Origin of the sequence: Couchioplanes azureus (genome assembly GCF_014648355.1) — a bacterium.
Classification (GTDB): domain Bacteria; phylum Actinomycetota; class Actinomycetes; order Mycobacteriales; family Micromonosporaceae; genus Actinoplanes; species Actinoplanes azureus.
Window position 1 is genome coordinate 613,385 of the sequence record NZ_BMQY01000003.1, and the last position, 43,595, is coordinate 656,979.

The window sequence follows — 43,595 nt, forward strand, 5'->3', positions numbered from 1 at the left end:
GACGTAGACGTGCACGCCCCGGCCGCCCGAGGTCTTCGGGTAGCCGGTCCAGCCCAGCTCGTCCAGCACCTCGTGCACGACCCCGGCCGCCGCGACCACGTCGCCGAAGCCGAGGCCGGGCTGTGGGTCGAGATCGATGCGCAGCTCGTCGGGGTTGTCGGGGGCGTCGCCGCGCACCGGCCAGGGGTGGAAGACCACGGTGCCCATCTGCGCGGCCCAGGCCACGTGGGCCAGGTCGGCGGGGCAGAGCTCGTCGGCCGTACGCCCGCTCGGGAACGCGATGGTGGCGGTCTGCACCCAGGCCGGGACACCCCGGGCGGGAATCCGCTTCTGGAAGAACATCTCCCCCTCGATGCCGTCGGGGAAGCGTTGCAGCGTCGTGGGCCGGTGCCGCAGGGCGCGCATGATGCCGTCGCCGACCGCCAGGTAGTACTCGAACACGTCCCGCTTGGTGTATCCCCTGCCGGGGAAGCAGACCTTGTCGGGACTGCTCAGCCGTACGGGACGACCCGCGACCTCGACCTCGACGGCGGGTGACCGGGAAGCTGCCATGCGACGACCTTATGCGCAGACGGCGACGGCCGTCCTCCCCGCGGAGAGGACGGCCGTCGCGGGCGGGGACTTCAGGCGCTGCGGCGACGCCGGCTGTAGACGACCGCACCGGCGCCGGCGGCCACCAGGATGGCGCCGAAAGCGACGGTCAGGCCCATCGGCGCGCCGGTCAGCGGGAGGGTGCCGCCCGCGCTGACGCCGCCCGGGGCGGTCTGGCTCTGGGTGGGCGTGGCCGGCGGCGAGGTCTCCGGGAGCTCGCCGCCGGGCGGGACGGTGTCGACGCTGGCGGTCGGCGTGCTCGGGGTGGTCGGGGTCGTGGTGGTGTGCGACGGGGCGGGGGTCGGGCTCTCGCCGCCGTATCCGCCGTTGCCCCGGGTCGGGCCGGTGGTCGTGGCGGCGGCGCCCGGCGTGCTGCCGGGCCCGTAGCCGCAGTCCTCGTCGCGCTCTCCCTCGGCGCAGGGGGTGGTCGTCACGGCGGGGTGCGGGGCGCGGGCCGCGGCCTCGTCAGCCGTCGCCGCGGCGGGTGCCCCGGTCAGGGCGAGGGCGGCGAGCACGGTGACGCCGGCCGCGGGCAGTGCCGCGGCCAGTCGGCGCGTCAAACTCATGAGGAGCATCCGTTCTGTTGCGGTAAGTCCGGTCTCATTCCGCAGGGAGTTTAGCGCCTTGCGCCCGTTTTGCACGTAACGCCCCGGTTCAATCAGGAGGGAACTCCCCCGATCCTGTGGCTGCGCCACAGATGCCACAACGCGAAGACCTTCGACTCGAACTGCGGATCCGCCGCGAACAGCCCGCCGCTGTACGGCGCCCGCAACTGCACGCTCGCCCCGGACTCCAGATAGACGGAGACGACCGTACGGGCACCGCGCCGCTCGGCCCGGAGGTCCACGACCCGGCTCCACGGCTGCACCCCGGCGCCGAACGGCGTCACCGTGCGGATGCCCTCGCGCCCGATCTCCGTCGCCATCCACGGCCGCAGCAACAGCCCCGCCACCGCCCCGGCCGCGCTCGGCGCGACGGCGAGCAGCAGCCACGCCCACCCCGGCGGCGCCAGCCCGGCCCACACCAGGTCCACGGCCGCGGCGACCGCCGCCACGGCGAGAGCGACCAGGGACAGCAGCACGCCCCCATAGAGACCACGGCCGAGGGCCTGCCGCCAGGTGGGCCGGAATCGCGCAGCTTCCATAGGAGGCTCAACGTCCGACGGTACGACCGCACGCCGCACTCCCGGTGCGCCGCGACGTACGGTGGACGGCATGGCCCCTGAAGACACCACCCTGCCCACCACCGAGGACGAGTGGCGCATCCGGCTCAGCCCGGACGAGTTCCGCGTCCTGCGCCAGGCCGGCACCGAGGCGCCCTGGTCCGGCGAGTACGTGAACACCAAGGACGAGGGCATGTACCGGTGCCGCGCCTGCGGCGCCGAGCTCTACCCGAGCGACACCAAGTTCGAGTCCGGCTGCGGATGGCCCTCCTTCGACGACGCCATCCCGGGCGCCATCAAGGAGATCGACGACCACAGCCACGGCATGGTCCGCACGGAGATCCGCTGCGCCCGCTGCGACAGCCACCTCGGCCACGTCTTCCGCGGCGAGATGATGACGCCGAAGAACACCCGCCACTGCGTCAACAGCCTGTCCATCCGCCTGGATCCCCAGCAGTAGCGCAGTCAGTCCCGGTGGAGCTGCTCCACGAGGAAGCCGATGCCGTTCGCGGCGGTGTGCCGCTCGCCCTCGCCGGCGACCCGCCACTCGGGACCGAGCTCCGGTGCGTACGTGTCGCCGGCGACGTCCAGGTCTATCCGGGTACGGACGATGTGGCCCGCGTGGGGCAGCAGCGCCGTGTAGACCGACTGCCCGCCGATCACCCAGAACTCGTCGTGCCGGGCGAGCAGGTCCTCGACCGAGGCGACCACCGTCGCGCCGGGCGCGATCCAGCCGGGACGGCGGGTCAGCACCACGTTGCGGCGCCCGGGCAGGGGCCGGACGCGCTCCGGCAGCGACTCCCAGGTCGTGCGCCCCATCACGACGGTGGCGCCCATGGTGAAGTCCTTGAAGATCTTCTGCTCGCCGGGCACGCGCCACGGGATGTCGCCGCCGGCGCCGATCACCCCGCCCCCGGCCTCGGCCCAGATCATGTGGATGGTCATACGGCGACCGGGGCGCGCAGGGCCGGGTGGTGCAGGTAGTTCACCAGCTTCAGGTCCTCGAAGCGGTAGTCGAAGAGGGACGGCACGGGGGCCAGCTCCAGCTCGGGGAAGTCGTACGCCTCCCGGGAGAGCTGCTCGCGCACCTGGTCGACGTGGTTGGCGTAGATGTGGCAGTCGCCGCCGACCCAGACGAAGTCACCCGGCGTGAGCCCGACCTGCGCCGCGATCATGTGCGTGAGCAGCGCGTAGCTGGCGATGTTGAACGGCACGCCGAGGAACATGTCGGCGCTGCGCTGGTAGAGCTGGCAGGAGAGCCGGCCGTCGGCGACGTAGAACTGGAACATCGCGTGGCACGGCGCGAGGGCCATCTCGGGGAGCTGGGACACGTTCCACGCGGAGACGATCATCCGCCGCGAGTCGGGGTCGCTGCGCAGCGTGGCCAGCAGGTCGGCGATCTGGTCGACGTGGCCGCCGTCCGGCGTCGGCCAGGAGCGCCACTGCTTGCCGTAGACCGGGCCCAGCTCGCCGTCGGCGTCGGCCCATTCGTCCCAGATGGTGACGCCCTGGTCGCGCAGCCAACGGACGTTGCTGTCGCCCCGCAGGAACCAGAGCAGCTCGACGGCGATCGACTTGAAGTGCACCCGCTTGGTCGTGATCAGCGGGAAGCCGCGGGACAGGTCGTAGCGCAGGCGCTCGCCGAAGAGGCTGACCGTGCCGGTGCCGGTGCGGTCCGACTTGGGCGTGCCGTCGTCGAGGACCCGGCGGAGCAGCTGTTCGTACTGGGTGTCGGCCATGGCCGACACGGTAACGCGTGCCCGGGGCGGTGGCCGCCCCGGGCGAGGCGAAACACCGGCGTCAGTGCGCCCAGGACTCGCTCATCGCGGAGATCTGCTGATTGAGCTGGGCGAGGTCCCGGTTGGGCTCCTCCGAGTCCGGGGCCTTGTCGGCCTTGAAACCGAGCGGCGTGCCGAGTTCCTTCCAGCGGTCGAAGAGGATGTGCTGGGTCAGAACGTCCTTGACGTCTTCGTGGGCGGCCTTGAGCTCATGCACGGCGTTCTCGTACCGCTCCACCTTTTTCAGCAGGTCAGACTCGCAATTGGTCATGTCCGCACGATAGCCAGAAATGAACCATCTTCGGGTTGATATCGGCAAAGCCGGACGAAGTCCGGCTCGGCGCGCTAAAGGTCGAACTCGCCGTCCTTCGCCCCGCCGACGAACGCGTCCCACTCGGCGGGCGTGAAGAACAGGACGTCACCGTCCGGGCGGCGGGAGTCGCGGACCGCCACGCCACCCTCCAGCAGGGCGACCTCGACCGCCGCCTCCTCGGACGTGCCACTGCGGCGCCACACCGCGTCACTCAGGTCCAACTCGAACTTTTCGGCCACGGCGGTCAGTCTGCCACCACGCGCCCCGGTTGGCGTCACCCGTGCGATGCACGCCGGCGAACCGCCCGCCGCGTGCGCTCAGCCGCGGAGCTTGCCCGCGACGGTGACCACGCGCTGCGCCAGGTGGTCGAGCGCGGCGTACTCGACCTCGCTCAGGGGCGCGTTGTTGGAGCCGCCGGTGACGTGGGAGGCGCCGTACGGGTTGCCGTCGTTGAACTTGAGCACGTCCGTGTAGCCGGGCGCCACCACCACGCCGCCGAAGTGGTAGATGGTGTTGTAGAGCGCCAGCAGCGTCGACTCCTGGCCGCCGTGCGCGGTCATCGACGCGGTGAAGCCGGCGTACGCCTTGTCGGCGAGCTGGCCCTGCTGCCACTGCGGGCCGAGCGTGTCGATGAACTGCTTGAGCTGGCTGGCGACGTTGCCGTAGCGGGTCGGGGTGCCGAACAGCACCGCGTCGGCCCAGACCATGTCGTCCGCGGACGCCTTGGGCTCGTCCTTCGTGGTGTCGAAGTGCTGGCTCCAGGCCGCGTTCGAGGCGATGGCCTCCTGCGGCGCGAGCTCCGGCACCTGGCGCAGGCGCACCTCGGCGCCGGCCTTCTCGCCCGCCTGCGCCAGGCGCTCGGCCATGGCGTGGATGTTGCCGGTCGCCGAGTAGTAGATGACGGCCAGTTTGACGTTCGCCACGGGGAATCCTCCTAGTTATTTGCAGTGTCAACTAAAAGGTAGGGGGTTCCCGCGGATATCGGGCCGAAACGTCAGAGAAGCAACTCGCTGCCGTGCGGGCCCACCGCGTCGGCGTGCTCGTCGTCCAGCCACACGCCGTCGCTGGCGAGATAGCGGAAGCGGTAGTGCCCGGGCTCCAGGCTCAGCGTCACCGTACGCGTGCCGTCCCGCCGGATCTTCAGCTCGTGCAGCCCGGGCTTCCAGTCGTTGAACGTGCCGACCACGCTGACCGTGCCCTCCGGCGCGTCCTTCGGCAGGCAGAACGTCACCCGGGTCTTGTTGCCGAACAGCTTGCTCCGCTTGATCATGTGTCCCCCTGGAATGCCGCGCTCCAGGGAGGACAACGGCCGAGGACGCGAGAAGTGACGCATAAGATGCCACGATGCATCCCCAGGAGGAGATCCGCGTGGCGTCCTTCGGCGAGCTCGACGTCGCCACGCTGTACGCGATCCTCAAGCTGCGCGTCGACGTGTTCGTCGTCGAGCAGAACTGCGCGTACCCGGAGCTCGACGGCCGCGACGACGAGCCCGGCACCCGGCACGTCTGGCTGGCCCGCGGCGACGGCATCCTCGCCTACCTGCGGATCCTCGACGACCACGGCACCGCGCGGATCGGCCGGGTGGTCACCGCGGCGAGCGCGCGCCAGGGCGGCGCCGCGAGCCGGCTCCTGGCGCACGCGCTCACCGTCGTCGGCGACCGGCCCGCCACCCTCGCGGCGCAGGCGCACCTGACCGGCTTCTACGGCCGCTTCGGATTCGAGGTGGCGGGCGAGGCCTACGACGAGGACGGCATCCCCCACGTACCGATGGTCAGGGCAGCGCGGCGACGATCTCGGTGACCGAGCGGCGGCGGCCGGTGTAGAACGGCACCTCCTCGCGGACGTGCCGGCGCGCGCCGGAGGCCCGCAGGTCACGCATCAGGTCGACGATGCGGTGCAGCTCGTCGGCCTCGAAGGCGAGCATCCACTCGTAGTCGCCGAGCGCGAACGACGCGACCGTGTTCGCCCGCACGTCCGGGTAGCCGCGGGCCATCCGGCCGTGCTCGGCGAGCATCGCGCGGCGCTCCTCGTCGGGCAGCAGATACCACTCGTACGACCGCACGAACGGGTACACGCAGATGTACGGCCGCGGCTGCTCGTCGGCGAGGAACGCGGGCAGGTGGCTCTTGTTGAACTCGGCCGGGCGGTGCAGCGCCATCTGCGACCACACCGGCGTCAGGTGCCGGCCCAGGGCGGTACGCCGGAACAGCCCGTACGCCTCCTGCAGCGCGTCGGACGAGCCGGAGTGCCACCACACCATCACGTCGGCGTCCGCGCGCAGGCCGGCGACGTCGTACGTACCGCGCACCGTGACGTCCTTGCCGGCGAGCTGCTCGAACAGCGTGTCCACCTCGCCGGCCAGGGCGTCGCGCAGGGCCGGAAGCGGCGTCGTGGCGCGGAAGACCGACCACATGGTGTAGCGGATCGTGGCGTTCAGCTCGTTGATCCGGGCGGCGTTCGTCTGCGCCTCGCTCATCGCTCCTCCAGGTGTTTCAGGACGTCGTCCGCGGCGTTCTCGCCGCTGGCCACACAGGCCGGGATGCCCACGCCGTCGTACGCGGCCCCGGCCAGCGCGAGGCCGGGGCGCCCGCTCAGCGCGGCCCGGGCCCGCGCGACCCGGTCGAGGTGGCCGGGGGCGTACTGGGGCAGCCCGCCGCCCCAGCGCTGCACCCACGAGGCCACCGGCGGCGGCAGCTCTCCCCCGGCAAGGCGGCCCAGCTCGGCGTGCGCGGCCGCGGCGAGCACGGCGTCGTCGTGCTGCAACCGCTCCTCCTCGCCGGAGCGCCCGAGCGAGGCGCGCACGATCACCGGGCCGTCCGGGCGGGCGAGGTGCGGCCACTTCCGGGTGAAGAACGTGGCCGCCTTGACGAGCGTGCCCTCGGCCGGCGGCACGAGGAAGCCGGAGAGCTCGGGTAGCGGCGTGCCGGGCGGCAGGGCGAACGCGGCGAGGGCGACGCTGGCGTACCGGAGCCGGTCCACCTCGGCGGCCGCCTCGGGATCGACCCCGGTGAGCATGCGGGCCGCCGGACGGGCGGGCATGGCCAGCACCACCGCGTCGACGTCGTCGATCTGCGGGGCGGGCACCGGCCCGAGCAGCAGCCGCCATCCGTGCGTCGTGCGGGCCAGCTCGCGCACCGGCAGGCCCAGGCTGATGCGGGCGCCGGCGGCGGTGGCCGCGGCGGCCACCAGGCGGCTCATCCCGCCGTCGACGGCGGCGAAGACCGGCCGGCCGGGCACCCGGACGGACGCGGCCTGGGCGGCCCGGACGGCGGCGGACAGGGTGTGCTCGGTGCGGGCGGCGCGGGCCAGGGCCGGCAGGGTGGTGGCCAGGGAGAGCTGGTCGGCGCGGCCCGCGTACACCCCGCCGAGCATCGGGTCGACGAGCCGGTCGGCGATCTCGTCGCCGTACCGGGCGCGGACCAGCGCGCCGACCGTGACGTCCTCGCCGGGGGCGAGCAGCGGGCGGCCCTCGTCGCGGTCGGCGTCCGCGGTCGGGCGCGCCAGCTCGCCGAGCAGGCTCAGATCCCCTGGTACGCCCACGAGCGTCCCCCCGGGCACCCGCTCCAGCCGACCCTCGACCGCCAGCGCGGCGGGGATCGGCGCGGGATGCACGAGGGCGTCGCCCAGCCCGACGCGCCGCACGAACCGCACCGCCGCCGACTCGCCGCCCTCCGGCGCACCCGCCAGGAACGACTCGGCGCCGCGCTCGACCGTCGCGCCCGCCAGCTCCCCGGTGCGCAGCTTGCCGCCGAGCCGGCCGGACTGCTCGTACACGATGATGTCGGTGCCGGCCGGCGCCCGGTCCCGGATGCGCACCGCGGCGGCCAGCCCGGCTATCCCGCCGCCGACGATCGCCACCCGCTTCCGCACGCCCACCACACTGTCAGGTCCCCTGCGCACCCGGCCACCGGGGTCGTTCGATGTGATCCCGTTCGGGGAAACGCCGCCGGACGCCCGCCGGACCGGCCTAGCCTGGCGCCGTGGACTATCAGGTGGCAGTGACCGTCGAGCAGCTGGCCGAGTGGTACGTGCGACTGAAGGGACTCGCCGACGCCCACCACGGGCATCCGACCGCCGACCGGCTCAAGGACCTCGCGCAGGAGGTCTACGAGTCGGTGCCGTCCGAGTGGTGGGCGTCGCAGCCGGAGCCGCTCAAGAACTAGCGCTCTCCTTGTGGACCAGCTCCACCAGGCGGGTCAGCACATCCGGATCGGTCTCGGGCAGCACGCCGTGGCCCAGGTTGAACACGTGCCCGCGGGCCGCGCGCCCCTCGGCGAGCACCCGGCGGGCCTCCCGCTCGACGACCTCCCAGGGCGCGAAGAGCACCGCCGGGTCGAGGTTGCCCTGCAAGCAGCGGTCCGGGCCGACGATGCCCGCGGCCGTGCCGAGCGGCGTACGCCAGTCGACGCCCACCACGTCCGCGCCGGCCTCGCCCATCGCGCGCAGCAGCACGGCGGTGCCGACGCCGAAGTGGATGCGGGGCACGCCCGCGCCCTCCAGGCCGGCGAGCACCCGCGCCGAGTGCGGCAGTACGTACTCACGGTAGTCGGCCTCGGAGAGCGCGCCGGCCCACGAGTCGAAGAGCTGGACCGCGCTGACCCCTGCCTCGACCTGGACCCGCAGGAAGGCCAGGGTGATGTCGGCGAGGCGGGAGCACAGCTCGTGCCAGAGCTGCGGGTCGCCGTACATCATCGCCTTGGTCTTCAGGTACGTCCGCGAGGGTCCGCCCTCGACCAGGTAGCTGGCCAGGGTGAACGGCGCTCCCGCGAAGCCGATCAGCGGGGTGGCGCCGAGCTCGGGGAGCAGCAGGCGGACCGCCTCCGAGACGTAGGAGACGGCGCCGGGCTCCAGCGGCCGCAGCCCCTCCACGTCGGCGCGGGTGCGGATCGGCGCCGCCACCACCGGGCCGGTGCCGGCCACGATGTCGAGGTCGACCCCGGCCGCGGCGAGCGGCACCACGATGTCGCTGAAGAAGATGGCCGCGTCGACGCCGTGCCGGCGCACCGGCTGCAGGGTGATCTCGGTGACCAGATCCGGGCGGCGGCACGACTCGAGCATGCCGACGCCCTCACGGATCTTGCGGTACTCGGGCAGGGACCGGCCCGCCTGACGCATGAACCAGACGGGGGTGTGCGGCACGTCCAGGCCACGGCAGGCGCGTACGAAGGCGGAATCCGCGGATGAGTTGGTCACCCGCGCCATCGTGCCACGTGAGTGAACCGGGGCGTGCGGCGCGCCGCGCGCGGACGGAAGGCAGTGATCGGCATAGGCTTCCTCCATGGCGCCCTCCCCCGCTGCACCCGAGGCGTTCACCCGCGCGGTGGCCGGGCTGCGAGCGTCCGCGCCGCGCGAGGAGATCCTGCTCGAGGAGATCGCCGCGCCGCAGCGGCTGGCACCGTACGGCTTCGCGCTCAGCGCGACGGTGCTGCGCGACGGCGACGAGGTGGCCAGCGGCCGGCTGATCCTGCTGCACGACCCGGCGGGGCACGACGCGTGGCGCGGCGACCTGCGGCTGGTCACGCTGATCACCGCGGAGCTGGAGGCGGACCTGGCCGGCGACCCGCTGCTGCCCGCGGTCGCCTGGACCTGGCTGACCGACGGCCTGGAGCAGCACGGCGCGGCCTACACCGCGATCGGCGGCACCATCACCCAGACCACCTCGACCCGCTTCGGCGAGCTGGCCGGCCCGGCGCCGACCGCCGACCTGGAGATCCGCGCCTCCTGGACGCCCACCTCCGACGACCTCGGCGCCCACCTCCAGGGCTGGTGCGCCATGCTCGCCTCCACGGCAGGCCTCCCCCCGCCCGGCGTGACGGCCTTCAACCGCCAGAGAGCGGCGACCTAGCAGACCTTGAAGGCTTCGCAGGCGGTCTTGATGGGTACGGCCAGGCCGATGCCCTCGGCGTCGCGGGCCTTGGCGGTGGCGACGCCGATGACCTCGTCCGCGGCGTTGACCACCGGCCCGCCGGAGTTGCCCGGGTTGATCGGCGCGTCGAACTGCAGCGTCGGGCCGTCACCGGACCGGAAGGCGCTCACCACGCCGGTCGTCACGGTGTCCTCCAAGCCGAGCGGCGCGCCCACGACCACCACCTGCTGACCCGGCTTCACCGACTCCGGCGCCGTGGCGAGCCCGGCGATCTGCCGGTTCGCCCGCAGCAGGGCCAGGTCCTCGCCCTCCTCCACCTTGACGATCGTCGCGGACACCTCGTCCTTGCCGCGCTCCAGGAACACCTTGCGGCCGCCCGACTTCCACACCGACTCCACCACGTGGAAGTTGGTGATCAGGTTCGCCTTGCCCTCCCCGGCGGCGTCGCCGACCGAGAACGCCGTACCCGTGAACTCGCCGGCCCGCACGCGGAACACGCTCGGCAGCACCGACGACGAGATGGCCTCGGGGTCGAAGACCCCGGCGAGCTGCTTCTCCAGCCGCTCGGCCCGCTGGGTGAGCTCGGACTCGCGCTGCTGCGCCGCGGCGAGCCGGTCGTTGATCCGGCTGTCGGCACGGTCGAGCCGCCACGCCATGAACCCGGCGCCGCCGAGCAGCACCAGCGCCAGCAGGGCCGGTCCGACCCGGCCCCGGCGGGCCACCTCGACCGGCTCGGCCACGACCGGATACGGCGCCCCGCCGGAGGGCGAGGCGAGGAAGGGCCCGGTGTCCCGGCGCGCCGGACGCGGATGACCCACCCGCGGCGGCGGCGCCGACGGCCGCGCCGCGGTCGCCCACTCCCCGGACGGATGGTCGGGCAGGCTCAGCAGCGGGTCCTGCGGCGGCCGGCGCTGCCCCGGCACCCCGAACTGGCCCGGCACCCCGAAGGGGTCGTAGGCGGTCGTCATGGAAGTCCGGATCTCCGATCGTGAGGCTCCGGCAGGTAGTACGGACGGAACCGGCCTCGCGGACGGGTCCCGGGGCATCCGTTTTCCGCGATCAAGCGGATCGAGCGCCGACGCGCCGGTACCCGGCTGCACACGCGGGGGGAGGTACCCCCGTACGGTTACGGAGTGACCGACGAAGCACCCCAGCGCCGTCGGGACGCGCCGGACCACGCTACCGACGGACCGCACGACGTCCCGCCCGACCCTTCCGGCGGTCCCGAGCCTGCCCGCGCCTCCGTACCGCTGACCGCGCCGCGCGACGGCACGCCCCGGCCGGTGGAGACCGCCGAGGAGCTGGCCGAGGTCGTCGCCCGGATAGCCGCCGGCTCCGGGCCGGTCGCCGTCGACGCCGAGCGGGCGTCCGGCTACCGCTACACCCAGCGGGCCTACCTGGTGCAGCTGCGCCGCGAGGGCGCCGGCACGGTGCTGCTCGACCCCATGCCGCTGCCGGACCTGCGCACGCTGGACGCCGCGCTCGCCGGCACCGAATGGGTGCTGCACGCCGCGAGCCAGGACCTGGCCTGCCTCGCCGAACTGGGCATGAAGCCGCGGCGGCTGTTCGACACCGAGCTCGCCGCGCGGCTCGCGGGCTTCGAGCGCGTCGGGCTGGCCGCGCTCACCGAGCAGTTGCTCGGCTACTCGCTGGAGAAGCACCACTCGGCCGCCGACTGGTCCACCCGGCCGCTGCCGGAGTCCTGGCTGACGTACGCGGCGCTCGACGTGGAGCTGCTCACCGACCTGCGCGACCATCTCGCCGACGAGCTCGAGCGGCAGGGCAAGGCCGCCTGGGCCGCCGAGGAGTTCGCCGCGCTGGTGGCGGGCGCCGACCGGCCGCCGCGCGCCCGGCCCGACCCGTGGCGGCGCACCTCCGGCATCCACCGGGTCCGCGGCGCCCGGGCCCAGTCCCGCGTCCGCGCCCTCTGGTACGCCCGCGACGGCGTCGCCGCCCGCCGCGACTCGGCCCCCGGCCGGGTGCTGCCGGACTCGGCCATCATCGCGGCCGCCGAGCTGGACCCCAAGGACGAGCGGACGCTGCTGGGCCTGCCGGGCTTCGGCGGCCGCTCGGTACGCCGGCTGGCCCGGGTCTGGCTGGACGCCCTGGACGCCGCCCGCGCCCTGCCCGACGACGAGCTGCCGGTGAACCAGCCGGTCGAGGGTCCGCCACCGCCGCACCGCTGGGCCGAGCGCGATCCGGTCGCCGCGGCCCGGCTGCAGCGCTGCCGCCAGGTCGTGATCGCCACGGCCGAGGCGCACACCCTCCCGCCGGAGAACCTGATCAGCCCGGACTTCATCCGTCGCCTGGCCTGGTCGCCCCCGGCCGGGGCCACCCCGCAGTCGGTCGCGGAGACCCTTCAGGGCTTCGGCGCCCGGGCCTGGCAGGTCGGCCTGATCGCCGACGCCCTCGCCAAGGTCCTCCCCGATCCCACCGCCTGACCCCACCTCAGAGAGCTCATTTACAGCTTTGCCACACTTGCTGGTCCCCGATGGTTACCGGCGAGTAGCATCTCCGGTGTCAAAGCCCTGGGTTCACGCCTGCAAGGAGGCTTGTTGTGCCCCGAGTAAGTCGCGAGGTCGTCTTCGTCGACGGCGTCCGCACCCCGTTCGGCAAGGCCGGCGGCATGTACGCCGAGACCCGTGCCGACGATCTGGTGATCCGGTGCATCCGTGAGTTGATGCGCCGCAACCCGCAGCTCCCGCCCGAGCGGGTCGACGAGGTGGCGATCGCGGCCACCACCCAGATCGGCGACCAGGGCCTGACCATCGGCCGCACCGCCGCGCTGCTGTCCGGCCTGCCCAAGACCGTTCCCGGCTACGCCATCGACCGGATGTGCGCCGGCGCCATGACCGCGGTGACCAACGTCGCCGGCGGCATCGCCATGGGCGCGTACGACGTCGCCATCGCCGGCGGTGTCGAGCACATGGGCCGGCACCCGATGGGCGAGGGCGTCGACCCCAACCCGCGGATCCTGGCGGAGAAGCTGGTCGACCCGTCCGCGCTGGTCATGGGCGCCACGGCGGAGAACCTGCACGACCGCCTGCCGAACATCACCAAGGAGCGGGCGGACGCCTTCGGCCTGGCGTCGCAGGAGAAGACCGCCAAGGCGTACGCGAACGGCAAGCTGCAGCCCGACATGGTGCCGGTCGCCGTCCGCAGCGTCGAGGAGGGCTGGGGCCTGGCCACCGTCGACGAGGCTCCCCGCGAGACCTCGATGGAGAAGCTGGCCACCCTCAAGACCCCGTTCCGCCCGCACGGCCGGGTCACCGCCGGTAACGCGGCCGGCCTCAACGACGGCGCCACCGCCGCGCTGCTGGCCGACGAGGAGACCGCCCGCGAGCTGGGCCTGCCGGTCGCCATGCGGCTGGTCTCGTACGGCTTCGTCGGCGTCGAGCCGGAGATCATGGGCTACGGCCCGATCCCGTCCACGGAGAAGGCGCTGCGCCTGGCCGGCCTGACCATCGACGACATCGGCCTCTTCGAGCTGAACGAGGCGTTCGCGATCCAGGTGCTCGCGTTCCTCGACCACTTCGGCATCGCCGACGACGACCCCCGGGTCAACCCGTGGGGCGGCGCGATCGCCATCGGCCACCCGCTCGCCTCCTCGGGTGTCCGGCTGATGACGCAGCTCGCGCGCCACTTCGCCGAGCGCCCCGAGGTCCGCTACGGCCTCACCGCGATGTGCATCGGCATCGGCATGGGTGGCACGGTCATCTGGGAGAACCCGAACTGGGAAGGTGCGGACAAGTGACGGCTCTGCCTGAGTACCCGAACGAGGTCGTGACCAAGGCGCTCGTACGCCTGGTCAAGGTGCCGGGCCTGGACAAGCCCGCCGCGCTGATCACCCTCGACAACGGGCTGGACTACAAGAAGCCCAACAGCTTCGGCCCGGGCGGCCTGCGCTCGCTCGACGAGGCGATCACCAAGGCCACCGAGGCCGAGCCGGCGTTCATCGCGGTGACCGGCAAGCCGTACATCTTCTGCGTCGGCGCCGACATCACCGGCGTTCCCCTGATCAAGCAGCGGGAGCAGGCCGTCGCGCTGGGCGAGCTGGGCCACCGGGTCCTCGCCCGGCTGAAGAACTCCGCCATCCCGACCTTCGCGTTCATCAACGGCGCGACGCTCGGCGGTGGCCTGGAGACCGCCCTGCACTGCCACTACCGCACGGTCTCCACCGGTGCGGCCGCGCTGGGCCTGCCCGAGGTCGCGATCGGCCTCATCCCCGGCTGGGGCGGCAGCCAGCTCCTGCCGAACCTGATCGGCGCGCCGGGCGCGGCGCAGATCATCCTGCAGAACCCGCTCACCCAGAAGGTGCTCAAGCCGAAGCAGGCGGCCGAGATGGGCGTCGCCGACGTCCTCTTCGAGGCGGCCGACTTCCTGGAGAGCTCGCTGGCCTGGGCCGCCGGGGTGGTCAAGGGCGAGATCACCGTCGAGCGTCCCGAGATCGACCGGGACATGTGGGACGGCGTGCTCTTCTTCGCCAAGCAGCAGCTCGACGAGAAGCTGCACGGCGCCGTCCCGTCGGCCAACAAGGCGCTGGAGCTGCTCGCGCTCGCCAAGGACGCGACGTTCGAGGAGGGCACCGCCGCCGAGACCGAGGCCCTCGCCGACCTCATCATGGGCGACGAGTGCCGCGCCAGCATGTACGCGTTCGACCTGGTCCAGCGCCGCGCCAAGCGTCCGGTCGGCGTGCCGGACAAGGAGCTGGCCCGCAAGGTCACCAAGGTCGGCATCGTCGGCGCCGGCCTGATGGCCTCGCAGCTCGCGCTGCTGTTCGCCCGGCGGCTGCAGGTGCCGGTCGTGCTCACCGACCTCGACCAGAGCCGGGTGGACAAGGGCGTCGAGTACGTCCGCGGCCAGATCGACAAGATGGTCGGCAAGCGCCGGATGGACGAGGGCACCGCGGCCAAGCTGCGCGGCCTGGTCAGCGGCTCGGTGGACAAGTCCGTCTTCGCCGACGCCGACTTCGTCATCGAGGCCGTCTTCGAGAACCTCGAGCTGAAGAAGCAGATCTGGGCCGAGATCGAGAAGATCGTCGGGCCGGAGACCGTGCTGGCCACCAACACGTCCTCGCTGTCGGTGACCGAGATGGCGGCCGACCTCGAGCACCCCGAGCGGGTCGTCGGCTTCCACTTCTTCAACCCGGTCGCGGTCCTGCCGCTGCTGGAGATCATCAAGGGCGAGCGTACGGACGACGCCACGCTGGCCACGGCGTTCGCGGTCGGCAAGGAGCTCAAGAAGTCCTGCGTGCTGGTCAAGGACGCCCCGGCGTTCGTGGTCAACCGCCTGCTGACCCGCTTCACCAGCGAGGTCTTCCGGGCGATCGACGCCGGCACCCCGCTGGCGACCGTGGACACCGCGCTGGACCCGCTGGGCCTGCCGATGCGCCCGATCGCCCTGCTGCAGCTGGTCGGCCCGGCCGTCGCCTACCACGTGGGTGGCACGCTGCACGAGGCGTTCCCGGACCGCTTCGGCGACAGCCCCAACCTCAAGAAGATCGTCGACGCCGGCCTGCCGCTGATGGTCGACGACGAGATCAACCCCGAGGTGGTCAAGCTGGTCGAGGGCGGCGACGCCCCGCTGACCGCCGACGAGGTACGCCAGAAGGCGCTCGACGCGCTCGCGCAGGAGATCCGGCTGATGCTGGACGAGGGCGTGGTCGCCGAGGCGCAGGACATCGACCTGTGCATGATCCTCGGTGCCGGCTGGCCGTTCCACCTGGGCGGCGTGACGCCGTACCTGGACCGCAGCGGCACGTCCGAGCGGGTGACGGGCAAGCGCTTCCTGCCCGAGGGCCTGGCCAGCGTGCCGGCCTGACGCCACGAAGCACCGACGCCCCCGCGCCCGCACCGGCGCGGGGGCGTTCTTCGTCACCCCACTTGTGCCGCAACAGTGACGGTTTGACGACCCCACCTGCAACCGGTGGTGGATAGGCTCCGGCGGCTGACCTCATTAGCTCTGGAGTGTTCATGTCACAGCCGCCCTATCCGCCCCCTCCCGGCCAGCCCGGTCCCGAGTCGGGCGGTGGCTACCAGCCGCCGGCGGCTCCCGGCGCGTACCCGCCGCCCGGTGGATACCCGCCGCCCGGCGGTGCCGAAGCCTACCCGCCGCCGCCCACCTCGGGGGGCGGCGCCTACCCGCCGCCCGGAGCCGGTGCCTATCCGCCCGCCGGCGGCGCGGCACCGCAGTTCGGGGCGCCCCCGGCGAAGAAGAAGGGTTCGGCGCTGAAGGTGGTGCTGATCGTCTTCGCCGTGCTGGCCGTGCTCTGCGCCGGCGGCATCGCCGCCGCCGTCTACTTCGGCCGGGAGAAGATCAACCAGGTCGTCGACGCCTCGAAGATCACCGTGGTGGAGCCGGCGACCCTCGGCGGACGACCCAAGGCCAGCGACCCGTCCCTGCGCAACAGCCTCAACGGCGCGATGGACGACATCCCCGGCGCGACCGCGTCGGTGGGCGCGGTCTACGGCGACGTCCAGAAGCAGGACCTCGTCATGGTGGCGGCGGTCTCGTCGATCAACGGCACCGCGCAGAGCCGCTACGACGAGTTCGCCAAGGACATCGGCGAGGGCGGCTTCGAGATCAAGAACCTCACCGACACCGACCCGGGCCCGCTGGGCGGCATCGCCAAGTGCGGCGACAGCGAGACGTCGGGCGTCAAGATGGCGGTCTGCGTGTGGTCCGACAACGGCAGCGTCGGCATGATCGGGATGCTCTTCAAGGGCAAGGCCGAGCTGGAGAAGGAGTTCATCGCGATGCGCGGCCAGGTGGAGAAGAAGGCCTGAGGCGGCACTCGGCACGTCCGACCCGCGGCGAGCCCCGTCACCCCGGTCACTCCGGTGTGGCGGGGCTCGCTCCGTCAGGGGAACCACACGGGCCTCGATGCGGCTAAGCTCCCCCCAGCCCGAAATTGGAGCGTGGATGTCACAGCCGCCGAACCAGCCGCCCTATCCCGAGCAGTACCCGGGACAGTCCTATCCCCCGCCCGGCCCGGCGCACGGCGGCCAGCCGATCCCGGCGCAGCCGTTCCCGCCCCAGCAGGGCTATCCGGCGCCGCCGTACCAGGGCCAGCCGAACCCCGACGTGCCGCCGTCGGTGCCGCCGGGCTACCCGCCGCAGCCCGGATACGGCGTGCAGCCGCCGTACCCGCAGCCGGAGTACGGCCAGGCCGGCTATCCGCAGTCCGGTCCGCCGCTGGGCGCCGGCTACCCGCCGCCGCAGCCGCAGCCCAAGTCCCGGGCGCTGGCCATCACGCTGGTGTCGATCGCGGTGGCCCTGGTGCTCTGCGTCGGCGGCGGCACGGCGCTCTACCTGGTGGGCCGCAACGCCGCCGACGACGTCACCACGTCGCCGACGGCCGCGCCGGTCGCCCCGTCGGCCACCCCCGAGCGGACGGAGTCGACCGAGGAGCCGGCCGCCGACATCACCGTCGTGGAGCCCAAGACGCTGGGCGGGCGTCCGAGGGTGACCGACCCGCAGTTCGCCGGGGCGGTCGACGAGCTCAAGGAGGAGCTCGAGGACATGCCCCGGGCCACCGAGACCGTCGGCGCCCTGTACGGCACCCCCGCGGAGCGCGACCTCGTGATCGTCGCCGCGGTGGCGTCCGAGGTCGAGGACCCGCAGCGCGAGCTGAATGCCACCTTCCTGGGCGCGGGCGTCAGCGGCCTCAAGCTCACCGGCCTCACCACGCCGTCGGCGGGCAGTCTCGGCGGCGTGGCCAAGTGCGGCAAGGGCGAGGCCGGCGGCGCACCCGTGGTGGTGTGCGGCTGGGCCGACGAGGGCAGCGTCGGCCTGTTGATCTGGTACTACAAGTCGATGAACTCCGCCAAGGCGGAGTTCCCGAAGCTCCGGGCCCAGGTCGAGAAGGTCGCTAACTGAGCTCGGCCCGGGGCGTGCCGAGCCCCTTGGTGCGCCGCACGGCGGCGGACGCGGCCACCACCGGGGTCGTGTCGGCCGCCGGCAGGCTCACCGTGACCTCCAGCCCGCCGCCGGGCTGGGCCACGGCCGACACCGTCCCGCCGTGGGCGTCGCAGACCGCGCGGACGATGGACAGGCCCAGGCCGGAGCCGCGGGAGCCGGTGCGTTCCCAGCCGCCCCGGCGGAACGGCTCGAACAGCCCCGGCACGTCCCCCGGGTCCACCTCGTAGCCGGTGTTGCCGACGACCAGTTGCGCCTGACCGTCGACGTTGCCGGTGCGCAACCAGAGCTTGCCGAGCAGGTGGTTGTAGCGGATCGCGTTCTCGATGAGGTTGCCGGCGAGCCGGTCCAGCAGGCTGGGGTCGCCCACCACGTGGGCCGCCTCGAGGTCGGTCGTCACCTCGAGCTTCATCCGCTCCGCCTCCGCCTTGACCGCGGACAGCGCGTTGTAGACGCTCGTGGCCAGATCGGCCGGGACCTTGCGGACCAGGCGGCGCCCCGACTGGGCCTCGCTGCGGGCCAGCACGAGCAGCGCGTCGACCAGCCCGTTGGCGCGCTCGGAGGCGTTGCGGACCACCTTGGCCATGCGGCGGTACTCGGCGACGTCGGCCTCGTCGTCGCTGAGGGTCACGTCGATCTCCGTACGCATCACCGCCAGCGGCGTCCGCAGCTCGTGCGAGGCGTTCGCCACGAAGCGCTTCTGGGACTCGAAGGCCCCCGCCAGCCGGTCGAGCATCGCGTCGAACGTGCTGGCCAGCTCGGCCACCTCGTCGTCCGCTCCGGAGTAGCGGATCCGCTGGTCGAGGGTCTCCTCGCCGAGCCGGCGGGCGGTCGCCGTCACGTGGTGCAGCGGGCGCAGCGCCCGACCGGCCACGGCGTACGCCCCCGCGATGCCGATGATGCCGATCGCGAAGAGCGCCAGCAGCCCCTTGACCAGGAGCTCCCGCGAGGCGCTGTCGACGAACGAGGTCTGCCAGGTGAGCGCGTCCACGCGGCTGCCGTCGGCGAGGGTGACCTGGCTGCCGGCCTGCAGCTTGTCCTGCGGGTTCACCGCGTCGACGAGCAGCCAGGCGAGCAGCACCAGGATCCCGCCGGCGCCGACGAGCAGGATGCCGTTGAGCAGGGTCAGCCGGAGCCGCAGCGTCGGGCGCAGCCGCATCCGCTCGCGCCGGGTCGCGTAGACGGTCACGCCGCGCCGCCCGCGGGGGACACCACGACGGGGTCGGGAACGCGGTATCCGGCGCCGACCACCGTCTCGATCAGCGGCGGGTCGCCCACCTTCTTGCGCAGGGTCATGACCGTGACACGTACGGTCGTCGTGAACGGGTCGGTGTTGGCATCCCAGACGCGTTCCAGCAGCTCCTCGCTGGACACCACCCCGCCGCGGGCCTTGAGCAGCTCCTCGAGGACGCCGAACTCCTTGTTGGTGAGCTCGATCGGGGCGCCGCCGCGGGTGACCACCCGGCGGGTCTGGTCGAGGACGAGGTCGCCGACCGTCAGCACCGGCGGCGCGGCCGGGGTGGCGCGCCGGCCCAGCGCCTGCACCCGGGCCACCAGCTCGTCGAAGGCGAACGGCTTGGGCAGGTAGTCGTCGGCGCCGAGCTGGAGGCCCTCCACCCGGTCGGCGACGGTGCCGCTGGCGGTGAGCATCAGCACCCGGGTCAGCGCGCCGGACTCGACCAGCGCCGCGCAGATCTCGTCGCCGTGCATGCCGGGCAGGTCCCGGTCGAGCACCACGACGTCGTAGCGCGTCACGTACGCCATCTCGTGGCCGCTCGTGCCGTCGTAGGCGACGTCGACCGCCATGCCCTTGCGCCGCAGCCCCCGCGCGATCGCATCGCAGAGGTTCCGCTCGTCTTCCACCACCAGCACGCGCACCCGCGGGTCCTCCGGATCCTTCTCAGCCCGCCGCCCAGCTTCGCCGCAGCGGTGTGAAGAGGCTGTGAGTGCCAGGCTACCTGCGGGTCACGATCCGGTAAGGGGCCAGATGGCGACCGACGCGTCGATGCGGCGGCAGACCAGGACCTCGCCGGTGCTCCGGCAGTCGCCGGAGACGCCGGTCGCCTCGCCCAGCACCCGGACGGCCCGGGTCCGGGGGTCGAGGGCCGCGTACCGGACGACGTCGTCGCCGATGCGCTGCCGCAGGCCCACCACGGTGCCGTCGGTGCGGACCGCGCCGACCGCGCGCCACCCGCCGAAGTCGCCCCGCGGCGCGCCGGTCCGGGCGTCGACGACCGCCAGCGGGTACCGCGCCTCCAGGCCCTCCGCGCCGGTGACCAGCAGGTGCGGCCCGGCTTCCAGGGCCGAGGTCCAGCGCGGGCTGGACCACCGGTGCGCCCCGGTGGCCCGGTCGACGACCTCGACGCCGCCGCGATAGCCGAACAGGCAGATCCCACCGGCGCAGTCGGCCTCGACCCAGCGGCCGGCCAGGTCGAGCGCGCTGGTCCAGCGCCGGCGAAGATCGCTCAGCAGGTACGCGGTGACCCCGCCGAGCCCGCCTACCAGCACCAGGTCCCCCGCCGGCCAGACCGTGACGCCCCGGCGCGACCAGCTCGGCGGCACGGCGACGTCCACCGCCGCGACCACCCGCCCGCTGACGGTGTCCCGGGCCTCCACGTGCCCGGCGGCGGTGGCGGTGACCAGGCGCCGCGGGAAGCCGTCGGCGGCGTGCCCGGCCTCGGTGGTCTGGCCGGCGCCGGGCGGGCGCACGGTCCAGCGGGTCCGGCCGGTGGCGAGGTCCAGGCCGTACCAGGTGACGCCGCCGAGCCGCGGGCCGGTCCCGCGCAGGAGCACGACGCCGTCGGCGGCGGAGACCCCCAGCAGGCGGGCGGGCACCTGCCAGAGCAGCCGGGCGGTTCCGGCGGCCACGGCCACCGTGCCCTCGGCGGCGACGGTGTCGGCCTGGTACGACACCAGCACCGTGCCGCCGGCGAGCGTCACGGCGAGGATGGACCCGGGCACCGGCGCCGTGGTGCGCAACAGCGGTTCCCCGGCGGGCAGCGCGTACGTGCGGACGACCCGGTCGCGCACCTCCGACAGCCGCGGCCCGGGGGCGTCGACCACGTGCAGCAGATCCCGCTCGACGATCATGGTGTCCCCCAGCGCGGCGGGCACGACGACCGGCGCCCGCGGGGCCGCCCGCGGCACCGCACCACCGGCCAGCGCGGTCAGCACGACGGTCACGGCGGCCAGCGCGACCCGCGGGTGCCTCCTCCGCCGGGCGGGCGCGGGCGCCGGCTGCTGGTGGCGCAGCTCGCCGAGGTCGATGACGACGTCGCCCACGCCGCCATTGTGCGCCGCTCACGACCGCCCGGCTGTCCTCCTCGAGCGCCCGGCGCAGCCGAGCGGCTTCGGCAGCAGATCGGGCACGTCGGCGAGGCCCAGGGCGACGGCCATCTCGTCGCTGCACCTCGCCGGCCCGCTCCCGCGCGGCCGTCAGTTCCCGTACCGGTAGATCGCCACGCCGCCGGGGACCTCGCAGCCGACGTGCATGGCGTCGGCGCGGCACCGGTCCACGCCGACGGTGAACCGGCCGAGCGGCCGGACCCCGGCGGCCCCGGCCCGCAACAGCCCGATCACGGTGGACCCGTCCGGTTCCCGCCTGGTCAGCAGGTACGCGTCGCCGTCCGGCAGGGGCACGGAGTTCTGCCACGGCGTCAGATCGATCTGCGGCCGCCCGGTACGCCGGTCGAGCGTCCGCAGCAGATGCGCCCGGGACTCCAGGTGCAGCACCGTCCCGGCGCCGAAGGAGAGCAGGTCGGCCTCGGTGCCGGCGTCCCAGAGGGTCGCGCCCGTGCCGGGATCCAGGACCGCCAGACCCGTGGCGGTCTGCCGGCAGGGCAGCCCGGAACAGGCCGCGGTGTTGCCCAGGGCCTCCGAGTGGTCCTGCCGCCAGAGCGGGGCGAGGGTGTCCCACGCGTACGCGGTGACCTGGACCCGCTCGCCGTAGGCGCCGTGGTAGACCAGCACGACGTCGCCGGCGAGCTCGAACCAGCTGGGCATGTCGTCGTCCACCCGCGGCATCTTCCGCTCGCGCAGTACGGCGCCGGTCGCCGACGCGCGCACCGCGAGCCGGTCGGCGGAGAGCACCACGAGCTCCCGGTGCGGACCGCCGGTCGCCGCCGCCGAGATGGAGCCCGGCTCCGAGACGGTCCAGTGCGGGCGGCCGGTGGCGAGGTCGACGCGGGACAGGGAGGTGCTGAGCGCGGGCTCGGTGTGCAGGACCTCGCCGGTCGTGCCGTACAGCGGGCCGGGTGCGCCGGAGTCCGGGTCGTACTCGGTGCCGGGCCGGAACCGTTCCTCGTTGACCAGGCCGGTGCGGTCGTCCAGCGGCTGCACGAGGGTGGGCGAGCGCCACCGCAGGGCCCCGGTCCCGGCGTCGAGGAAGGCGGTGGACCGGCCGATCCGGAGCAGCACCACGCCGTCGGACACGGCGGTGATGAAGTACGGCTCGCCCCCGACTTCCGGCGGCCCGGGCACGTTCCACAGCTGCCGTACCGGATCGGTGGCCCAGGCGGCGATCCGCGGTGGGCGGTCGTCGGCGACGTCGAGGGTGTAGAGGCGGCCGCCGGAGATCAGGAAGTCCGTGGCGCGTTCGAGCGGCACGTCGCCGAGGTGCCGCCACATCCCGGCCACGGCCGGAGCGGCGCCGCCGAGGGCCAGGACCAGGACCGCGGCGAGGAGCAGGCCGAGGCGGCGGTAGACGTACGCGGGTGGCGGGGTGGTCGCCTCGGGCCGAGCCGGCGTTCCGGGGGTCAGCTCGATCAGCGCCACGCTCAACCCCTTCGTTCGTACGCCCAGACCTTCAGCTCGCCGGAGATGGACCGGCAGGCCAACCGGCCCGGTCCGGCCTGGCAGTCCCCGGTGCCGGCCGGCAGGTCGGACAGCGGCCGCGGACGGGCGTCGCCGGGGGCCGCGACCGCGACCATGGTACGGGCACCCGCCCGGACGGTCCGCGTAACGAGCAGATGGTCGCCGCCCGTGCCGGAGACCAGGCGCCAGCCGTGCAGATCGGTGAGCACCCGGCCGGTGCCGGGGTCGACGATGCCGACCAGGTCGGTCTCGCCCGCCGTGCCGGACGCGACGACCATGCCGCCGTGCTGCTCGACGCCGCGCCAGCCGGGGCGGAACCACGCCTCGGCGCCGTCGGCCGCGCGGACCGCCCGCACGCCGTCGGGCCCGGCGAGGCACGCCAGCTCGCCGCAGGGGACGGCGCCGTAGGCCGAGCCGGCCGGCCGGCTCCAGCGCTGCCGCAGCCCGGGGTCGAACGCGGTGACCATGCGGGCGTCGGTCGCCGGGTCCCCGTCCGTCGCCGGGTGCCGCAGCAGCAGGAGACCGCCGGCGACGACGGGGTTGTCGGGGCCGTAGTCGGCGGCCGGCAGCCGCGCCCGGGTGAGCGTCGCGCCGGTGGCGAGGTCGTGCACCGCGGCGGTGCGGTCGTCGTGCACGAGCAGCATGCGGGCCGGCCGGCCGGCCGCGCCGGGCAGGCCCAGCAACACGGCCGTCGACGGGATCGGCACCCGCCAGCGGGTACGCCCGGTGACCGGTTCGACCGCCTCGACGGCGCCCTGCACGCGCCGGCCGGGCCCGGAGAAGCTGCGTACGGCGGTGACGGCGAGCAGGGTGTCGGAGCCGGCCACGGTGACCACGCTGCCGGGACGCCGCCAGCGCGCCGAGCCGTCGGCCAGCGACACCGCGGTGGTGCCGCGATCGACCCGGGTGGAGCCGGCGTACGGGCGCAGGAGCACGAGCCCGCCGCCGGTGCGCAGCCGGTAGCTGGGCGCCTCGGAGCCGGCCTGCCAGCGCATCCGCCCGTCGCCGAGGTCGTACGCGGCCACCGTGCCCAGGCTCTGGGCGAGCAGCTCGCCGGTGCCGGTCAGCGTGTACGGGTCCGCGGGCCCGATCGCCACCGACAGCACGGGCGACAGCGGCGGTGGCGGGGGCGCGGCGGACGCGGCGGAACCGAGCAGCACGATCACCGCGATGAGCGCGGCCGGGAACCAGCGCGGCACGGTCCGGCCCTGCGGGGAGGCGTACTCGTCGGGCTCGCCGCGGGACAGGCCCAGGTCGATGACTACCGTCGCGCCGCCGAACGTCTCCGCCGCCATACCCCCAAAGGTAACGGCTTAATAACGAAATCGCCCATCCGCGTCAGGATGTGGGCTGGCGCTCCTCGGCCGGGTCGTCGAGCCGCGAGACCCATTCGGTCACGTCGCGGGCGATGTCCTGCGCGGTGAGCCCGAGCGAGGCCAGGATCTCCGCGCGGCTGCCGTGCGGGTGGAAGCCGGCCGGCACGCCGAAGTCGCGCAGCGGCACGGTCAGGCCCGCGTCCCGCAGCGTGCTCGCCACGGCGTCGCCGACCCCGCCGGCGCGGACGCCGTCCTCCACCGTCACCACCAGCCGGTGCGCCCCGGCCAGGCCGACGAGCTCGATCGGCACCGGGCGCACCCAGCGCGGGTCGACGACGGTGACGCCGTACCCCTGCTCCCCGAGCCGCTCGGCGACCTCCATGCCGAGCCGGGCGAAGGAGCCCACGGCGACCAGCAGGACGTCCTTGCGGTCCTCCTCGCGCAGCACGTCGACCGGGCCGACCCGGCGCAGCGCCGGCAGGTCGGCGGCGACCGATCCGGTCGGGAAGCGCACGATGGTCGGGCCGTCGTCCACGGCGACCGCCTCGCGCAGCTCCTCGCGCAGGGTGACGGCGTCGCGCGGCGCGGCGATGCGCAGGCCCGGGACGACGCCGAAGACGCTCATGTCCCAGATGCCGTAGTGGCTGGGCCCGTCCGGGCCGGTGATGCCCGCGCGGTCGAGCACGAAGGTGACCGGCAGCTCGTGCATGGCCACGTCGAGCAGGACCTGGTCGAAGGCGCGGTTGAGGAAGGTCGCGTACACCGCGACGACCGGGTGCAGCCCGCCCATCGCGAGGCCCGCCGCGGAGGTGGCCGCGTGCTGCTCGGCGATGCCGACGTCGTACACCCGCTCCGGGTACTTCCTCGCGAGCGCGGCGATGCCGGTGGGCTCGGCCATCGCGGCGGTGATGCCCACCACGTCGGGACGCTCGTCGGCGATCGCCACCAGCTCCTCGGCGAAGACGTGCGTCCACTTCACCGACGGCGTGGCGGTCAGCGCCCCGGTCTGCGGGTCGAAAGCACCCGGGCCGTGCAGGCAGTCGGCCTCGTCGTCCTCGGCGGGGCGGTAGCCGTAGCCCTTGCGGGTCACCGCGTGCACGATCACCGGGGCGTGGAAGCCCTTGGCGCGGCGCAGCGCCGACTCCATCGCCATGATGTCGTGGCCGTCGACCGGGCCGATGTACTTGATGCCGAGGTCCTCGAACATCGCCTGCGGGTTGACCGCGTCCTTGATGCCCTTCTTCACCGCGTGCAGCACCTCGTACGCCGGCTTGCCCACCACCGGCGTCGCGCCGAGGGCGTTCTTGACCAGGTCGAGCACCCGCTCGTAGCCGGGGTTGAGGCGCAGCGTGGAGAGGTGGTCGGCGAGGCCGCCGATCGTCGGCGCGTACGACCGGCCGTTGTCGTTGACCACGATGACCAGCGGGTTCTTCGCGGCGGCGATGTTGTTGAGCGCCTCCCAGCACATGCCGCCGGTCAGGGCGCCGTCGCCGACCACCGCCGCGACGTGCCGCTCCTCGCCGCGCAGCGCGAAGGCCTTGGCCATGCCGTCCGCGTACGACAGGGCGGTGGAGGCGTGCGAGTTCTCGATGAAGTCGTGCTCGCTCTCGGCCCGGCTCGGGTAACCGGTGAGGCCGCCGCGCTGCCGGAGCAGATCGAAGCCGTCCTGGCGGCCGGTCACGATCTTGTGCACGTACGCCTGGTGGCCGGTGTCGAAGAGGATCCGGTCCCGCGGCGAGTCGAAGACCCGGTGCAGGGCCAGGGTCGTCTCCACCACGCCCAGGTTGGGGCCGAGGTGCCCGCCCGTGCGGGAGACCTTGGCGACCAGGAAGTCGCGGATCTCGGCGGCGAGCAGGGTGAGTTGCTCAGGGCTCAGGCGCCGGAGGTCACCGGGCGTCTCGATGGTGCCGAGGATGCCGGCCGCCGTCTGATCGCTGCGCTCGCTCATGAGGCGTCAGTCTATCCGCGCCGGGCTCGCGCGCATCCGGCCCGATGCATTACTGCGACGTCCTGCACAAAACCTGCACAACCGGCGGACGGAGACTCAGCTCACCGCGGTCGCGTCCGGGACCAGCAGCGCCACGCACTCCACGTGCTGGGTCATCGGGAAGCAGTCGTACGCCCGCAGCGCCTCGAGCCGCCACCCCTCGTCGGCGAAGGTCCGCACGTCGCGGGCCAGCGCCGCCGGGTCGCAGGCGACGTAGGCGACCGCACGGGGCCGGGCCGCCGCGACCGCCCGGACGACCTTGGCGCCGGCACCGCTGCGCGGCGGATCCAGCACGACCAGGTCGACCGGCCCGGCGATCCGGCGCCGGGCGAGCGCGGCGTCGACCCGGGCCGCGACCACCTCCGCACCGGCCACCCCGGCGAGGTTTCGGCGGGCGGCCGCCACCCCGGCCGGCGACGACTCGACCACCGTCGTCCGCGCTCCGGTCCGGGCGGCCACGGCGGCCGCGAACAGCCCGGCGCCGCCGTAGAGGTCCCAGCAGACCTCGCCCGGCTCGGGTCGCAGCAGTGCGAGCACGGCGTCCACCAGCGTGTCCGCCGCCGCCGGGTGGATCTGCCAGAAGCCTTCGGCGGGCACGTGCCACTCCCGGCCGGCTGCCAGCTCCCGGACCTCGGGCGCGCCCTCGATCAGCGCGCGGTCACCGCCGTGCGCCTCGTCGAGCATCGACCCGGCCGGGTCCGCGTCCGCGGAGCCCGGCGGGGGCGCGCCGGCGCCACGCGCGGCGCGGGCCAGGACCGTGACGTCGCCGCCGGTGGAGGCGACCGCCTCGACGGCGCTGACGCCCGGCCACAGCCGCGACGTGACATCCAGTTCCCGCAGCCGTGGATGGGCGATCCGGCAGAAGTCGATCGGCACGACCTCGTGCGAACGGTGCTTGAGCAGGCCGGGGCGGTCGGCGGCGTCGACGGCGTAGCGGATCCGCGAGCGCCAGCCCAGCGGCCCGCCGGGCAGCGCCCGCACGGCCGGGTCCAGCTCGCCGATCCGTTCGGCGCTCAGCCCGCCCAGCCGCTGGAGCAGCTCGCGCACGACCGCGGCCTTCCACTCGCGCTGCGCCGCCGGGGCGACATGCTGCAGGTCACAGCCCCCGCAACCGCCGGGACGCGCGTACGGGCAGGGCGGCGTCACCCGGTCCGGCGAGGCGTCGTGCACGGCCACCGCGTCGGCGCGCAGATAGCCCCGGTGCAGCTCGGTGATCTCGGCCGTGACCCGTTCCCCCGGCAGGGCGTGCCGCACGAACACCACGCGGCCGTGCTCCCCGCCGAGGCGGGCCACGCAGTGCCCGCCGTGCGCGGGCGCCCCCGTCACCAGCTCGACGCGGTCGCCCTCCACCAGGTCCTGGCTCGGGTCTTCCGCTGCGGGCGAGCTGAGCCGGACGCCGGCGCCCTCCCCGGCCGGAGTCACTGCGCGTCGTCCGGCGTCGCGGAGGTGGCCGAGGAGCTCGGGAGCGCCGGGGCGGCCGGCGTCACGGCCTCGTCCACCGCGGTCACGGCGGCCGGGGCCACCATGTCGGTACGGCGGGTGCGGGGACCGCGGGCGGGCGCCCGGCTCAGGTGCTCGTCCAGCCGTTCCAGGTCCCGGTCCTGGCTGGAGCGCAGCTGCCACGGCACGCTGGTCACCATCACGCCGGGCTCGAAGAGCAGCCGGCCCTTGATCCGCAGCGCGCTCTGGTTGTGCAGGAGGTTCTCCCACCAGCGGCCCACGACGTACTCGGGGACGAAGACCGTGACCACGTCGCGCGGCGAGCCGCGCCGCACGCTCTTCACGAAGTCGATGATCGGCCGGGTGATCTCCCGGTACGGCGAGTCGACCACGGTTAGCGACACGGGCACCTGCCGGCGCTCCCACTCCTCCTGGATCTTGCGGGTGTCCTTGTCGTCCACGTTCACGGTCACCGCGGTGAGCGTGTCCGGGCGGGTGGCCCGGGCGTACGCCACCGCCCGCAGGGTGGGCATGTGGACCTTGCTGACGAGGACGATGGCGTGGTTGCGCGAGGGCAGCACCGGGCGTTCGTCGGTGGGCTGCAGCTCCTCGGCCACCCGCACGTAGTGCTTGCGGATGCTGAGCATGAGCACGTAGATCACCAGCATCGCCACGATGGCGATCCACGCGCCGAGCAGGAACTTGGTGATCAGTACGACGATCAGCACGGCCCCGGTGAGCGCCATGCCGACGGTGTTGATGCCCCGCGACCGGTACATCTGCCGGCGCCGGTTCGGGTCCCGCTGGGTCCGCAGCAGCCGGTTCCAATGCCGGATCATGCCGGCCTGCGAGAGCGTGAACGACACGAAGACGCCGACGATGTAGAGCTGGATCAGCCGGGTCACCTCGGCGTCGAACGCCACGATGAGCACGATCGCCGCGACGGCCAGGAAGATGATGCCGTTGCTGAACGCCAGGCGGTCGCCCCGGGTGTGCAGCTGGCGCGGCAGGTAGCGGTCCTGGGCGAGGATCGAGCCGAGCACCGGGAAGCCGTTGAAGGCGGTGTTGGCGGCGAGGAAGAGGATCAGGGCGGTGACCGCACCGACCAGGTAGAGCAGGATCGAGCCGCTGCCGAAGACGGTCTCGCCCAGCTGCGTGGTGACGGTCTTCTGCACGTAGTCCGGCGGTCCCTCGACGATCTGCGCGGCGTCCTCGACGAACTGCAGGTGCGTCGCGCGGGCCAGCATCACGATCCCGACCAGCATGAGGATCGCCACGCTGCCGAGCAGCAGCAGCGTGGTCGCGGCGTTCTTGCTCTTCGGCGCCTTGAAGGCCGGCACGCCGTTGGAGATGGCCTCCACACCGGTCAGCGCGGCGCATCCGGACGAGAACGTGCGCAGCAGCAGGAACACGAACCCGATGCTGGTGAGGTGATGCTCCTCGGCGTCGATGACCAGGTCCGCGCTGGGCGCGCGCAGGTCCTGGCCGAGGACGAAGACCCGGACCAGGCCGGTGAGGATCATGCCGAGGATGATCACGATGAACGCGTACGTCGGGATGGCGAACGCCGTCCCGGACTCCCGCAGGCCGCGCAGGTTGAGCGCGGCCAGCACGGCGACCGCGGCCAGGGCGATGCCGATCTTGTGCTCGGCGACGAACGGGATGACCGAGCCCAGGTTCGTCACCCCCGCGCTGATGGACACGGCGACGGTGAGGATGTAGTCGACGAGCAGGGCGCTCGCCACCGCCACGCCGAACCGCGGGCCGAGGTTGACGGTCGCGACCTCGTAGTCGCCGCCGCCGGAGGGGTAGGCGTACACGTTCTGCCGGTAGCTCAGCACCACCGTGACCATGACGACCGCGACGGCCAGCGTGATCCACGGCGAGTAGACGAAGGCGCCGGCCCCGGCGATGGAGAGGGTCAGCAGGATCTCGTCGGGCGCGTAGGCGACGCTCGACAAGGCGTCCGAGGCGAACACCGGCAGCGCGATCCGCTTCGGCAGCAGCGTGTGCTGCAGCCGGTCGGAACGGAAGGGCCGGCCCAGCAGCAGGCGCTTGGCTAAGGACGTCGAACTCGCCACAAGCGCCAAGACTACGGCCGCGTGCCACACGTTGTCGGCCGCCCCGGGCACCATCCGTCGCCGCGGCATGGCACGCTCTGCTGAGTAGGCATCCAGCGGGAGGCGCGAGAACCTTGCACGTGGTGATCATGGGCTGCGGCCGGCTCGGGTCGACGCTGGCCCACAAGCTCGACGCCCGCGGCCACTCGGTCGCGATCATCGACCAGAATTCCGACGCCTTCCGCCGCCTGGGTGCCGAGTTCGGCGGCGAGACCGTCACCGGCATCGGCTTCGACCGCGACGTCCTGCGCCAGGCCGGCATCGAGCGGGCGGACGCCTTCGCGGCCGTATCCAGCGGCGACAACTCCAACATCATCTCGGCCCGGCTGGCCCGCGAGACCTACGGCGTGTCGCGCGTCGTGGCCCGCATCTACGACGCCCGGCGCGCGCTCGTCTACGAACGCCTCGGCATCCCGACCGTCGCGACGATCCGCTGGGCCGCCGACCGCATGGTCCGGCACCTGGTGCCCGAGGGCACCGTCGAGGTGTTCCGCGACCCGACCAGCGCCGTCTCGATCGTCGAGGCGCCGCTGCACCGCGACTGGGTGGGCCGGTCGCTCACCGCGCTGGAGGACACCCTGGGCACCCGGGTGGCCTACCTGATGCGCTTCGGCATCGGCTCGCTGGCCTCGCCCTCCACCGTGATCCAGGACGGCGACCAGGTCTTCGTGCTGGTCACCGACGACATCGTCGACCAGGTCCTCGCGGCGGCCGCGAGCGCCGGGATGGGGGGTCACTGATCATGCGGATCGCCATCGCGGGCGCCGGCAACGTCGGCCGTTCCATCGCATGCGAGCTCATCGGCAACGGCCACCAGGTGATGCTGATCGAGCGCCAGCCGCGCCAGTTGCGCCCGGAGCGGGTGCCCGAGGCCGAATGGGTGCTCGCGGACGCGTGCGAGGTGAGCAGCCTCGAGGAGGCCGACGTGGCGGGCTGCGACGTGGTCGTGGCCGCCACCGGCGACGACAAGGCCAACCTGGTGGTCTCCCTGCTGGCCAAGACCGAGTTCGCGGTCAACCGGGTGGTGGCCCGGGTCAACCGGGCCGAGAACGAGTGGCTCTTCACCGAGCAGTGGGGCGTCGACGTCGCGGTGAGCAAGCCGCGGCTGATGGCCGCCCTGGTCGAGGAGGCGGTGACGGTCGGCGACCTGGTCCGCCTGATGACCTTCCGGCAGGGCGAGGCGAACCTCGTCGAGATCACCCTGCCGGCGAACGCCCCGTACGTCGGGCAGCCGGTCCGCTCGGTGCCGATGCCCCGGGACGCGGCGCTGGTGGCCGTGCTGCGCGGCAAGCGCGTGCTGGTGCCGACGCCGGACGACCCGCTCGAGGCCGGCGACGAGCTCATCTTCGTCTGCACCACCGAGGTGGAGGACGCGGTCCGGGCCGTCGTCCTCGGCAAGCTCGGCGATCCGGCCTGACCCGTCCCGCGCCGGACGGGTCAGGCGCCGGCGGGGTCCTTGCCGGCCGCGGCCTTCTCGGCCGCCTGGGCGGCGGTCACCCGGTGCACGGCCCAGGCCGTGAAGGCGAACGTCGCCGCGTAGATGGGCCAGCTGATCAGGATGCGGACGATGCCGATGGCGTTGGCCTCGTCGGCGAGCCAGAGCCAGCCCTGCACGCCGGCCCGGACGAAGAGCGAGGCGGCCCAGAGCAGGGTCAGCCACTGGAACGTACGGAACAGCCGCGGGTTGTCGAACCAGTCGTGCTTGCCGCCGTTGGCCAGCACGCCCCACACGTACCCGATGATCGGGCGGCGGACCGCGACCGACGCGATGAGCAGGACGACCTGCCCCAGGGTGAGCAGGATGCCGGGCAGGTAGAAGTTCTTCGCGTCGCCGGTGCGCCACGCCAGGAAGGCGCCGACCGCGATGCCGAAGATGCCGTTGACCGCGTGCCGGATCGGCTGCCTGCGGCTCAGCCGGTACGCCCCGATGGCCAGCGCCGAGCCCACGCTGCCGCCGATCGCCCAGTAGAGCGCGGTCTTCTTCGGCAGGTCCAGGACCGCGTCCCCGAGCACCACGTTGAGCACCACGAACACCAGCACCGGCAGGCTCGACTCGATGAGGCCGCGGACCCCGCCCAGCTGCTCGGCGATCTGCTCGCTCATCGAGGGCAGGGGCTCGTCGACCGGGTGCAGGTCGAGTTCCTCGACAACCTCCTCGGCGACCCGCTCCTCCACCGTCTCGTGGGCGGCGTGACGGGGTTCGCTGCCGGGTGTCACCGGGGCGCCTCCAGCTCGTAGTACGGGTTGTAGATGACCTTGCGGTCGTCCCGGATCGCGATCCGGCCGCGCGCGGTCAGCTGACGCCCCGGTTCGATGCCGGCGATCGAGCGGCGGCCCAGGAAGACGAGCGTGACCACGTCGCTGCCGTCGTAGAGGTCGGCCTCGAGCGTCGGCAGGTTGGTCCGGGGAGTGTACGCCACCGTGCGCAGTCGTCCCGACACGGAGACGACCTGACCCCGCCGGCACTGCCCGGCCGGCATCGCGCCGCACTTGGCGCTGTCGCGCTGCAGCTCCTGGGCGTCCAGCTCCGCCTCGGAGGCGGTCAGCCGCTCCAGGAACCGGCGCAATCCGGTGGTGCGCTCATCGGTCGTCATGACCTCGTGCTACCTCTGTCCGCGAACCGCGATTCCACCGGCGGGGGTACCGGCGGACGGCCCAGTGTGATCAGGGACCGTCCATCCACCGTACGCCGGAAGCGCACCGGGTGACCTAGATCACCCGGCGCGAATGTGATCTCCGTCCGGTCGCTCAGTGCGCGTGGCGGCCGTTCGGGCCGGGCATCTCCTGGTGCGGCGGCGCGTCCGGCGGCGTCGGGTCCTCGTGGGCGTGCGCGTGCTGGTGGGCGGCCTCGGACATCTCCCGCGGCAGCCGCAAGGGAAGCGCCTCGCGCACCGGCCGGGCCTCGTTGTCGCGGACCACGACCAGGCCGCGCAGGCACTCCCCGAGCACCCCCTCCTGTGCCGGGTCGGCGGCGGCCAGCCCCTGGTAGAGGGCACGGACCATCCAGCGCGGCCCGTCCACGCCGACGAACCGGACGTCCGCCGGGCCGTCGGGGGTGTTCACCCGGGCCGCGAGCTCGATGCCGTACGGCCCCTCCACCTCGCGCGGCGCGGCGCCGTCCGCCTTCATCGCGGCGGCGATCTCGTCGCGGACCTCGTCCCAGATGCCCTCGGTACGCGGCGCGGCGAAGACGCCGAGCTGCAACGCGCTGTTGCCGTGCACCAGGACGATCTGCTCGACGCCGCCCTCGGGGTTGGCCTGCACCCGCACCTCGACGCCCTCGACCGCCGGGATCAGCAGGCTGCCGAGGTCGAGGCGCTGGACCCCCTCGGGCGCCTGCTTGCTGTCCCAGGGGCCGAAGTCGGGCGCCGGCGGCAGGTCACCCATGCTCTGGGCGAGCGCCGACGACTGGGGCGCGTCGTCCGGGCGTACGTGCCGTGGGCCTCCGCGCTTGCGGGAGAACATCTGCTTGCCACCTTCCCGATCTAGAGATTGTGCTGCGCCGGCAGCGCCATGTGACCGTTCCCGGCTCCATCGACCTGCCCCGGCAGCGCCACGTGGCCGTTCCCGCCGTCGGGCAGCGCCTCGTGGCCGCCGGTGGAACCGTGGCCGCCCGTGCCGCGCGCGCTGCCGTCGAGCTCGTCGACGACCTGGAACACGGCCCGCTCGACCCGCTGGACCACCAGCTGGGCGATGCGGTCGCCCCGGGAGATCGCGACCGGGCGCTCCCGGTCGTGGTTGATGAGATTCACGAGGATCTCGCCGCGGTAACCGGCGTCGACCGTACCGGGCGCGTTGAGCACCGTCACACCCAGGCGAGCGGCGAGACCGGAGCGCGGGTGCACGAGTCCCACGTACCCGTCCGGGAGCGCGATGGCGACCCCGGTCGGCACGCACTTCCACTCCCCCGGCGCCAGCTCCACGCTCTCGGCCGCGTACAGGTCGGCGCCGGCGTCGCCGGGGTGCGCGTACGCCGGCAGCGGCAGGCCGGGGTCGAGGAGACGGACCTGGATGTTCACGGGCGGAAAGTCCTCACGTCGAAGTGGATCGGGCGGCACCCACCCTGCCATCCTGCCGTCATCGGGGACGGAGGCGCGCCGTACCCTCACCAGCGTGACATCCGAGCCCTCCGCACGCACGGCCGAGCCCGCCGCGTACGCCGAGCGGCTGCGCGCCCCCTGGTGGATGTGGCCCGCCGCGGCCGCCCTCGCCGGCCTGCTGGCCACCGAGATCTGGCTGGGCAGCGACGGGCTGCGTTCCTGGGTGCCGTTCGTGCTGCTGCTGCCGCTGTCGACGCTGCTCCCCTGGTGGCTGGGGCGCATCCGGGTCGCCGTCACGGCGACCGAGCTCCAGGTCGACGACGCCCGGCTGCCGCTCTCGGTCGTGGCGGACGTGGTGGCGCTGGACGCCGACGGCCGGCGCGAGGTGCTCGGCGTCGGCTCGCACCCGCTGGCCTTCGTGGTCCAGCGTCCCTGGATCCCGGGCGCGGTGCAGGTGGTGCTCGACGACCCCGCGGACCCCACCCCGTTCTGGGTGGTCAGCACCCGGCGCCCGGTCGAGCTGGCGACCGCGATCCTGGCGGCGCGGCGCACCGGCTGAGCGCTAGCCGCGGGTGGCCGGGCGCTTCTTGCGCAGGTCCTTGACGAGGTTCTCACCGAGGTTCCGGGTGGCCCGGCGGTTCAGATAGCCGGCCACGGCGGCGCCGGTCAGCAGCGGGCCCATCGTGGTCAGGTTGCGCCCGAAGCGGCGCAGCAGGCTGGCCTGCAGCTCCTTGCGGGCCGCGGTGCCGAGCACCGTGGCGACCCCGACCCCCGGGACCAGCGGGTTGACGCCCCGCTGGCCGGACCAGGACTGCAGCAGCGCGGCGGCCCGGTGGCCCGCGGAGCCGGTGATCGGCCGGCCGTACACCTCGTGCAGCTCGCCGATCAGCTTCAGCTCGACGGCGACCACGGCGACCGTCTCGGCGGCCAGCAGCACCGGCGCGGAGAGCAACGCCGGGGTGACGACCCACTCGAGCGAGGCCACACCACCGCCGGCCGCCCCGACCCCGGCGGTGGCCCGGGACGCGTTGCGGACGAGCCGCTCGGCGAGCTCGTCGCCGTCGAGCCCGGCGAAGTGCCGGCGCAGAGTATCCACATCTCGGATCGGTACGTGCGGAGCGACGTCGGCGACCACGTCGGCCATCCAGCGCAGCGCCGCCCGCGGGCGGAACAGCCGGCCCAGCCCGCCCCGGCGCACGTCGCCGACGAGCCGGCCGAGCAGGTGCCGGCGCTGGTCCGGCGCCAGGTCGTCGGCCGTGAGCGCGGCCACGGTGGCGCCGATGCCGTCGCCGGCGGCGGGATCCGGCTCCGGGCGCACGGCAGCGTCGCGTGCCGGTGCCGGGTCGACCTCGATGAGCTCGCGCCCCGGCTCTGCGGTCGGTGCCGAGTTCTCGTCTGGGCGGCTCATGGTGGTCGACCTCCCGTTCGTCTGCCGTCAGTGACCCTCTACCCAAGGAGACAGGCGGACACACAGGTCACACGCCGCGCGCCCCCGAGGCAGGGGTCGCACGACGCCCGGCCGTCACCGACGGCCGGGTGGCTGGCACGACGGGTGCGCCGGTCAGGCGCACTCGCGGCAGATCAGTTCCCCGTTGCGCTCGACCGCGAGCTGACTGCGGTGATGCACCAGGAAACAGCGGGCGCAGCGGAACTCGTCGGTCTGCATCGGCAGCACCTTGACGGTGAGTTCCTCGTCGGCCAGGTCGGCACCGGGGAGCTCGAAGCTCTCCGCCACCTCGACCTCGTCGACGTCCACTGCGCCCGATTGCGAGTCGGCGCGACGGGCCTTCAGCTCCTCGAGGCTGTCCTCGCCGAGGTCGACCTCGTCGCGACGCGGGGCGTCGTAGTCGGTGGCCATCGGTTTTCACTCTCCTGTATCGATGTGTCACTTGGCGTAAGTAACGCCGGCGACGACGTTTCGGTTCCCGTTGTGACGGACTTTTCTCCCCGGCCCAGACAGCAGGGAACGACCATCCGCCGAGGCGCCTCCACCCCCTCGTGAAACTGCCCCGGCAAACGCGGCACCTTACCGCCCTAGTGGGACGCTTGTACGTCCATGGGCGGCCAATTGTTCCCGATGTGACTGAGGCGACATCAAGGTAGGGGGCACAGCCCGTGGATCATCGTCGCCGCGCCGGAAACATTCCCTGTTTCCGCGCGCGTCACGGCCAGACGCTAACCTCACCCGCAGACCCTTCCGTCGCCGAGCCGACCTCACCCTGGAGCACTGCACCATGAGCTTTGCGCGCGTCCGAGCGCTCGTCGTGGTCGGCGTACTCGCCGTGGCCGCGGTGGTCTTCGTCGTCGTGGCGCTGGTCCGCGACACCCAGGGCGGCGCCGTGGCCGAGGGCGGCTGCCCCGACGGCTCCGTCCTGGCCGACGTGACCCTGCCGGACCTGCCCCAGGAGGTCACGGTCAAGGTCTACAACGGCACCGACCAGCCCGGCCTCGCCGACAACGTCACCAACGAGTTCAAGAACCGGCGCTTCCAGACCCAGAAGCCCGCCGAGAACAACGAGAAGGTCGACGGCGTCGCGGTCATGCGGTACGGCCCGGAGGCGGTCGGCTCGGCCTGGCTGCTGCGCGCGTACTTCCTCAACCAGGCCGACCCGCAGTACAACCCCAAGCGCAAGGGCGCGGTGGTCGACATCGTGATCGGCAGCCAGTTCCAGCAGCTCGCCACGACCACCGAGGTCAACCAGTCGCTGGTCGAGCTCGGCGAGCCGCAGGTGCCGCCGGGCGCCTGCCCCGCACCGGACAAGAAGGACTCCTGACCGTCGCCCGGCCGGGCCGGTCAGGGGCCGCCGGCGGCGTCCAGCTCCACCAGCGCGTCGTGCAGCGCGGGGAAGAGCGCCGGCGGGGCGGCCACGAGCATGTCCGCGCCGGCCGGGCGTCCGTCGAGTCCGGACACCCGCAGGCCCGCCTCGGCCGCGACCAGGCCACCGGCCGCGTGGTCCCAGGCGTGCAGCCCCTTCTCGAAGTAGGCGTCCACCCCGCCCTCGGCGGCCAGGCACAGGTCCAGTGCGGCCGCGCCGAGGCGGCGGACGTCCCGGACCCGCGTGATCAGGGCCGCCAGCACGGCTCCCTGATGCGCGCGGCGGGCCGGGTCGTAGCCGAAGCCGGTGGCGACCAGCGCCTGGTCCAGAGACGTCCGCGCGGAGCCGTGGAGCCGCCGCTCGCCGCGCCACGCGCCGCCGCCGCGGGTGGCGGTCCACTCGTCGCCGGTCGCGGCGTTGCGGACCACTCCGGCGACCACGACGCCGTCCACCTCGGCCGCCAGGGACACCGCGTACTGCGGGAGGCCGTAGAGGTAGTTGACCGTGCCGTCGATCGGGTCGAGGATCCAGCGCACCCGGCCGGCGGGCGCGGCGCTGCCGCCGTACTCCTCGCCCAGCACGCCGTCGCCCGGCCGCAGCCGCCGCAGTTCGTCGACCACCTGGCGCTCGACGGCCTTGTCGGCCGCCGTCACCACATCGGTGTCCGTGCTCTTGGTCTGCACGTCGGCGATCGCCTCGGCGCGCATGCGCCGGGCCGTCCCGGCGGCCTCCCGCGCGATCCGCACGGCGATCGCCAGCAACTCCTCCGGCGCCGGCACCTCGGCGTTCTCGGCCACTTCCCACCGCCCTTTCCGTGGCTACCATTCTCCCGCCCGGCGCACGAAGAGAGGTCGGCGACCCCCCGCGGCGTGCTGCGGCGGGAGGATCTCGCTCGACGGCGCTACAATTCACCCCTGCCCGCGCTTCACGGACACCGCCCGCAAGCCCCGTCCGCGTTCCTCGGGCTCCCACACCACACCGGCCAGCCTCGTTTCGCCGCGTGCTGCGCTGGGCCCTTGGCCGTGTTACATCGCCCTCCGGAAGGTCATTCGTGACAGAAGCCCACCAGACCGGTGCCGACGTTCGCTCTCTCACCGAGGCCCTGATCGCCCACGCGCAGGGTGCGGGCGGGCAGATCACGTCGGCCGAGGTCGTGCAGACCGTCGAGTCCGCCGAGGTGACGCCGGCCCAGGCCAAGAAGATCCTCCGCGCCCTCGTGGACGCGGGCGTCACGGTCGTCGTGGACGGCTCGGCCAGCACCCGCCGCCGGGTGGCCGCCGCCCGCGCCGCGACCCCCGCCTCGAAGGCGACCACCGCCAAGGCGACCCGCGCCCCCGCCAAGAAGGCCGCGCCGGCGCCGAAGCAGGCGGCGACCGACGCCGACGCCCCCGCCGAGGCGGCCGCTCCCGCCAAGAAGGCCGCGGCGAAGAAGGCCGGCCCCGCCAAGAAGGCCGCCGGTCCGGCGAAGGCGACCAAGGCCACGAAGGCCGCCGGTCCGGGCGAGGGCGAGCCCGGCGACGGCGAGGAGATCGACCCCGAGGAGCTCGCCGCCGACCTCGAGGACGTCGTCGTGGAGGAGCCGGCCGCGATGGTGCAGGCCGCTGCCAGCGACGCCGCCAGCTCGGCCACCGACGGCGACTTCGAGTGGGACGACGAGGAGTCGGAGGCGCTGAAGCAGGCCCGGCGCGACGCCGAGCTGACCGCCTCGGCCGACTCGGTCCGCGCCTACCTGAAGCAGATCGGCAAGGTGCCCCTGCTCAACGCGGAGCAGGAGGTCGAGCTCGCCAAGCGCATCGAGGCCGGGCTGTACGCCGCCGAGCGCCTGCGCGCCTGCGACGAGGGCGAGGAGAAGCTCGACCGCAACTTCGAGCGCGACCTGCGCTGGATCGGCCGCGACGGCGAGCGGGCCAAGAACCACCTGCTCGAGGCCAACCTGCGCCTCGTGGTGTCGCTGGCCAAGCGCTACACCGGCCGCGGCATGGCGTTCCTGGACCTCATCCAGGAGGGCAACCTCGGCCTGATCCGCGCGGTCGAGAAGTTCGACTACACCAAGGGCTACAAGTTCTCCACGTACGCCACCTGGTGGATCCGCCAGGCCATCACCCGCGCCATGGCCGACCAGGCCCGTACCATCCGCATCCCGGTGCACATGGTCGAGGTCATCAACAAGCTCGGCCGCATCCAGCGCGAGCTGCTCCAGGACCTGGGCCGTGAGCCCACGCCGGAGGAGCTGGCCAAGGAGATGGACATCACCCCGGAGAAGGTGCTGGAGATCCAGCAGTACGCCCGGGAGCCCATCTCGCTCGACCAGACCATCGGCGACGAGGGCGACAGCCAGCTCGGCGACTTCATCGAGGACTCCGAGGCGGTCGTCGCCGTCGACGCGGTCTCGTTCTCGCTGCTGCAGGACCAGCTCCAGCAGGTGCTGCAGACGCTGTCGGAGCGCGAGGCGGGCGTGGTCCGGCTCCGCTTCGGCCTGACCGACGGCCAGCCGCGCACCCTCGACGAGATCGGCCAGGTCTACGGGGTGACCCGCGAGCGCATCCGCCAGATCGAGTCGAAGACCATGTCGAAGCTGCGGCACCCGTCGCGCTCGCAGGTGCTCCGCGACTACCTGGACTGAGCCGGGCCGCGTCCGGAGCACGCGGTGAACCTCGGCGGCGGCGCGTCCCACGGGGCGCGCCGCTCCGTTGCCGCCGGGCGGTGCTCGTACGCGCCGGCTCGGTCACGCGGACGGCGTCCTGGCCGCCCGGCCGGGGCGGCGGCGCGGAGGTGCGCCGAGAGTCGCGACGGACGAAGACACGGACGGTCACGGCCACGCCGGCCGACGGGACGCGGGCGGGTGGCGGGGCTCGGCCGGAGGACGTCCGGTTCGCCGGGCGGCACGACGGGCCCGGGCGGACACGGTCCGGCCGGGCTCAAGATCAGCTGTCCGGAACTGGACACGGACAGTGTGATCAATACCGGAAAAGCGGTCAAGTAGTCAACAGTAGGTGCCCTTTTGGTCACTACCCGTACATCATCGGGTGGTGACCAGACCGTTGTGCAGAAGTGATCGTTGACGTGGCACCCTTGGGGCACGGCACACTAGCCCGACCACGTGTGACTTGGGTCCCCCCGGGGCACTGTGGGAAGGCTGCAATGGCCAACGGTGTTGCACGATGGGTGAGCATTAGCCGAGGAACATGTTCATCGGTGACGACCAGAGGAGGAAGGCGATGACCCCGACTCTCACGCCGCCGGCGGGAAGCGTGGCCGGACCAGCAGCCGATGAACGGTGCGACCGCTGCAACGCAGCCGGGAAGCTCCGTTTGACCCTGGCTGGTGGCGGCGAGCTGGTGTTCTGCGGACACCACGCCAACAGGTACGCCAAGGACCTGGTGAAGATCGCGGTGCAGTACGCCGCCGACCCCGAGTTCACGTGGCGCGGTGCGGAAATGATGTCTAACTCCAACTAACCCCATAGGCAGCGAAAGGGCGTCCCGGGCCGGGGCGCCCTTTTTCATGCCTGGAGCGACTCCCCCGCGGGAACCCGGGGCCCTGGCGCAGGCGGCGCCCCGGGCCGCCCCCGCGGCCGAGGCCGCTCAGAGGGTCTGGATGGTGGCGATGCGCTCCTCGAGCTGCTCGATGGTCGCCTGCGCGCTCGGCGGCCCGCCGCACAACCGCCGCAGCTCCGCATGGATCTTGCCGTGCGGCAGGTTGGTGCGGTGATGGTGGGCGGCCACCAGGGCGTTCAGCCGGCGGCGCAGGGCCACCCGGCGTTCCGCGGCGCTCATCGTCGCGACCGGCTCGCGCGGAGCGGGCACCGGGTCCGCGGCCGCCGTCGCCGCCGCCGCGCGCTTCTGAGCCGCGAGCTGCTCCGACTGGCGCTTGTTCAGCAGCACCGCCACCTGGTCCGGGGTCAGCAGGCCCGGCAGCCCCAGGTACTCCTCCTCCTCGGGCGTGCCGGTCCGGGCACCCGTGCCGAACGACGCGCCGTCGTAGATCACCTGGTCGAGCTCGGCCGTCGCCGACAGGGCCTCGAAGCGCTTCTCGAGCTCGCCCGCGGCGTCCTCGGCCTGCTGCGCCCGCTCCAGAAGGGCGTCGTCGAGACCGTCCGGGTCCTTGGGGGCGCCGAGGACGTGGTCGCGCTGCACCTCCATCTCGCTGGCCAGGCCGAGCAGGTGCGGGACGCTGGGCACGAACACCGTGGCCGTCTCCCCCGGGCGGCGGGCGCGGACGAAGCGGCCGATCGCCTGGGCGAAGTAGAGCGGCGTGGAGGCGCTGGTGGCGTACACGCCGACGGCCAGGCGGGGGATGTCGACGCCCTCGGAGACCATCCGGACCGCGACCAGCCAGCGCTGCTCGGAGGCCGCGAACTGGGCGATGCGCGCCGACGCGCCCTGGTCGTCGGAGAGGACCACCACGGCCTTCTCCCCGGTGACGGTCTCCAGCAGCTTCGCGTACGCCCGGGCGGTCTGCTGGTCGCTCGCGATGACCAGGCCGCCCGCGTCCGTCATGCCGTGCTCGCGCAGCTTGGACAGCCGGGCGTCGGCGGCCCGCATCACCTGCGGCATCCAGTCGCCGCGGTGGTCCAGGGCGGTGCGCCAGGCCTGCGCGATCAGGTCCTTGGTCATCGGCTCGCCCAGGCGGGCCGCGAGCTCGTCGCCCGCGCTGGTGCGCCAGCGGGTCTCGCCCGAGTACGCCAGGAAGATCACCGGCCGGACGACGCCGTCGCGCAGGGCGTCGCTGTAGCCGTACACCGAGTCGGAGCGGGAGCGCTGCAGGCCGTCGTCGCCGCGCTCGTACTCCACGAACGGGATGGGGTTGTCGTCGGAGCGGAACGGCGTACCCGTCAGCATCAGCCGCCGCTCGGCCTCCTCGAAGGCCTGTTTGACGCCGTCGCCCCAGGTGCGGGAGTCGCCGGCGTGGTGGATCTCGTCGAGGATCACGAAGGTCGGGCGGGTCATGGTGCGCCGCCGGTGCACCGCCGGCGCCATGCCGACCTGGGCGTACGTCAGCACCGCACCGTGGAAGTCGCGCGCGCTGTGCACGTCGGAGTTGCGGAACGCCGAGTCCAGCTGGATGCCCACCCTGGCCGCCGCGGCCGCCCACTGGGTCTTCAGGTGCTCGGTGGGGCAGACCACCGTGACCGCCTCGACCGTGCCGTCGCAGAGCAACTCGGCCGCGATGCGCAGCGCGAAGGTCGTCTTGCCGGCGCCCGGCGTCGCCACCGCCATGAAGTTCGGCGAGCGTTTGCGCAGGTAACGCACCAGCGCCTTGCGCTGCCAGTCGCGCAGTGGAGGGAAGGTGTCGAGATTGGGCAACGGCGGACTCAAGCGGCGGCGATCCCTTCCATTCACAGAAACGCCTCCGCGCCAATGCCGCGGAGGCCGGACCAAGCATAGCGGCGGGACGCCCCTTCCCGGCCGCGGCATGACCGCCGGAACCGGCGACGGCGGCCCCGGCACGACGGTTACGGCACGGCCACCGGCGCCGACCACCGGCGGTAGAGCGCGAGCAGTCGTACCCCCGTCACGCCGGCCGCCGCCGCGGCCAGGGTGATCGGGTCGGCGACGTCGAGCCAGCTCAGCACGGTGACCGCGACGGCGCCGCCGAGCGCGGCCACCGCGTAGATGTCGCGCTGCAGCACCGCCGGGATCTCCGCGGTGACCAGGTCGCGGGCCAGGCCGCCGCCGATCCCGGTGAGCATTCCCACCAGGCAGGCGCCCACCGGCGGCACGCCGGCGTCCAGCGCCTTGAGTGTGCCGGTCACCGTGAAGAGGCCGAGTCCCGCCGCGTCCAGCAGCAGCACCGTACGCCGTAGCCGGTTGAGCTGGGGATGCAGCCAGAAGACGGCCAGGGAGGCGCCGACGGCCGTCACGGCGTAGCGCCAGTCGGAGAAGGCCAGCGGCGGCACCGCGCCGATCACGAGATCGCGCAGGATGCCGCCACCGAGCGCCGCGAGGAACCCGACGAAGGCCACGCCGAACAGGTCGAGCCGCTTCGCGACGGCGGCGCTCGCGCCGGAGGCCGCGAAGACCGCCACACCGATCAGGTCCGCGACGAGCAGGCTGTAGCTTCCCGTCACGCGAGGTCGTCCCCGATCAGGCCTGCATCGACTCGTAGATCTCCTTGCACTGCGGGCACACCGGCGAACCCGGCTTCGGCGACTTGGTCACCGGGAACTTCTCCCCGCAGAGCGCCACCACGAACGTACCCATGACGGCGCTTTCGGCGATCTTCTCCTTGCGCACGTAGTGGAACATCTCCGGCCCGGTGTCCGCGTCCTTCGTCTCCGGGCGCTCGAGGATCTGCGTGCTCACGGCGTCTGCCTCTCGTCGATACAAAAGTTCTGACCACCGCGAGCCCCCCGGCCTCCGCGGCGGAAGCTCCAACCTGCAAGTCTGACACCTCACGCTTGCTCGGTCCAACGACAACGGCCTGCGCCCGCGCCGTACCGTTGCCATCGTGACCGATTCCACGCGGCCGGTGGGCCGCTTCACCATCCGATACGGCGACCATGTGACCCGGGCCCGCCGTGACGGCCACCCCGTGGTGGCGCTGGAGAGCACGATCGTCTCGCACGGGCTGCCCCGCCCCGACAACCTGCGCGTCGCCCGCGAGATCGAGCAGACCGTGCGCGACAACGGCGCGGTGCCCGCCACCATCGGCATGATCGGCGGCGAGCTCGTCGTCGGCCTCTCCGACGCCCAGATCGAGCACCTGGCCGGCGCCGACGGGGTGGCCAAGCTGTCCGTACGGGACCTGGCGGTCGCCGCCGCCACCGGGGCGGACGGCGCCACCACCGTGGCCGCGACCAGCGCGGTCGCCGCGGCGGCCGGCATCGGCGTGTTCGCCACCGGCGGCCTCGGCGGGGTGCACCGGGAGGCGAACACGACGTTCGACGAGTCGGCGGACCTGACCACCCTCGCGCGGACCCCGATCGTCGTGGTCTGCGCCGGCGTCAAGTCGATCCTCGACGTGGGCGCGACCCTGGAGCGCCTGGAGACCCTCGGCGTGTCCGTCGCCGGGTACGGCACCCGCCGCTTCCCCGGCTTCTTCGTGACCGACGGCGGCTTCGACGTCGACTGGCAGCTGGACTCCCCGGACGCGGTCGCCGCGGCGATGGCGGCCCGGGAGGACCAGGGCGTGGCCACGGGCGCGCTGGTGCTGGGCAACCCGCTGCCGGTGGACGAGCAGCTCGACCCCGCCCTGCACGACCGGACCCTGGCCGAGGGCCTCGAGCTGCTGGCCCGCGACGAGGTCACCGGCAAGGCGGTGACCCCGTTCCTGCTGGCCCACTTCCACAGCAGCACGCAGGGCAAGAGCCTGGAGGTCAACGTCCGCATCATCCTGCGCAACGCCGCCCTGGCCGCCCGGATCGCGGCCGCGGCCACCCCGGCCCACGCGGCACTCGGGTTCGCCCCGCCGCAATGAGCGGGGGCGTGACCGCCG

At 73.4% G+C, this 43,595-nt stretch carries 47 protein-coding genes (1 of these 47 cut by a window edge); 16 read left to right on the forward strand and 31 right to left on the reverse strand.

The window, feature by feature from the left end; translation table 11 throughout:
- From ligD to IEY99_RS14025, 3 genes are all read right to left on the reverse strand, one after another.
- Positions 1-552, reverse strand: the 5' portion of a protein-coding gene (ligD, locus tag IEY99_RS14015; protein WP_189203145.1) for a non-homologous end-joining DNA ligase. 480 nt of this gene lie to the left of the window's left edge; the window shows 552 of its 1,032 coding nt (coding positions 1-552); its start codon is at positions 550-552; its stop codon lies beyond the left edge, outside the window.
- 71 nt (positions 553-623) lie between these two features.
- Complete coding sequence (locus tag IEY99_RS14020; RefSeq protein ID WP_189203147.1) at positions 624-1,157, reverse strand: LPXTG cell wall anchor domain-containing protein; 534 nt, start codon at positions 1,155-1,157, stop codon at positions 624-626.
- A 92-nt stretch (positions 1,158-1,249) separates the two neighbouring features.
- Positions 1,250-1,735 carry a hypothetical protein gene (locus IEY99_RS14025; RefSeq protein WP_189203149.1) on the reverse strand — a complete coding sequence of 162 codons (486 nt, stop codon included), beginning with the start codon at positions 1,733-1,735 and terminating at the stop codon, positions 1,250-1,252.
- Between the two features lie 70 nt (positions 1,736-1,805).
- Here IEY99_RS14025 and msrB point away from each other — a divergent pair, with 70 nt between their 5' ends.
- Positions 1,806-2,213: a peptide-methionine (R)-S-oxide reductase MsrB gene (gene msrB, locus IEY99_RS14030; RefSeq protein WP_189203151.1), complete on the forward strand. Its 408-nt coding sequence runs from the start codon at positions 1,806-1,808 to the stop codon at positions 2,211-2,213.
- Positions 2,214-2,218: 5 nt separating this feature from the next.
- Here msrB and IEY99_RS14035 read toward each other — a convergent pair whose 3' ends face one another.
- From IEY99_RS14035 to IEY99_RS14060, 6 genes are all read right to left on the reverse strand, one after another.
- Entirely contained in the window at positions 2,219-2,698 is a 480-nt protein-coding gene (locus IEY99_RS14035; RefSeq protein WP_189203153.1) for a dihydrofolate reductase, read from the reverse strand.
- A complete protein-coding gene (locus IEY99_RS14040; protein WP_189203155.1) occupies positions 2,695-3,492 on the reverse strand; it encodes a thymidylate synthase in 798 nt (265 codons plus the stop codon). Before IEY99_RS14040 ends, IEY99_RS14035 begins: the two co-directional genes overlap by 4 nt.
- A 61-nt stretch (positions 3,493-3,553) precedes the next feature.
- Positions 3,554-3,802, reverse strand: coding sequence for a hypothetical protein (locus IEY99_RS14045; RefSeq protein WP_189203157.1), 249 nt, complete (start codon positions 3,800-3,802; stop codon positions 3,554-3,556).
- Positions 3,803-3,876: 74 nt separating this feature from the next.
- The gene (locus tag IEY99_RS14050) at positions 3,877-4,083 is read right to left on the reverse strand and encodes a DUF397 domain-containing protein (protein ID WP_189203159.1); all 207 of its coding nucleotides are present in this window, start codon (positions 4,081-4,083) and stop codon (positions 3,877-3,879) included.
- 78 nt (positions 4,084-4,161) lie between these two features.
- Positions 4,162-4,767 (reverse strand): NAD(P)H:quinone oxidoreductase, encoded by a 606-nt coding sequence (gene wrbA / locus IEY99_RS14055; protein WP_189203161.1) that lies wholly within the window; start codon positions 4,765-4,767, stop codon positions 4,162-4,164.
- Between the two features lie 71 nt (positions 4,768-4,838).
- Positions 4,839-5,114 carry an isoamylase early set domain-containing protein gene (locus IEY99_RS14060; RefSeq protein WP_189203163.1) on the reverse strand — a complete coding sequence of 92 codons (276 nt, stop codon included), beginning with the start codon at positions 5,112-5,114 and terminating at the stop codon, positions 4,839-4,841.
- A 74-nt stretch (positions 5,115-5,188) separates the two neighbouring features.
- Here IEY99_RS14060 and IEY99_RS14065 point away from each other — a divergent pair, with 74 nt between their 5' ends.
- Entirely contained in the window at positions 5,189-5,644 is a 456-nt protein-coding gene (locus IEY99_RS14065) for a GNAT family N-acetyltransferase (RefSeq protein WP_189203165.1), read from the forward strand.
- Here IEY99_RS14065 and hemQ read toward each other — a convergent pair.
- Positions 5,616-6,320, reverse strand: a complete 705-nt coding sequence (gene hemQ, locus IEY99_RS14070) for a hydrogen peroxide-dependent heme synthase (protein WP_189203167.1) — start codon at positions 6,318-6,320, stop codon at positions 5,616-5,618. The genes IEY99_RS14065 and hemQ overlap by 29 nt on opposite strands.
- Positions 6,317-7,714, reverse strand: a complete 1,398-nt coding sequence (locus IEY99_RS14075) for a protoporphyrinogen/coproporphyrinogen oxidase (RefSeq protein ID WP_373293344.1) — start codon at positions 7,712-7,714, stop codon at positions 6,317-6,319. The genes hemQ and IEY99_RS14075 overlap by 4 nt, the downstream gene beginning before the upstream one ends.
- Positions 7,715-7,824: 110 nt before the next feature.
- Here IEY99_RS14075 and IEY99_RS14080 point away from each other — a divergent pair, with 110 nt between their 5' ends.
- Complete coding sequence (locus IEY99_RS14080; RefSeq protein ID WP_189203169.1) at positions 7,825-8,007, forward strand: hypothetical protein; 183 nt, start codon at positions 7,825-7,827, stop codon at positions 8,005-8,007.
- Here IEY99_RS14080 and hemE read toward each other — a convergent pair.
- A complete protein-coding gene (hemE, locus tag IEY99_RS14085) occupies positions 7,997-9,046 on the reverse strand; it encodes a uroporphyrinogen decarboxylase (protein ID WP_189203171.1) in 1,050 nt (349 codons plus the stop codon). The genes IEY99_RS14080 and hemE overlap by 11 nt on opposite strands.
- Positions 9,047-9,122: 76 nt before the next feature.
- On the opposite strand from hemE, the gene IEY99_RS14090 reads away from it, so the two are divergent.
- Positions 9,123-9,689 carry a DUF3000 domain-containing protein gene (locus IEY99_RS14090; protein WP_189203173.1) on the forward strand — a complete coding sequence of 189 codons (567 nt, stop codon included), beginning with the start codon at positions 9,123-9,125 and terminating at the stop codon, positions 9,687-9,689.
- Here the strand turns inward: IEY99_RS14090 and IEY99_RS14095 are convergent.
- Complete coding sequence (locus IEY99_RS14095; RefSeq protein WP_189203175.1) at positions 9,686-10,678, reverse strand: S1C family serine protease; 993 nt, start codon at positions 10,676-10,678, stop codon at positions 9,686-9,688. The two genes, IEY99_RS14090 and IEY99_RS14095, sit on opposite strands and share 4 nt — an antisense overlap.
- 165 nt (positions 10,679-10,843) lie before the next feature.
- On the opposite strand from IEY99_RS14095, the gene IEY99_RS14100 reads away from it, so the two are divergent.
- The 5 genes from IEY99_RS14100 (at position 10,844) to IEY99_RS14120 (ending at position 17,588) form a co-directional block, all read left to right on the forward strand.
- The gene (locus IEY99_RS14100; RefSeq protein ID WP_189203177.1) at positions 10,844-12,151 is read left to right on the forward strand and encodes an HRDC domain-containing protein; all 1,308 of its coding nucleotides are present in this window, start codon (positions 10,844-10,846) and stop codon (positions 12,149-12,151) included.
- A 116-nt stretch (positions 12,152-12,267) separates the two neighbouring features.
- Positions 12,268-13,464, forward strand: a complete 1,197-nt coding sequence (locus IEY99_RS14105) for a thiolase family protein (RefSeq protein ID WP_189203179.1) — start codon at positions 12,268-12,270, stop codon at positions 13,462-13,464.
- 5 nt (positions 13,465-13,469) lie between these two features.
- Positions 13,470-15,530, forward strand: coding sequence for a 3-hydroxyacyl-CoA dehydrogenase NAD-binding domain-containing protein (locus tag IEY99_RS14110; protein ID WP_189203615.1), 2,061 nt, complete (start codon positions 13,470-13,472; stop codon positions 15,528-15,530).
- Positions 15,531-15,682: 152 nt separating this feature from the next.
- A complete protein-coding gene (locus IEY99_RS14115) occupies positions 15,683-16,495 on the forward strand; it encodes a hypothetical protein (protein WP_189203181.1) in 813 nt (270 codons plus the stop codon).
- A gap of 136 nt (positions 16,496-16,631) precedes the next feature.
- Positions 16,632-17,588, forward strand: coding sequence for a hypothetical protein (locus IEY99_RS14120; RefSeq protein ID WP_189203182.1), 957 nt, complete (start codon positions 16,632-16,634; stop codon positions 17,586-17,588).
- On the opposite strand, the gene IEY99_RS14125 is transcribed toward IEY99_RS14120, so the two are convergent.
- The 8 genes from IEY99_RS14125 to IEY99_RS34210 form a co-directional block, all read right to left on the reverse strand.
- Entirely contained in the window at positions 17,581-18,786 is a 1,206-nt protein-coding gene (locus IEY99_RS14125; protein ID WP_189203617.1) for a sensor histidine kinase, read from the reverse strand. The two genes, IEY99_RS14120 and IEY99_RS14125, sit on opposite strands and share 8 nt — an antisense overlap.
- Positions 18,787-18,812: 26 nt before the next feature.
- On the reverse strand, positions 18,813-19,505 hold the full coding sequence (locus tag IEY99_RS14130) for a response regulator transcription factor (RefSeq protein ID WP_189203184.1): 693 nt from the start codon (positions 19,503-19,505) through the stop codon (positions 18,813-18,815).
- Positions 19,506-19,592: 87 nt separating this feature from the next.
- Positions 19,593-20,909, reverse strand: coding sequence for a hypothetical protein (locus IEY99_RS14135; protein ID WP_189203187.1), 1,317 nt, complete (start codon positions 20,907-20,909; stop codon positions 19,593-19,595).
- 153 nt (positions 20,910-21,062) lie between these two features.
- Positions 21,063-22,400, reverse strand: a complete 1,338-nt coding sequence (locus IEY99_RS14140; protein ID WP_189203189.1) for an outer membrane protein assembly factor BamB family protein — start codon at positions 22,398-22,400, stop codon at positions 21,063-21,065.
- Positions 22,401-22,402: 2 nt separating this feature from the next.
- Positions 22,403-23,734: an outer membrane protein assembly factor BamB family protein gene (locus IEY99_RS14145; RefSeq protein WP_189203191.1), complete on the reverse strand. Its 1,332-nt coding sequence runs from the start codon at positions 23,732-23,734 to the stop codon at positions 22,403-22,405.
- A 43-nt stretch (positions 23,735-23,777) separates the two neighbouring features.
- Entirely contained in the window at positions 23,778-25,703 is a 1,926-nt protein-coding gene (dxs, locus tag IEY99_RS14150) for a 1-deoxy-D-xylulose-5-phosphate synthase (RefSeq protein WP_189203193.1), read from the reverse strand.
- A 96-nt stretch (positions 25,704-25,799) separates the two neighbouring features.
- A complete protein-coding gene (locus IEY99_RS34205; protein WP_189203619.1) occupies positions 25,800-27,095 on the reverse strand; it encodes a class I SAM-dependent RNA methyltransferase in 1,296 nt (431 codons plus the stop codon).
- A gap of 65 nt (positions 27,096-27,160) precedes the next feature.
- The gene (locus IEY99_RS34210) at positions 27,161-29,263 is read right to left on the reverse strand and encodes an APC family permease (protein ID WP_189203195.1); all 2,103 of its coding nucleotides are present in this window, start codon (positions 29,261-29,263) and stop codon (positions 27,161-27,163) included.
- A 113-nt stretch (positions 29,264-29,376) separates the two neighbouring features.
- Here IEY99_RS34210 and IEY99_RS14165 point away from each other — a divergent pair, with 113 nt between their 5' ends.
- Entirely contained in the window at positions 29,377-30,042 is a 666-nt protein-coding gene (locus IEY99_RS14165) for a potassium channel family protein (RefSeq protein WP_189203197.1), read from the forward strand.
- A gap of 2 nt (positions 30,043-30,044) precedes the next feature.
- On the forward strand, positions 30,045-30,719 hold the full coding sequence (locus tag IEY99_RS14170) for a potassium channel family protein (RefSeq protein ID WP_189203199.1): 675 nt from the start codon (positions 30,045-30,047) through the stop codon (positions 30,717-30,719).
- A 20-nt stretch (positions 30,720-30,739) separates the two neighbouring features.
- On the opposite strand, the gene IEY99_RS14175 is transcribed toward IEY99_RS14170, so the two are convergent.
- The 4 genes from IEY99_RS14175 to dut form a co-directional block, all read right to left on the reverse strand.
- Positions 30,740-31,519: a DUF3159 domain-containing protein gene (locus tag IEY99_RS14175; protein WP_189203201.1), complete on the reverse strand. Its 780-nt coding sequence runs from the start codon at positions 31,517-31,519 to the stop codon at positions 30,740-30,742.
- Positions 31,516-31,896 (reverse strand): OB-fold nucleic acid binding domain-containing protein, encoded by a 381-nt coding sequence (locus IEY99_RS14180; protein WP_189203203.1) that lies wholly within the window; start codon positions 31,894-31,896, stop codon positions 31,516-31,518. Before IEY99_RS14180 ends, IEY99_RS14175 begins: the two co-directional genes overlap by 4 nt.
- A gap of 154 nt (positions 31,897-32,050) precedes the next feature.
- Entirely contained in the window at positions 32,051-32,767 is a 717-nt protein-coding gene (locus IEY99_RS14185) for a DUF3710 domain-containing protein (RefSeq protein WP_189203205.1), read from the reverse strand.
- A gap of 20 nt (positions 32,768-32,787) precedes the next feature.
- Positions 32,788-33,372, reverse strand: a complete 585-nt coding sequence (gene dut / locus IEY99_RS14190; protein ID WP_189203207.1) for a dUTP diphosphatase — start codon at positions 33,370-33,372, stop codon at positions 32,788-32,790.
- A gap of 43 nt (positions 33,373-33,415) precedes the next feature.
- Here dut and IEY99_RS14195 point away from each other — a divergent pair, with 43 nt between their 5' ends.
- Positions 33,416-33,901 (forward strand): DUF3093 domain-containing protein, encoded by a 486-nt coding sequence (locus IEY99_RS14195; RefSeq protein WP_268245112.1) that lies wholly within the window; start codon positions 33,416-33,418, stop codon positions 33,899-33,901.
- Between the two features lie 3 nt (positions 33,902-33,904).
- On the opposite strand, the gene IEY99_RS14200 is transcribed toward IEY99_RS14195, so the two are convergent.
- Together IEY99_RS14200 and IEY99_RS14205 are read right to left on the reverse strand one after the other, a co-directional pair.
- Positions 33,905-34,750 carry a hypothetical protein gene (locus IEY99_RS14200; protein WP_229798644.1) on the reverse strand — a complete coding sequence of 282 codons (846 nt, stop codon included), beginning with the start codon at positions 34,748-34,750 and terminating at the stop codon, positions 33,905-33,907.
- Positions 34,751-34,903: 153 nt separating this feature from the next.
- Positions 34,904-35,200 (reverse strand): DUF4193 domain-containing protein, encoded by a 297-nt coding sequence (locus IEY99_RS14205; RefSeq protein WP_023561654.1) that lies wholly within the window; start codon positions 35,198-35,200, stop codon positions 34,904-34,906.
- A 376-nt stretch (positions 35,201-35,576) separates the two neighbouring features.
- On the opposite strand from IEY99_RS14205, the gene IEY99_RS14210 reads away from it, so the two are divergent.
- A complete protein-coding gene (locus IEY99_RS14210) occupies positions 35,577-36,116 on the forward strand; it encodes a LytR C-terminal domain-containing protein (RefSeq protein WP_189203211.1) in 540 nt (179 codons plus the stop codon).
- Between the two features lie 20 nt (positions 36,117-36,136).
- On the opposite strand, the gene IEY99_RS14215 is transcribed toward IEY99_RS14210, so the two are convergent.
- Positions 36,137-36,955, reverse strand: coding sequence for an inositol monophosphatase family protein (locus tag IEY99_RS14215; protein WP_229798646.1), 819 nt, complete (start codon positions 36,953-36,955; stop codon positions 36,137-36,139).
- Between the two features lie 254 nt (positions 36,956-37,209).
- Between IEY99_RS14215 and IEY99_RS14220 the strand changes: the two genes are divergently transcribed.
- Together IEY99_RS14220 and IEY99_RS14225 are read left to right on the forward strand one after the other, a co-directional pair.
- On the forward strand, positions 37,210-38,781 hold the full coding sequence (locus tag IEY99_RS14220) for an RNA polymerase sigma factor (RefSeq protein ID WP_189203213.1): 1,572 nt from the start codon (positions 37,210-37,212) through the stop codon (positions 38,779-38,781).
- 595 nt (positions 38,782-39,376) lie between these two features.
- Positions 39,377-39,616 carry a DUF7455 domain-containing protein gene (locus tag IEY99_RS14225; protein ID WP_189203215.1) on the forward strand — a complete coding sequence of 80 codons (240 nt, stop codon included), beginning with the start codon at positions 39,377-39,379 and terminating at the stop codon, positions 39,614-39,616.
- Between the two features lie 126 nt (positions 39,617-39,742).
- Here the strand turns inward: IEY99_RS14225 and IEY99_RS14230 are convergent, their stop codons facing one another.
- The 3 genes from IEY99_RS14230 to IEY99_RS14240 form a co-directional block, all read right to left on the reverse strand.
- The gene (locus IEY99_RS14230) at positions 39,743-41,476 is read right to left on the reverse strand and encodes a DEAD/DEAH box helicase (RefSeq protein ID WP_189203218.1); all 1,734 of its coding nucleotides are present in this window, start codon (positions 41,474-41,476) and stop codon (positions 39,743-39,745) included.
- 137 nt (positions 41,477-41,613) lie between these two features.
- Complete coding sequence (locus tag IEY99_RS14235) at positions 41,614-42,228, reverse strand: trimeric intracellular cation channel family protein (RefSeq protein ID WP_189203220.1); 615 nt, start codon at positions 42,226-42,228, stop codon at positions 41,614-41,616.
- 16 nt (positions 42,229-42,244) lie between these two features.
- Positions 42,245-42,463, reverse strand: a complete 219-nt coding sequence (locus tag IEY99_RS14240) for a DUF3039 domain-containing protein (protein ID WP_189203222.1) — start codon at positions 42,461-42,463, stop codon at positions 42,245-42,247.
- A 166-nt stretch (positions 42,464-42,629) separates the two neighbouring features.
- Here IEY99_RS14240 and IEY99_RS14245 point away from each other — a divergent pair, with 166 nt between their 5' ends.
- Positions 42,630-43,577 carry a pseudouridine-5'-phosphate glycosidase gene (locus IEY99_RS14245; RefSeq protein ID WP_189203625.1) on the forward strand — a complete coding sequence of 316 codons (948 nt, stop codon included), beginning with the start codon at positions 42,630-42,632 and terminating at the stop codon, positions 43,575-43,577.
- The last annotated feature ends 18 nt before the right edge of the window (positions 43,578-43,595 follow it).

Excerpts from the sequence above, each read along its gene's own strand:
- IEY99_RS14020 (WP_189203147.1), bottom strand. The coding sequence starts at position 1,157 with ATGAGTTTGACGCGCCGACTGGCCGCGGCACTGCCCGCGGCCGGCGTC.
- IEY99_RS14025 (WP_189203149.1), bottom strand. The coding sequence starts at position 1,735 with ATGGAAGCTGCGCGATTCCGGCCCACCTGGCGGCAGGCCCTCGGCCGT.
- msrB (WP_189203151.1), top strand. The coding sequence starts at position 1,806 with ATGGCCCCTGAAGACACCACCCTGCCCACCACCGAGGACGAGTGGCGC.
- IEY99_RS14035 (WP_189203153.1), bottom strand. The coding sequence starts at position 2,698 with ATGACCATCCACATGATCTGGGCCGAGGCCGGGGGCGGGGTGATCGGC.
- IEY99_RS14040 (WP_189203155.1), bottom strand. The coding sequence starts at position 3,492 with ATGGCCGACACCCAGTACGAACAGCTGCTCCGCCGGGTCCTCGACGAC.
- IEY99_RS14045 (WP_189203157.1), bottom strand. The coding sequence starts at position 3,802 with ATGACCAATTGCGAGTCTGACCTGCTGAAAAAGGTGGAGCGGTACGAG.
- IEY99_RS14060 (WP_189203163.1), bottom strand. The coding sequence starts at position 5,114 with ATGATCAAGCGGAGCAAGCTGTTCGGCAACAAGACCCGGGTGACGTTC.
- IEY99_RS14065 (WP_189203165.1), top strand. The coding sequence starts at position 5,189 with ATGCATCCCCAGGAGGAGATCCGCGTGGCGTCCTTCGGCGAGCTCGAC.
- hemQ (WP_189203167.1), bottom strand. The coding sequence starts at position 6,320 with ATGAGCGAGGCGCAGACGAACGCCGCCCGGATCAACGAGCTGAACGCC.
- hemE (WP_189203171.1), bottom strand. The coding sequence starts at position 9,046 with ATGGCGCGGGTGACCAACTCATCCGCGGATTCCGCCTTCGTACGCGCC.
- IEY99_RS14090 (WP_189203173.1), top strand. The coding sequence starts at position 9,123 with ATGGCGCCCTCCCCCGCTGCACCCGAGGCGTTCACCCGCGCGGTGGCC.
- IEY99_RS14095 (WP_189203175.1), bottom strand. The coding sequence starts at position 10,678 with ATGACGACCGCCTACGACCCCTTCGGGGTGCCGGGCCAGTTCGGGGTG.
- IEY99_RS14115 (WP_189203181.1), top strand. The coding sequence starts at position 15,683 with ATGTCACAGCCGCCCTATCCGCCCCCTCCCGGCCAGCCCGGTCCCGAG.
- IEY99_RS14120 (WP_189203182.1), top strand. The coding sequence starts at position 16,632 with ATGTCACAGCCGCCGAACCAGCCGCCCTATCCCGAGCAGTACCCGGGA.
- IEY99_RS14125 (WP_189203617.1), bottom strand. The coding sequence starts at position 18,786 with ATGCGGCTGCGCCCGACGCTGCGGCTCCGGCTGACCCTGCTCAACGGC.
- IEY99_RS14145 (WP_189203191.1), bottom strand. The coding sequence starts at position 23,734 with ATGGCGGCGGAGACGTTCGGCGGCGCGACGGTAGTCATCGACCTGGGC.
- dxs (WP_189203193.1), bottom strand. The coding sequence starts at position 25,703 with ATGAGCGAGCGCAGCGATCAGACGGCGGCCGGCATCCTCGGCACCATC.
- IEY99_RS14170 (WP_189203199.1), top strand. The coding sequence starts at position 30,045 with ATGCGGATCGCCATCGCGGGCGCCGGCAACGTCGGCCGTTCCATCGCA.
- IEY99_RS14180 (WP_189203203.1), bottom strand. The coding sequence starts at position 31,896 with ATGACGACCGATGAGCGCACCACCGGATTGCGCCGGTTCCTGGAGCGG.
- IEY99_RS14185 (WP_189203205.1), bottom strand. The coding sequence starts at position 32,767 with ATGTTCTCCCGCAAGCGCGGAGGCCCACGGCACGTACGCCCGGACGAC.
- dut (WP_189203207.1), bottom strand. The coding sequence starts at position 33,372 with ATGGCAGGGTGGGTGCCGCCCGATCCACTTCGACGTGAGGACTTTCCG.
- IEY99_RS14200 (WP_229798644.1), bottom strand. The coding sequence starts at position 34,750 with ATGAGCCGCCCAGACGAGAACTCGGCACCGACCGCAGAGCCGGGGCGC.
- IEY99_RS14205 (WP_023561654.1), bottom strand. The coding sequence starts at position 35,200 with ATGGCCACCGACTACGACGCCCCGCGTCGCGACGAGGTCGACCTCGGC.
- IEY99_RS14210 (WP_189203211.1), top strand. The coding sequence starts at position 35,577 with ATGAGCTTTGCGCGCGTCCGAGCGCTCGTCGTGGTCGGCGTACTCGCC.
- IEY99_RS14225 (WP_189203215.1), top strand. The coding sequence starts at position 39,377 with ATGACCCCGACTCTCACGCCGCCGGCGGGAAGCGTGGCCGGACCAGCA.